At 35.2% G+C, this 57,671-nt stretch carries 53 protein-coding genes and 1 pseudogene (2 of these 54 cut by a window edge); 48 read left to right on the plus strand and 6 right to left on the minus strand.

The genetic code is table 11. The features are described 5' to 3' along the window. From T335_RS0109335 to T335_RS20315, 14 genes and pseudogenes are all read left to right on the plus strand, one after another. On the plus strand, positions 1-999 hold the 3' portion of the coding sequence (locus tag T335_RS0109335) for a CTP synthase (protein ID WP_026477312.1). It extends 609 nt beyond the left edge of the window; the window shows 999 of its 1,608 coding nt (coding positions 610-1,608); its start codon lies beyond the left edge, outside the window; the stop codon is at positions 997-999. A 257-nt stretch (positions 1,000-1,256) separates the two neighbouring features. Continuing rightward, complete coding sequence (locus tag T335_RS0109340) at positions 1,257-2,585, plus strand: helix-turn-helix domain-containing protein (RefSeq protein WP_026477313.1); 1,329 nt, start codon at positions 1,257-1,259, stop codon at positions 2,583-2,585. Between the two features lie 41 nt (positions 2,586-2,626). Further along, positions 2,627-2,788: a hypothetical protein gene (locus T335_RS22260; RefSeq protein ID WP_156943664.1), complete on the plus strand. Its 162-nt coding sequence runs from the start codon at positions 2,627-2,629 to the stop codon at positions 2,786-2,788. A 599-nt stretch (positions 2,789-3,387) separates the two neighbouring features. After that, a complete protein-coding gene (locus tag T335_RS0109350) occupies positions 3,388-6,363 on the plus strand; it encodes an S-layer homology domain-containing protein (RefSeq protein ID WP_026477314.1) in 2,976 nt (991 codons plus the stop codon). A gap of 835 nt (positions 6,364-7,198) precedes the next feature. Further along, entirely contained in the window at positions 7,199-7,429 is a 231-nt protein-coding gene (locus tag T335_RS22995) for an Ig-like domain-containing protein (protein ID WP_242837277.1), read from the plus strand. A gap of 845 nt (positions 7,430-8,274) precedes the next feature. Further along, positions 8,275-8,484 (plus strand): annotated as a pseudogene (locus T335_RS22825) (Ig-like domain-containing protein); the annotation flags it as partial. Between the two features lie 30 nt (positions 8,485-8,514). Next, on the plus strand, positions 8,515-9,399 hold the full coding sequence (locus tag T335_RS21620) for an Ig-like domain-containing protein (protein WP_408605162.1): 885 nt from the start codon (positions 8,515-8,517) through the stop codon (positions 9,397-9,399). A gap of 156 nt (positions 9,400-9,555) precedes the next feature. Further along, on the plus strand, positions 9,556-9,915 hold the full coding sequence (locus T335_RS0109365; RefSeq protein ID WP_026477315.1) for a hypothetical protein: 360 nt from the start codon (positions 9,556-9,558) through the stop codon (positions 9,913-9,915). A 180-nt stretch (positions 9,916-10,095) separates the two neighbouring features. Next, positions 10,096-11,487 (plus strand): S-layer homology domain-containing protein, encoded by a 1,392-nt coding sequence (locus T335_RS0109370; RefSeq protein ID WP_026477316.1) that lies wholly within the window; start codon positions 10,096-10,098, stop codon positions 11,485-11,487. A gap of 176 nt (positions 11,488-11,663) precedes the next feature. Continuing rightward, on the plus strand, positions 11,664-12,332 hold the full coding sequence (locus T335_RS20310; RefSeq protein ID WP_051569233.1) for a response regulator transcription factor: 669 nt from the start codon (positions 11,664-11,666) through the stop codon (positions 12,330-12,332). Continuing rightward, entirely contained in the window at positions 12,313-13,305 is a 993-nt protein-coding gene (locus T335_RS0109380; RefSeq protein ID WP_034328134.1) for an alpha/beta hydrolase, read from the plus strand. Before T335_RS20310 ends, T335_RS0109380 begins: the two co-directional genes overlap by 20 nt. A 7-nt stretch (positions 13,306-13,312) precedes the next feature. Then, positions 13,313-14,719, plus strand: coding sequence for a sensor histidine kinase (locus T335_RS0109385; RefSeq protein WP_026477318.1), 1,407 nt, complete (start codon positions 13,313-13,315; stop codon positions 14,717-14,719). Positions 14,720-14,857: 138 nt separating this feature from the next. Next, complete coding sequence (locus T335_RS0109390) at positions 14,858-15,730, plus strand: CPBP family intramembrane glutamic endopeptidase (RefSeq protein WP_026477319.1); 873 nt, start codon at positions 14,858-14,860, stop codon at positions 15,728-15,730. A gap of 152 nt (positions 15,731-15,882) precedes the next feature. Beyond that, on the plus strand, positions 15,883-16,236 hold the full coding sequence (locus tag T335_RS20315) for a hypothetical protein (RefSeq protein WP_051569234.1): 354 nt from the start codon (positions 15,883-15,885) through the stop codon (positions 16,234-16,236). A gap of 49 nt (positions 16,237-16,285) precedes the next feature. Here the strand turns inward: T335_RS20315 and T335_RS0109400 are convergent, their stop codons facing one another. After that, positions 16,286-17,218, minus strand: coding sequence for a polysaccharide deacetylase family protein (locus tag T335_RS0109400; protein WP_026477320.1), 933 nt, complete (start codon positions 17,216-17,218; stop codon positions 16,286-16,288). Between the two features lie 191 nt (positions 17,219-17,409). Here T335_RS0109400 and T335_RS0109405 point away from each other — a divergent pair, with 191 nt between their 5' ends. Beyond that, positions 17,410-17,841, plus strand: a complete 432-nt coding sequence (locus T335_RS0109405) for a bacteriohemerythrin (protein WP_026477321.1) — start codon at positions 17,410-17,412, stop codon at positions 17,839-17,841. Between the two features lie 103 nt (positions 17,842-17,944). On the opposite strand, the gene T335_RS0109410 is transcribed toward T335_RS0109405, so the two are convergent. Further along, a complete protein-coding gene (locus T335_RS0109410; RefSeq protein ID WP_026477322.1) occupies positions 17,945-18,781 on the minus strand; it encodes a YihY/virulence factor BrkB family protein in 837 nt (278 codons plus the stop codon). Positions 18,782-19,130: 349 nt separating this feature from the next. Here T335_RS0109410 and T335_RS0109415 point away from each other — a divergent pair, with 349 nt between their 5' ends. Beyond that, positions 19,131-19,901 (plus strand): DUF368 domain-containing protein, encoded by a 771-nt coding sequence (locus tag T335_RS0109415; RefSeq protein ID WP_026477323.1) that lies wholly within the window; start codon positions 19,131-19,133, stop codon positions 19,899-19,901. A gap of 35 nt (positions 19,902-19,936) precedes the next feature. Further along, positions 19,937-20,236 (plus strand): MTH1187 family thiamine-binding protein, encoded by a 300-nt coding sequence (locus T335_RS0109420; protein ID WP_026477324.1) that lies wholly within the window; start codon positions 19,937-19,939, stop codon positions 20,234-20,236. A 102-nt stretch (positions 20,237-20,338) separates the two neighbouring features. Here T335_RS0109420 and T335_RS0109425 read toward each other — a convergent pair whose 3' ends face one another. Both T335_RS0109425 and T335_RS0109430 read right to left on the minus strand, forming a co-directional pair. Further along, on the minus strand, positions 20,339-21,025 hold the full coding sequence (locus tag T335_RS0109425) for a nuclease-related domain-containing protein (RefSeq protein WP_026477325.1): 687 nt from the start codon (positions 21,023-21,025) through the stop codon (positions 20,339-20,341). Between the two features lie 198 nt (positions 21,026-21,223). Beyond that, positions 21,224-21,958: a nuclease-related domain-containing protein gene (locus T335_RS0109430; RefSeq protein ID WP_026477326.1), complete on the minus strand. Its 735-nt coding sequence runs from the start codon at positions 21,956-21,958 to the stop codon at positions 21,224-21,226. A 268-nt stretch (positions 21,959-22,226) separates the two neighbouring features. Here T335_RS0109430 and hisZ point away from each other — a divergent pair, with 268 nt between their 5' ends. From hisZ to T335_RS0109485, 11 genes are all read left to right on the plus strand, one after another. Further along, positions 22,227-23,462: an ATP phosphoribosyltransferase regulatory subunit gene (gene hisZ, locus T335_RS20320; protein WP_084281143.1), complete on the plus strand. Its 1,236-nt coding sequence runs from the start codon at positions 22,227-22,229 to the stop codon at positions 23,460-23,462. After that, positions 23,449-24,075: an ATP phosphoribosyltransferase gene (gene hisG / locus T335_RS0109440; protein WP_026477327.1), complete on the plus strand. Its 627-nt coding sequence runs from the start codon at positions 23,449-23,451 to the stop codon at positions 24,073-24,075. The genes hisZ and hisG overlap by 14 nt, the downstream gene beginning before the upstream one ends. 15 nt (positions 24,076-24,090) lie before the next feature. Then, a complete protein-coding gene (hisD, locus tag T335_RS0109445; protein WP_026477328.1) occupies positions 24,091-25,410 on the plus strand; it encodes a histidinol dehydrogenase in 1,320 nt (439 codons plus the stop codon). After that, complete coding sequence (gene hisC, locus T335_RS20325; protein ID WP_051569236.1) at positions 25,382-26,491, plus strand: histidinol-phosphate transaminase; 1,110 nt, start codon at positions 25,382-25,384, stop codon at positions 26,489-26,491. The genes hisD and hisC overlap by 29 nt, the downstream gene beginning before the upstream one ends. Position 26,492: 1 nt before the next feature. After that, on the plus strand, positions 26,493-27,080 hold the full coding sequence (gene hisB, locus T335_RS0109455; protein ID WP_026477329.1) for an imidazoleglycerol-phosphate dehydratase HisB: 588 nt from the start codon (positions 26,493-26,495) through the stop codon (positions 27,078-27,080). A 129-nt stretch (positions 27,081-27,209) separates the two neighbouring features. Beyond that, positions 27,210-27,815 carry an imidazole glycerol phosphate synthase subunit HisH gene (gene hisH, locus T335_RS0109460; RefSeq protein WP_026477330.1) on the plus strand — a complete coding sequence of 202 codons (606 nt, stop codon included), beginning with the start codon at positions 27,210-27,212 and terminating at the stop codon, positions 27,813-27,815. Beyond that, the gene (gene hisA, locus T335_RS0109465) at positions 27,812-28,525 is read left to right on the plus strand and encodes a 1-(5-phosphoribosyl)-5-[(5-phosphoribosylamino)methylideneamino]imidazole-4-carboxamide isomerase (protein ID WP_026477331.1); all 714 of its coding nucleotides are present in this window, start codon (positions 27,812-27,814) and stop codon (positions 28,523-28,525) included. The genes hisH and hisA overlap by 4 nt, the downstream gene beginning before the upstream one ends. Next, on the plus strand, positions 28,522-29,280 hold the full coding sequence (gene hisF, locus T335_RS0109470; RefSeq protein ID WP_026477332.1) for an imidazole glycerol phosphate synthase subunit HisF: 759 nt from the start codon (positions 28,522-28,524) through the stop codon (positions 29,278-29,280). The genes hisA and hisF overlap by 4 nt, the downstream gene beginning before the upstream one ends. 9 nt (positions 29,281-29,289) lie before the next feature. Beyond that, positions 29,290-30,054, plus strand: coding sequence for a bifunctional phosphoribosyl-AMP cyclohydrolase/phosphoribosyl-ATP diphosphatase HisIE (gene hisIE / locus T335_RS0109475; protein WP_242837274.1), 765 nt, complete (start codon positions 29,290-29,292; stop codon positions 30,052-30,054). Positions 30,055-30,286: 232 nt separating this feature from the next. After that, positions 30,287-32,080, plus strand: a complete 1,794-nt coding sequence (locus T335_RS20330) for a sensor histidine kinase (protein ID WP_051569237.1) — start codon at positions 30,287-30,289, stop codon at positions 32,078-32,080. Between the two features lie 91 nt (positions 32,081-32,171). Then, positions 32,172-34,049, plus strand: coding sequence for an LTA synthase family protein (locus tag T335_RS0109485; RefSeq protein ID WP_026477334.1), 1,878 nt, complete (start codon positions 32,172-32,174; stop codon positions 34,047-34,049). Positions 34,050-34,219: 170 nt separating this feature from the next. On the opposite strand, the gene T335_RS0109490 is transcribed toward T335_RS0109485, so the two are convergent. Further along, complete coding sequence (locus tag T335_RS0109490) at positions 34,220-35,584, minus strand: sodium-dependent transporter (protein WP_026477335.1); 1,365 nt, start codon at positions 35,582-35,584, stop codon at positions 34,220-34,222. A 712-nt stretch (positions 35,585-36,296) separates the two neighbouring features. On the opposite strand from T335_RS0109490, the gene fsa reads away from it, so the two are divergent. The 16 genes from fsa to T335_RS0109570 all read left to right on the plus strand — a co-directional run bounded on the left by fsa (position 36,297) and on the right by T335_RS0109570 (position 52,718). Then, positions 36,297-36,941, plus strand: coding sequence for a fructose-6-phosphate aldolase (gene fsa, locus T335_RS0109495; protein WP_026477336.1), 645 nt, complete (start codon positions 36,297-36,299; stop codon positions 36,939-36,941). 142 nt (positions 36,942-37,083) lie between these two features. Continuing rightward, the gene (gene glpX, locus T335_RS0109500) at positions 37,084-38,088 is read left to right on the plus strand and encodes a class II fructose-bisphosphatase (protein ID WP_034328138.1); all 1,005 of its coding nucleotides are present in this window, start codon (positions 37,084-37,086) and stop codon (positions 38,086-38,088) included. Between the two features lie 22 nt (positions 38,089-38,110). Continuing rightward, entirely contained in the window at positions 38,111-39,070 is a 960-nt protein-coding gene (glpX, locus tag T335_RS0109505) for a class II fructose-bisphosphatase (RefSeq protein WP_026477338.1), read from the plus strand. A 132-nt stretch (positions 39,071-39,202) separates the two neighbouring features. Then, positions 39,203-40,555, plus strand: coding sequence for a transcription termination factor Rho (rho, locus tag T335_RS0109510; RefSeq protein ID WP_408605163.1), 1,353 nt, complete (start codon positions 39,203-39,205; stop codon positions 40,553-40,555). A 142-nt stretch (positions 40,556-40,697) separates the two neighbouring features. After that, positions 40,698-40,895 carry a 50S ribosomal protein L31 gene (gene rpmE / locus T335_RS0109515; RefSeq protein WP_026477340.1) on the plus strand — a complete coding sequence of 66 codons (198 nt, stop codon included), beginning with the start codon at positions 40,698-40,700 and terminating at the stop codon, positions 40,893-40,895. Between the two features lie 244 nt (positions 40,896-41,139). Continuing rightward, complete coding sequence (locus T335_RS0109520; protein WP_207640661.1) at positions 41,140-41,727, plus strand: thymidine kinase; 588 nt, start codon at positions 41,140-41,142, stop codon at positions 41,725-41,727. Between the two features lie 366 nt (positions 41,728-42,093). Beyond that, positions 42,094-42,783 carry a GntR family transcriptional regulator gene (locus T335_RS0109525; RefSeq protein ID WP_026477342.1) on the plus strand — a complete coding sequence of 230 codons (690 nt, stop codon included), beginning with the start codon at positions 42,094-42,096 and terminating at the stop codon, positions 42,781-42,783. 706 nt (positions 42,784-43,489) lie between these two features. Continuing rightward, positions 43,490-44,545: a TRAP transporter substrate-binding protein gene (locus tag T335_RS0109530; protein ID WP_026477343.1), complete on the plus strand. Its 1,056-nt coding sequence runs from the start codon at positions 43,490-43,492 to the stop codon at positions 44,543-44,545. A gap of 84 nt (positions 44,546-44,629) precedes the next feature. Beyond that, positions 44,630-45,154 carry a TRAP transporter small permease gene (locus T335_RS0109535; protein ID WP_026477344.1) on the plus strand — a complete coding sequence of 175 codons (525 nt, stop codon included), beginning with the start codon at positions 44,630-44,632 and terminating at the stop codon, positions 45,152-45,154. Then, a complete protein-coding gene (locus tag T335_RS0109540; protein ID WP_026477345.1) occupies positions 45,154-46,446 on the plus strand; it encodes a TRAP transporter large permease in 1,293 nt (430 codons plus the stop codon). Before T335_RS0109535 ends, T335_RS0109540 begins: the two co-directional genes overlap by 1 nt. A gap of 5 nt (positions 46,447-46,451) precedes the next feature. Then, positions 46,452-46,922 (plus strand): YcxB family protein, encoded by a 471-nt coding sequence (locus tag T335_RS0109545; protein ID WP_026477346.1) that lies wholly within the window; start codon positions 46,452-46,454, stop codon positions 46,920-46,922. Positions 46,923-47,110: 188 nt separating this feature from the next. Next, the gene (uxuA, locus tag T335_RS0109550; protein ID WP_026477347.1) at positions 47,111-48,181 is read left to right on the plus strand and encodes a mannonate dehydratase; all 1,071 of its coding nucleotides are present in this window, start codon (positions 47,111-47,113) and stop codon (positions 48,179-48,181) included. A gap of 89 nt (positions 48,182-48,270) precedes the next feature. Continuing rightward, on the plus strand, positions 48,271-49,884 hold the full coding sequence (locus T335_RS0109555; protein WP_334291166.1) for a mannitol dehydrogenase family protein: 1,614 nt from the start codon (positions 48,271-48,273) through the stop codon (positions 49,882-49,884). A gap of 38 nt (positions 49,885-49,922) precedes the next feature. Beyond that, positions 49,923-50,303, plus strand: a complete 381-nt coding sequence (locus tag T335_RS20335; protein WP_051569238.1) for a cupin domain-containing protein — start codon at positions 49,923-49,925, stop codon at positions 50,301-50,303. A gap of 277 nt (positions 50,304-50,580) precedes the next feature. Continuing rightward, positions 50,581-51,438: a bifunctional 5,10-methylenetetrahydrofolate dehydrogenase/5,10-methenyltetrahydrofolate cyclohydrolase gene (locus T335_RS0109565; protein WP_026477349.1), complete on the plus strand. Its 858-nt coding sequence runs from the start codon at positions 50,581-50,583 to the stop codon at positions 51,436-51,438. 566 nt (positions 51,439-52,004) lie between these two features. Then, positions 52,005-52,718, plus strand: coding sequence for a metallophosphoesterase family protein (locus T335_RS0109570; RefSeq protein WP_026477350.1), 714 nt, complete (start codon positions 52,005-52,007; stop codon positions 52,716-52,718). Positions 52,719-52,809: 91 nt separating this feature from the next. Here T335_RS0109570 and T335_RS21625 read toward each other — a convergent pair whose 3' ends face one another. Then, a complete protein-coding gene (locus T335_RS21625) occupies positions 52,810-53,250 on the minus strand; it encodes a helix-turn-helix domain-containing protein (RefSeq protein WP_026477351.1) in 441 nt (146 codons plus the stop codon). A 714-nt stretch (positions 53,251-53,964) separates the two neighbouring features. Here T335_RS21625 and T335_RS0109590 point away from each other — a divergent pair. The 4 genes from T335_RS0109590 to prfA form a co-directional block, all read left to right on the plus strand. After that, positions 53,965-54,708: a YetF domain-containing protein gene (locus T335_RS0109590; RefSeq protein ID WP_026477352.1), complete on the plus strand. Its 744-nt coding sequence runs from the start codon at positions 53,965-53,967 to the stop codon at positions 54,706-54,708. Positions 54,709-54,814: 106 nt separating this feature from the next. Continuing rightward, positions 54,815-55,762 carry a DUF1385 domain-containing protein gene (locus T335_RS0109595; protein ID WP_026477353.1) on the plus strand — a complete coding sequence of 316 codons (948 nt, stop codon included), beginning with the start codon at positions 54,815-54,817 and terminating at the stop codon, positions 55,760-55,762. Beyond that, positions 55,756-56,622: a peptide chain release factor N(5)-glutamine methyltransferase gene (gene prmC / locus T335_RS0109600; protein ID WP_026477354.1), complete on the plus strand. Its 867-nt coding sequence runs from the start codon at positions 55,756-55,758 to the stop codon at positions 56,620-56,622. Before T335_RS0109595 ends, prmC begins: the two co-directional genes overlap by 7 nt. A gap of 97 nt (positions 56,623-56,719) precedes the next feature. Next, positions 56,720-57,671, plus strand: partial view of a peptide chain release factor 1 gene (prfA, locus tag T335_RS0109605; RefSeq protein WP_026477355.1) — the 5' portion only. The gene runs 125 nt beyond the window's last position; 952 of the gene's 1,077 nt are visible here — the first part of the coding sequence; the start codon lies at positions 56,720-56,722; its stop codon lies off the right edge, out of view.

Genomic DNA, 57,671 nt, shown 5'->3' on the forward strand with positions numbered 1-57,671 from the left:
GGGATTCAGCCAGATATTATCGTTTGTCGTGCAGAACGGCCCCTATCTCAAGATATGAAGGAAAAAATCGGACTCTTCTGTAATCTTGATGCCAACAGTGTAGTCCAAAACCTAGATGCAGAAAGTCTTTATGAAGTACCCCTTCTGCTTTTAGAAGAAGGTTTAGACAAGCTTGTAATAGACAAGCTTAAGCTTAAGGCAGGGGAAGCAAAACTTGACCAATGGCGAGAAATCGTTAGTAAACATAAAAACCCTTCAAGGTCTATAAAGATCGCTTTAGTTGGTAAATATGTAGAATTAAGAGATGCCTACCTATCGGTTTCTGAAGCCCTAACCCACGGAGGAATCTACAACGATGCAGAGGTAAAAATAGATTGGGTACAAGCCAGCGATGTAACAGAAGAAGCAGTAGAAGCCCTATTAAAGGATGCCGACGGTATTTTAATACCAGGTGGTTTTGGCGACAGAGGGGTAGAAGGAAAGATACAGGCCCTTAAATATGCCAGAGAAAACAAAGTTCCTCTATTTGGAATTTGTCTAGGGATGCAGTTGGCTGTTGTGGAATTTGCTCGAAACGTTCTAGGGTTAAAGGATGCCCACAGCGCTGAGCTGAATCCATCAACAACAAACCCAGTAATAGCCCTAATGCCAGAACAAGAAGATGTAGAAGAAATGGGTGGAACAATGAGACTAGGCGTTTATCCATGTAAAATCTACGGTAATACAAGGGCGAGGGAAGTCTACGGAGAAGACCTTGTTTATGAAAGACATAGACATAGATACGAATTTAATAATCAGTATCGTGATGCAATAACCGAAGCAGGTATGATCATTAGTGGAATCTCTCCTGATGAAAGACTTGTAGAAATTGTGGAAATAAAAGACCACCCGTGGTTCGTTTGTGGACAATTCCACCCAGAATTCAAATCTAGACCAACAAGACCCCATCCACTGTTTAGAGACTTTATTAAAGCAGCGGTAAATAAAAGCTTGAAATAACCCTACTTAGCTCAAAAGCCTACTATTACCCCATAGTAGGCTTTTGGTATGAATAAAAAAATATCATAAACCCGAAATATATTATACGGTAAATAACATAAAATTCTAATTAGTTAAAAAATATATTGAAAAAGCCATATAAATTAGTTATTATAGTAATGGAATAGGCAAACAAGCTATATAAATAGTAATAGGACATACTAAAAGTTAACTGTTATTTAAGATTACGGTTGTAGAAAAGGGGAGGGGTATTGAAAATGGTAAAACGTTTGGGGCCAGGGGAGAAGATTAGAAGGCTTCGCTTGGCTATGGGACTAACGCAGGATGATCTGACAAACGATGAACTATCAAAAAGTATTGTAAGTATGATCGAAAGCAACAAGCGTAATTTAACTTGGAATACTGCCCGCATTATTGCCGACTGTTTAAATGTATATTATGAAGGAATCGGCAAAAAAATTACCGCCGAATACCTAATGGAAACAGAGGAAGAAGAGGCAAAGCGAATTATTAAAGAAGACCTAGACCATCTACAAAAGGCAATTAATAACGGAAATGTAGATGAGCAACTGGTGGAAAACACCTTTGAAAAGATTATCGGCTTAATTAATGAATGGGGCTTACAAAAGGAAAAGGCAGAACTACAGATTATTAGGGGAGATTTTTATTATAGGGGCTATAGGTACAACGAAGCCCTAAAAGAGTATTTAGATGTATTAGACTATTCTCTACAGACACAGGACCATAGCACAGTGGGAAGGATGTATAGCTCTATAGGTAACGTATATCAAATGCAGATGGCTATAGATTCGGCTCTAGTACATTATTTAAAGGCTTATGATACTGCTAGGGTGCATCAACCAGAAGATAAGGAGAAAAGAAAAGCTTTTTCCGTTTATAATCAGATTTTATGTTATCGTAAACTTAAAAGATATGATTTAGCTTTAAGTCATATTAGTATGTTTAACGACTTAGAATGGAATGATCCTCAGTATAAAACTTTAGCTGATAAAATTTTATTGCTTGAAGGTAATACTTACAGGGACATAAATAATTTTGATAAGGCGTTGAAGATATACGGAAAAATACTAAATGATGAGAAAAAATTAGATAAAGAGACTTTGTTTCTTTTATTCGATAACTTTGGAGAGTTATACCTACAAAAAAGAGAACCAAAAGAAGCATTGTTATACATAAAGAAAGCTGTTAGTCTAAAACACGACGTAAATGTAAATTATGTACCTGGACTATATTTAAAGGAAGCGAAATGTTATAATTTACTAGAGGAATATGACGTTGTATCTAGTTTGTTGGAAAATGGACTGCGTTTAGCTGAAAAAGTTGCAAAACAAGAGTTTATAATAGAGATGCACTTTTCTTTTGTAGACCTTTACGTTAGAACTCACGATTTTGATACTGCATTAGTTCATTTAGAAACGATAGAGAAACTTATGGCAGATAAGGATATTAATATTTATAAGTATGATCTTTACAGTTTTTACTGTGATGTATATCTAGGTCTAGGTGAAAAAGAAAAAGTATCAAAATATTTGAGTAAGATTCGCAAAAATTATCTAACAAATTAATAGTCTATATTTCTCAATATTAAATAGGGGGTTAATATATAATGAAAAAAATTAAGGGTTTAGTAGCATCTATGATTATTGCATCAGTAATAATTGGCGGATTAGGTTTCCGTTGGGGTTATGAATATGACCTTAAGTTAGAAGACACCAATGTGGGCGGAATTATTACAATTCAGCAAGATCCAAATCCAGTAGAAGATTAGTCGTTACACGGTTTATTTATAGTATAGATAAGAGTAAGTGTTTAAGTGTAGATTACGTATGAAATAACCTCATATATAATGTATAGAGCGGGGTCTTTGTACGTTTAGGTGATAAAATATTGAGAAATGTTGTATTAAATGATTAAAACTACTGGAATGTGTTAATACAGAAGGTAGGATAGTTAAAAAAATTCCAAAAATGTTAAAGAAAAAAAAGGAATTTTTACTTAAATGACGAATACTTATTAAGTGGACACCTAAAGTTGGGAAAGTATGCCTATCCTGTAATGTAGGTGCAAAAAACTTGTAATACTACTGTAATGGTTTTTTGATTGCCAACCGTGTATAATGAATCATGTAGAGATTGCATATGACATGGAGGGGAAACATTATTACAGTTATATTACAATCTCGCTCCACGCATTGACCTAATAAAAAGGTCGGTGTATAATTTCATCTATAGAAGGCGGACATAATTAATAAACTCCGCGTCTATAAATTTAAAGGTCTGGTTGGTTTGAAGAAGGGGGTTACAACCAATACCTAAACTTAACTCACTTCAAAGAAAAAAATAAACAGGAAAAAAGGAGGAAGACATAATGAAGAAGGTTCTATCATTAGTACTTGCTTTAGCAATGGTACTAGGAAGCTTTGGATTTACTTTCGCTGCAGCTCCAACTGCTACAGTTAATGAAGCTGGCGAAATTTTACGTGACCTTGGTGTTTTAGAAGGTTACCAAGGAGACCTTAATTTAGAAGGTCCTTTAAAAAGACAAGACATGATTGTTTTATTATCAAGATTATTAGGGGTAGAAGACGAAGCTAAAAGCTTCCCACTACCAACTACTTTCACTGATGTAAAGGGAGATTTCTATCCTCCATACATCGCATGGGCACAATCTCAAGGTTTAGTTGAAGGTATGGGCAACGGTCTTTTCGGATACGATGACCAACTTACAGTTAAACACTTAGTTACTTTCTTATTAAGAGCATTAGGCCATGAAGGTCAAGAAGCTTGGAATATGGCAGATGCAGCAGCAGCTGATTTCACAAGCGCAGCTTTAAACTCTCAAGCTACAAGAGGAGTTATGGCTCAAGCTACTGTAGCAGCTCTTTCTATGGAAGTTGCTGAAGGTGGAATGACTTTAGGAACTAAATTAGGTTTCGAAGGTTATGAAATTGAAGAACCAACTCCTGAAAAGTTAGAAGTTGTTTCTGTAAGTGCTACTAATCTTAAAGAAGTAGAAGTTAAGTTCAATCAACCAGTTGATAGAGTTACAGCTGAAAGAACTGCTAACTACACTTTAAAAAGAGGAAATGAAACTGTACAAATTAATCATGTTGTACTTTCAGAAAATGGAGAAGTAGCAACATTAACAGTTCAAGGAAACATGACTAATCAAGCTAATCATACTTTAACAGTAAGAAGAGCAGTAGCAGGAGACTTGGTGATTAATAATGTTGAAAAAACTTTTGCACCATTAGATATTACTGTACCAACAGTTGTATCTGTGGATTCTCTAGGACTTAGAGCGGTTAGAGTAACATTCTCTGAGCCAATGAGCGATGTGAAAATTAGCAACTTTAAAATCAACGGAAATGCTGTTTCTGGAAGTCTTGAAGCACATGGAGATAGAACTGTAATCGTTAGACCATTTGTAGACCTTGCTGAAGGAACACACACTTTAGAAGTTTCAGGTGCTAAAGATTACGCTACTCTTCAAGTTATTAAAACAGAAATTAACTTCGATGCAGTTAAAGATACTGTAGCTCCTGCTGTAGCATCTGTAGTAGCTACACCTGAAACGGTTACAGTTAAGTTTACTGAACCAGTTCAAAGAGCATCTGTTAGAGGTGGATCTAGTGTTTACTGGAAAGCTACTACAACAACTACACAAAAGAATAATGCTGACTTTACTTTTGATATAATAGCAGATGATACTGTAAGGTTTGACTTTAAAGAGGCTAACTTACCGTTGCATCAAGTGTATCTTTATATCGAAGGAGTTAGAGACTACTCTGACAACGTAATTGATAAAGATGCTTATACAACAGTAACTGCTAATTTAGATGAAACTAGACCAATAGTTATTGAAGTTGAACTTAACAAAACAAATGATGCTATTGATGTAGAATTCTCTAAGGAAATTGGTAATATTGATAGCAAAGCAAGATATACTTTATTAGACAAAGATGGTAAAGAAGTTGCCATTAAAGATATCGTTAGTTCCAAAGGTGGAACAGTTGCTACAATTGAGTTCTTCTCGACATTAAGTCAAGGAACTTACACTTTCAGAATGAATGGGTTAGCTGATACAACAGTATTAAAAAATACAATTTTACCTTATGAAACTACTTTAGAAGTTGGAAAAACAACTGCACCATATATTGTGGGAGTTTCTATGGCACAAGCTGAAAGACAAATTTTCATTCAATTCAGCGAAGCTATGACTTTAACTGGTGAAGCATCTGTTTTAAGAGCAGAAAACTACTTCATTATGTATAAAGGTGTTATCAGAGCTCTTCCAAATGGTACTAATATTACACTTGCAGATAATGCAGCGAAATCTGTAATTATTACATTACCAGCTAGAATTGATAATGCTGATTTTGTGGCAAGTGACTTAACTGAAATTACTGTACAAAGAGTTGAAGATATACATGGAAACATTATCAAAGGCTTCTCTGAAAACAAAAATTTTGCTACACCAATGACTTTTGGTTTAATTGAGGGTGATAAGAATGCAGAATTAACTGGTAAAAGAACAGTTACTGTTGAGTTTAACAGATCTATTACTCCATCAACTGTTAGAAGAAATGACTTTGTAGTAACATCTACTAATGTTGATGGAATTGAAGTTGTAAACTATGAAGTAAATGGTTCAAAAGTAACATTGACGCTTAACAAAGATGTATATGGCCAAGTTGCTGTGAATGTTTTAGGTGGAAACATCAAATCTGTTATAGGCGAAACTTTTGCAGGTGCTACAGTAGCAACAGCTTATGATAAAGTTGCACCAGAAATGAAGTCTGTAACAAGATTAGATGAAAAAACAATTGATATTGAATTCCATGAAACAGTTTCTGTTCTAAACGAAGATTCTGTAAAATTTGACCTACACGTAAGAGTAAATAACGAAAAATTAAATAGAAATGAATTTAGTGTTACAGCTGTGGGTGGTAATAAAATCCGAGTTGCTATAACAAAACCAAATTTCGTATCTAATAATGTAAGTGTTGAATTAGAAAGTGGTAGAATGATTTCTGATTCAAACAATAACGCAGCAGTAGCTTTCAGACAAACAGCAGCATTAGGAGTATTCTTTAACGGTATTACTGCTAATGCAACTGTAGATAGTGTTACAGTTGACTTTGGGGATATTTCAATGGCTAGTGCACCAGTAGCAAGTGATTTCTCAGCTACAGTTAATGGAACACAATTAACCTTAAAAGATTTCGCATGGGAAAATAACGTAGCAACGTTCGCAATCACAGAACTTACTGAAACAACAACTGTATCAGTGCGCTACAGAGGTGCTGTAATCGATAATGTAGAGGTAAATGTTACTCCATAATAAAAGTGCGAAACGTTGTTCTATAAATTAAGCATAGCTTAATGAAATGAACGGGGAGTAAACACAAAATGGCAAAGGGAGATAAGGCTAACTAAGCCTCTCCCAATGCCATATACATAATGATAACTACATAATATACTCTCTAACTACTTTACTGAATAGATGGGTGAAAATCCTGTCCATAACAAATAGCCTTTAAGTTATGAGTCTGATCCTCCTGCACAATTATAAAGTCTGCTAAACTTTATGTTGTGAAGCCAGGTGAAGTCGTAACTACTTGAAATAGTAGTGCGGGACTCCTTAAAAGGTTGCTATGGCTAACATATGCTAATCCATGACAATGGGATTTAAGATAGTTAATGTTGTAATAAGTCGTCTGGAGTTCAACATTAACCGGTATACATAAGGTGCAAACCGATGGTATAGACGGAGTGGGAATAATTTAGGCTGTTAAACTCATTATTCTTAGGTCGCTAGTGGAAGCCTAAGGCAATCAAAATAAGGGATAAGTGAAGTGGAACGTTTGATGCTGTATATTCGTAGGATTAGCAGATCTTATGAGGGATATACGGGCTCAGCAGGTCCATAGTAGTGTTGATCATATGCCGTTTGTACCTTGCTGGTAACAGTAGGGGAGGATAAAACATATGGGAGCGAAGGGGCCTAGTCGGTAATAAAGAGTTTAAAAGGCGTATAAATGACAATTATTAATCTTTAAAACTCTTTAATGTCGATGGAACGCCGTATGCGGTGAAAGCCGCACGTATGGTGTAGACCGGTCGAAATCCTAATTGGATAGGCACGGAATGACGTAGTAAATGTAATAGGAGTTACTATTACTGAAGATGATCAAACATTAGTAGTAACTGATACTCTACAACTTAATGCTGTAGTTGCACCTGCTGATGCAACAAATAAAGATGTAACTTGGTCATCAGATAATGACACTGTAGCTACTGTAGATGCTAATGGTTTAGTAACAGCAGAAGCAGAAGGAGTAGCAGTGATCACAGTAACAACAAATGATGGAAGTTTCACAGCTACAGTGGAAATCACAGTAGAATAATAAAAACCCTTGACAAGCTGACATAATAAATCAGTATATTAAGGTGATAAATGAAAAGACCCCATAGGTGGTTTATTAGATACATAATCTAGTTGCCCTACGGGGTCTTTTTCGCTTTTTGGGTTCTTTGTGACTGGTGTTGGTGGAGAAAATTTTAAAATATAACAACTGAATAACAATAAAAAATATAATCTAAGGGCTTAGGTGAATATCAGGTAGTATATCTCCTAGGCTCTTAATGTTACTAAGTTTTATGTAATAAGTAAGCATTAAACCCAGAAACATTAGGTATTTTAATTGTTGAAGCTTTAAAGCCATGTTTTATTATGTTTTCATCAAATACATGAGAACAATTGTAGCAATTATTAGGTGTATAAGTTAAAATAGCATGAAAAATCTTAGATTTTACATTATTAATAGATCCTTCGGAATAAAAATCATCCTGAAATTTAAAAAAGGTGCTGGCTTTTAATCACCAACACCAAATATTATAGAGCCTAATAAACTAGCTAAAATATAGGCTTTCATCGATATTTTAATTAGTACAGTGTATAATTCTATTACATTTATGGAAGTTCCTTAAACTATAAGAAACTCTTTTTTAAATTTTAATCAGAAGTTAAATCCTTTGGTTAGACCTCTCAATTTTAAGATATTAAATGATTGAACTAGCATTTAATTATGCTGTTAGGCATATACTATTGTATAATTGTCATTTATACAAATATGTCTTTTAATTTATTATCGATGGAACGCCGTATGCGGTGAAAGTCGCACGTGCGGTGTGGACCGGTCGAAATCCTAAGGGATAGACACGGAATGACGTAGTACGAGTAACAGGAGTAAGTTTAAATCAGCAAGCAATGACTTTAGTTGTTGGAGGTCAAAAAGGTAATTTAGTAGCAACAGTATCTCCTTCAAATGCAGCTAATAAGGCTGTAAATTGGACTTCAAGTAATAACACTGTTGCAACAGTTTCTGGAGGAGTAGTTACACCTTTAAAAGCTGGGTCTACAACCATTACAGCAACTACTTTAGATGGGAATAAAAAAGCTACTTGTGTAGTTACAGTAGAAACTGCACCTATATCGGTGACAGGCGTTACTTTAAATCAACCATCAATGACCTTAGTAGCAGGAGGGGCAACAGGAACCCTCAGTGCCACAGTTGCGCCAGCCAATGCAACAAATAAAGCTGTAGTATGGTATTCTAGTGATGTAGCAGTAGCTACTGTTAATGAAGGTGTAGTAACACCATTAAAGGCAGGAACAACAACAATAACAGTAAAAACATTAGATGGAAATAAAAGTGCTACTAGTACAGTAACAGTTGAAGCAGCCCCTATAGCAGTAGAAGGAATCACTTTAAACAAAGAAACAATGACATTAGTAGTAGATGGAGCGAATAGTGAATTAGTAGCAACTATAGTACCAATGGAGGCAACTAACAAGACTATAGAATGGAGCTCTAGCAATAATGACGTAGCAACAGTTACAGATGGGTTAGTTACACCATTAAAGGCAGGAACAACCACCATTACAGCAACAACAAAAGATAGGGGTTACAAAGCAACATGTGAGGTTATAGTAATAGATAAGGCGATTTTAACCTTAATAGCAGGTGATAAGTCCGTATTAGTAGTTCACAATAATGGTGATCCTTTAACCAGTAATACAGCAGCAAGCCTAGACAACATAAATCAATGGAAACAATTGGGCGCTAATGGAGACTTAGAAGCTAGGTTTGTTAATGCCCCCAATAACTTTGGAAGTTTGATTCTTACACCTAATCATACCAACAATACGGTTACGATAACAGCTACAAGAAGGTTATTAAGATCAGTTTCAGGGTTAGTTACAGTTGAAATAAGAGACAAGGAAAATCCTGACTTAGTAGCTACTTTCACTGTACAAGTAAATAGTAGAGCAGGTAGTACTTCGTTAAATATCGGTGAAGTAAAAGTTAAATAATTTTATTAAAGGAGATCCACAAAGGTTAAATTTTGTGGGTCTCTTTATCTGTTTTTAATATTAAATAGGTAGTTATAGCAATAAGTAAAGTTTTTTAGTATTCAAATTAACTTCCCAGCAAATACTAACCATAATAATTGTTATGGGAGGTAAATCATGAAGAAAAAATTAATAATATTATTTGCCATAGTTTTAATATTTGCTACTGGATGCCGACAGGCCCCTCAAGATGAAGTGCCACCACCAGCACCAGAAACACCACAAGCAGAAGAAAATGTAGACAGGGAATTAACTGAAGAATTAGTTGCAGAAGATGAGGTTATAAATGGTCAAGTATATGAACAAGATGATGTTGTAATTGGAACAATGATTATCGAAGAGGGAGTAAGTCAAGAGGATATAGATCGTATAGCCAATAAGTATGCCGATCAGCTAAAAGAAAAGTATCCTAATAAAAGGGTAAATGTTCAAGCAGTACAGGGGGGGCAAAATGTAGCTAACATTATGTTAGAGTAAAATTATATAACTTATAAGTAAACGTAAGCCAATCCTATGATTGGCTTTTTCTATGAAGAAATTAAAGTCTAGGTCAAAAGAATTAAACTAAAATTTATCCTAATATTTTGCCATATATTGCAGGAATTTCAATAATTTAATCGAATTAAATTTATATAGAATGAATAGGGAGGTATAACATTGAAGAGCTTAAGAAAAAGAATTTTGAAGATTATCGTAATGTCATTGGTAGTTTTAATGTTGGGTAATAGCATAGCCTTTGCTAATAAGATTTTTACAGATGTACCAGAAAACCATTGGGCAATAGATGAGATTAATAAGATGAACGATCTTGGTATTATTACAGGGATGACAGCCGATACCTTTAATCCCAATTTAGAAGTACCTGTTTCTCAAGCAATTGTTATGATGGTAAGAATGATCAACCCTGCCAGAACAGAAATTAATGCAGGTATGAACATCTATAACGATTTAATTAATGCAGTAGGGGTTGAAACCTGGGCTAAAGACCAAATGGCCTATGCGCTACTAAAGGGAATTATAACTGAAGGAGAATTAAGAAGCTCCTATGTTAATGGAAAAGTTAAAACAGCAGAAAAGTTGGAAATTGTAAGATACTTAACAAGAGCCTTAGGCCTTGAAGATGAAGCAAAAAATAAAGAATTTATTATTTTAGGCTTTAATGATTCTGATGAGATACCAGAAATTGATATTCCCCATGTAAATATGATGATTGAAGTAGGCGTTATTAATGAATATGGGGATGTATTAGGAAACTTTAATCCTAAGGATACAGTAACTAGAGCCATGATGGCAAAGATGCTTTCAGAAGCCTACGACTATAAAGAAGGCGAATTAGCTAAAAGAAATAAAGATTTCATCGGGATCATTGAAGAGATTCAATATGGCGAGCCCCATGTAATCATTGTAAAGGATGGCAACAATATTACCCACCAACACGACTTAAGCCAAGATGCTAAAATTACTAAAGGAACAACAGCCCTAACAATATTAGATATAAAGTTCGGTAATGAAGTTGATGTTAAGATTGTTGATGATGTAGTAACATCCATTAACTTAAGGGAAACAACTGTAATTCCAACGGAAGAAAACGTAGAAGGGGTAATAACCTCCATCACGGTTACCGATAAGGTAGAAATTCATTTAAGGGATAATAACGGGATAGATAGAAGTTATACTATATCTCAAAATCTAGTAACCCTATTAGATCAAAAATCCAGCAATCTACTAGATTTAAGAAGCGGATATAATGCAAAGTTAACCCTAACCAATAATCAAGTAACTGTAATCTATGCAGAAGCCCAAGGTGAATCCTTAACTGATCGATATACAGGTAAAATTGAATTTGTAGATAAAGACCTAAAGGCTTTCATCATTAGACCAGAAGGACAAACCCCAATGAGAATTGATACAACTAATTCTACAAACATCGTTAACCTTATTGGGAATGATACCAGTTTTAATGCCGTTACAATTAATAAAAGAGTAACAGTAATCGGCGAAGAGATCAATGGTAGATTTGTTGCCAATACAGTAGTGATAACAGAATAATAAAAGAAATGAAGTTAATAGAACCCTGCAGGTTAAGCCTGCGGGGTTTAGTAATATTAAAATATTTTAGCTAATCAAAATAAGTTGAAATTGGCAAAGTTTACAGGGATTTCTAAAATTATATAGAATAATATAAATACGTAAAACGTAAATTGACACATAAGGGAGGCACAATGATGGCATTAATCAAAGTACTTATTGTAGAAGATGACCCTACGTGGGTTAAGCTTCTTGAAATGCAGTTTGCTATTGAAAAGGACATAGAAATTGTTGCAACCGTAAATGATAAAATCCATCTTTATGAGATATTAAATACAAAAGATATAGACGTAATCTTAATGGATATTAATTTATCTAGTAATCATTTAGATGGTGTTTATATTGCAGCCGAAGTTAGTGAGGAATCAGAGGTAAAAATTATTATGCTTACATCATTAGATCCTAAAGAAGTTGCCCTAGATTCCTTTAATGCAGGTGCTATTGCCTTTGTTTCGAAGGAAGATTATCGCCAATTGCCTCAAATTATTAGAAATGCTATCAAGCCTAATCTCCCTATGGAAGAATTATTAGAAGACTATAGAAGGCTAAAGGAGCAAGAGGTATTAAAGGAACTTTCTAGTGCCGAAAGAGAAGTAGTCTATTTATTAGCAAAAGGCCATACGAGGGCATCCATAGGGAAAAAGCTAGTAAAGTCTGATAGTACAGTAAAAAATCAAATTAACAAGATATTGAAAAAGCTAAAGGTAGAAAGCACCAAAGAAGCCATTAAGAAAGTTGAACTAAGAGGGCTATATCGACCAGACTACAAAGGGTTAGGAGCAAATAATGAACAAGTACATAAGTAAGTTAATCGATCACTATGCTCTATATAAGCTACATAAAAAAAGAAGTAGATCACCCCAGTTTAACAAGCCCAAAATGCAGGCAATTAATATAAAAGATGCTAATAATTTTTTTGTCGAACCAGAACTACCCCCTATAGCATTTTCGCCTGTAAAAGAGGGTGCTACATATCAAGAAGGGAAATTTAGCTTTAAGTCTCAAGTAAATACCCAATGGCAGAACAATGACCATGCTACAGGGTACTATTTTAAAAGTAATAATAACCCTCAAAATATTAGTGTTATTATGGTTCATGGGTGGCGGTCTGAAGGCTTTGGTCATTTCGACAAGTTGTTTTTAGATGATTTTAAAGAGAAGGGTTTTAATTTGTTTTACTACACCCTACCCCTTCATTTAGACAGGCAACCTAATACCTCTTTATATAGTGGAGAATACATGATTAGTGCCAACGTTGAAGGTACAGTAGAAGCTATAAAGCAAGCTGTAACAGATTTAAGGGCATTAATTAAGTGGATTAAAGAAAAGAAAGGGGAAAAGGTAATCTTAATCGGCATCAGTCTTGGGGGCTACGTAACAAACTTAACAGCAACCCTCGAAGCCCAAATAGACGGCTTAATATCGATTATGTATGCCAATAGTCTATCTTTCTCCATATGGAAGACCGTGCCAGGCAAGTACATTAAAGAAGATTTAGTAAACAATGGCTTTACCTATGAAGAATTAAAAGATTATTGGAATATTATAGACCCCAGCCAGTATAACCCTCTAATAACTAATGATAATATACTACTAATTAGTGGTTTGTACGACCAATATGTCTTATTAGAAGATACCAATCGATTATGGAAGCAATGGCAACAGCCCAAAAGGCTCCTTTATCCCTGTGGTCATGCTGGGATTGTTTTATGCCGCAAAAAAATCCGTAGAGATGTTATGAAATATATTAATAAATTTACTGTTAGTATGAAGGGATGAAACAGAAATGATTTTGCTTTTTTCTTTATTATGGCTATTAGCTATAATCCTTTTAATTGCCGACTGGCGAAGGGAAACTAATCGATGGCTAAGTGCTGTTGCATTTTTTTCTGGGTGTGGGTCCCTATCGGTTATTTTAGAAGCATATTCACTACCTGTAGTTAATTACTTTGATGGGGTGAATAATGTCCTAACAAGTGCTAGTACAATAGGGTTTTTATCTTCCTTATCCCATCACATGGCCCCCTACGCCCTTCTAATTTACGGAATGAGTAATACCCTTCTATTTCAAGAGCTACTACACCATTGGAAAAATAGATTGAAATTAATATTATTAATACCCCCTTTAGTTATGCATTTTATGTTTCCCTTTAAAGGGGGATATGACCCTTCTTTTCTAGTTTTATCCCTTTGGGCAACTCCTTACATTATGGGGGCTAATCTGTTACTAATACTGTCATTTTTTAGAGCAAGAAATGAAGAGATAAGGCAACAGAAATTGCTAAATTGCATTATTGTTTCTCCCATCACACTATACGCCCTCTTATCAAACTATATATTAAGAATATTCAACAACCATGAAGCTTGGTTATTCCATCGATGGTTTATTGTTATTCAGTTTAGTTTGTTTGTTTTTTTTAGTGTTAGATATGGTGCATTGGGGGTTAAAATAAGGTTTGAAAAACTCCATTTAGAAAGAACCAGAAAGTCTATTTCTTCGGGAACAGCCATCATTAGTCATACAATAAAAAATGAGATTACTAAAATATCAATGTGCTCCGACTATATTAAAGACAATTGTAAAGATCCAAATGAGTATGTCACCAATTCTCTAGATATTATTAGGGAGTCAATTAATCACCTACAGGCAATGGTAAGTAGGATTAATGATCAAATGTCAGATATAGAGCTAAAAAAATCTAAAAATAGTATAAATGAAATTTGTGATGCTGCCCTTATGATGGTAACTGCTTCGTTAGAAAGCAAAAATATAATTGTTGCTAAAAAATATTCTGGGGCTTCTGTAATAGACTGTGATGAAGTACATATAAAAGAAGTACTAATTAATATTTTTAAAAATGCCATAGAAGCGATGGAAATCGGCGGTAAAATAGAAATAAGCCTAGAGGAAGGCAGTAAGGCAACGGTTCTGTCTATAAAAGATAGCGGGAAAGGGATTCCTAAAGAGAACTTAGAAAAGGTTTTAGAACCTTTTTTTACAACTAAAAAGCATACACTAAACTTTGGTTTGGGCTTATCCTATTGTGATAATGTCATGAGAAAACACGGTGGGAAGCTAGAACTTCATAGCAAAGAAGGGGAAGGAACAACAATTGTACTTAGTTTTCCGACTAAGGAAAGGCCTATAAAATTTAGACCTATACGTAGGATGCTTACTTCTAATAGAATATAGAGTAGAAGAAACTGTAATGGTTTTGTATAGACAGAAGTGGGTGATCATTTTTGTTGGCTTTGTTGGTCTTTTAATTAGTGTACTAGTAAAATTTTTTTAAGGGATTAATAAATTATAATAATAGCAGGAGGAACCAACATGAAAAAATTCTTTAAAACAGCTGGATGGATCGCCCTTTATTTGGGGGTATATTTTATTTTTCAAATTGTTTATGTTTTTGTAGCTGCAATTGTTATGTCAATTAAGATCGTTGTTCAAGAACCAGACCTAACACCAGACTTAATTGCAGAAAAAACAGAGCCTATGATCATGGGACAGCTACCAATGTCCATTATTGTAAGTTCAATTGTTGCCTTTGGAGTTTACTATTTAATCAGCAAAGGAAGAAAACAAGATTTTTTCCAGACCTGTCAGTTTAGAAAAATTTCTTTAAAAAGCGCTTTATCATTTGTTCCAGCGGGAGTTGGGCTAGTTTTCATTAATGGTTTCTTATTGGGAATTCTTAATAAAACGGAGTTGCTTGATAATGCCTTTTCAAAGCATGTAGAGCTAATGGGTCAATTATTGGGGGGGAATACAGTTGTTGTATTTTTAAGTGTGGCTATTGCTGCTCCCTTTATTGAAGAAATCATCTTTAGAGGTTTAATATTAAAGGAGTTAAGGAAAAGCATGTCCCTTAAGTGGGCAATTTTTATACAAGCTTTATTATTTGGGTTATATCATATGCAATTGGTGCAAGGTATTTACACCTTCTTTATGGGAATCTTGTTAGGTTTAGTGTGTGTATGGTTAAAGTCCATTTGGCCAGCCATCATTTTACACCTATTTAATAATCTGACAAGTATGCTCTTATCCAGAACAGATGCTCTAGATGGGGTTTTAGATACACTGTCGATTCCTTTGGTTATGATTAGTGGGTTGGTTGTAGCAGGAGTTACCTACCATACCTATAAAAACCGTCTTGAGGAAGAGGAAATTGAAGAAGCGGTTGCTGACATAACGTCACTATAGACAGCGGTAAATAAATTTCTAGAAACCTTTAAATATAAAGAGGGATAAGTTATGACAGTAAAAATAACCTCACTATTTGCAGAAGACTTTTAATTGCCCTTTAAAAAAAAGAATGCTATACTTAATATAGATAATTTTAAGGAGCGGAATTTATGGAAGATAAAGTTTTTGATTTATTAGAAAAATTGTATAGTGAGTTTGTCGACTTTAAGCATGAAGTAAATCGCAGGTTTGATGAAGTAGAATCTCGATTAGACAAATTGGAGACAAGGCTAGACAAAGTAGAAACACGACTAGATAAATTAGAAACAAGACTTGATCAAGTGGACTCTAGACTAGGCAAAATGGAAGTAAACCAAGAAAGATTAGAAGACAAGGTAACGGAAGTCTTCGAAGCAATAGAGACTTTAGCAGAAACTAATGAAAGACAGCACCAAGAAATTTTGAAAGAGCTAAAGGGCGATATAGGTATACTCCAATTGGCAGTTAAGAAAAAAAGTAAATAATCAAGTTAACCTTAAAGAATATTAAACTCCTAGAATCATAAAACTGACTCTAGGAGTTATTTTTTAGCAATTCTTCAAGTTTTTCAATTCTTAACTCTGCTTCATCAACATCCCTAAAGGGGATATCCACTCTACGACCCTGCATTTCTGTTATTTTAGCCATTAGGTCTGGGCTAGAAATATAGTGGGGCATATTAATTCGATTAAGTAAGAATAGCCCTTTTGATAGATCAGAAATACCATTAAGGGTGGTTATGGTTACTTTAAAACCTAAATCCTTTAGAACCTCTTCAGAAATTCTATTAAATACACCAAAAGGATAAACAAAAACATTAACTTCATTGCCTACATGCTCTTCTATAAGGTCTTTTAGCAAAATTGTATCGGCTAATAGTTTCTCTCGATAGGCCTTTTGTTCCTCTTGGGGCATTCGATTAAAAATCCGACCAAATCTAACCGTATCACCAGGAGAATGGAGGTCGTAGGTATGATGTTGAATATCAATAATGCCACTATCATACATTTCCTTAGCCTGTTCCCATGAAAAGTGGTCAATTATTTTAGTATAATTATCTAAATGATGGCTTCTTCCACGGCTCCAGCCAATAACCGATATTGTAGCTTTAAGATTCAGCTCCTTAAGTATTGGATAGGCATACTCATAATTGCTTAAATAACCATCATCAAAGGTAATGAAGATGGGGTTTTCAGGAAGCGGGCTTCCTTTTTCTTGATAATCTAAAAAGTCTTTAAAGTGAATGGCTTCATAGCCTAATGCCTTAAGATATAGCATATCTTCCCTAAATTTTTCGGGAGAAACTGTTGAATCGCTCCACACATTAGGGTTTTCAGAAATATGATGATACATTAATATGGGAATTCTAAGGGAGCTGTTAAAGTTTTTACTATAGATATAAGAACCAGATAATAATATTAATAGGGCTAGCGTTGCAATCGCCATATAAAATTTAGATTTTAACAAGATAACAACTCCCTTCTAATAGATGCGTATATAGGTATTTTAACACAAACAAAGTCACAGGAAAATGCTAATATTTTTAAGAAGATAAATGTAAATTTCCTTAATTTAAAAGAAAACTGCAGATTAAGGGTTTCTTCTTTTGGGTATAAAGTGGTAAAATAAGGTGATGATATAAAGTAGGAGGTACATTAATGTTAACATGGAGTAAGTTGTTTGAAACTAATATCGAGTCTGTAGATCGCCAGCACCGATACTTGGTAGACTTAATTAATGATCTAAGTACTGAAGTAATCGCCCAATTACAGTACGATAATTATGATAAGATTATGTCTATTCTTACAGAACTAAAAAAATATACGATAGAGCATTTTAGGCAAGAAGAACAACTAATGAAGGACAATATGGCAAAAATGGATGATGAAACTTTAGCAGAATTCTGGCCATTTTTTAAAGACCATAAGGCTCAACATGCTGACTTTATTAAGAAGATCGAAGAAATTTTTGATAAGGACGTAGACGAGAGCCAAGATGATGTTTCAGCAGAGTTGATAGGCTTTCTAGCAGAATGGCTAAAAAATCATATCTTTAAAGTAGACATGCAGTTGAGAAAATATATAAAATAACTTCTTAGTAGAACAGAAAATAATCTCCACAACTGGGAGATTATTTTCATGTATATATGGTAAATTAAAACTTACTAGACTTCAGAGTCTAGAAAGGAGTCATCTATTGGGTTGGAGGATTTTCTTGATTATATAATAATGTAGCATTAATTTCTGCTCCTAACAATATGATAATGCTACTGATATATAGCCAGATTAAAAGTAAAAAAATCCCTCCAATGCTACCATACATATAAGAAAAATTACCAAACTGGTCAATCCAATAGGCAAAAATAAAGGAAGTACCTAACCATCCGATGGTTGCAAAGGTTGACCCTGGTAATACACCCCTAAAGGCAATTTTACGGTTTGGGGCAAATCGATAAAGGGCAGTAAAGATAAACCACATTATGATAATAGAAATACCATAACGAATCCATTGCCAAATACCAATATAATAGGTAGAGACCTCTAAAAATTCCAATAGTCTAACGATCCAAATTTGACCTAACACCAGTAGTAAGAAGGTAGAAAGAATAACGAGAATAAGGGCAAAGGTAAAAAGTAATGCTAAACCTCTAATCACAAAGAAAGAGCGGGTGTCTTTTTGATCATAGGCCTTATTGACTCCCCGTATAATGGCAGCCACCCCGTTGGAGGAAGCCCAAAGGGCACCAATCATCCCAAAGGATAATACCGTTAAACTTCTTTCGTAAACGACTTCTAAAACAACATCCATTACTAAATAGTAGGTTTCAAGAGGTAATATGTCGGCTAACGCATATAAAGACTCCTCCGTCACTAGGGGAGTATAGGTTATTAAGGTGATTAAGAAAATTAAAAAGGGAAAAAAGGCCAAAATCAAATAATAGGTTAGTTGAGCACTAAGGGCTGTAATCTCATCGTCGACAAAACGTTTATACAGTTCTTTAATAAAGTTTATAAAAGGCTTACCTTTCATCAAAAGACCTCCCAAAAGCAGTAGCTGAAGTAAGTAGGGCTACCCTTATTTTACGTAAGATAGAATAAAATAATTATGAAGGAATTGCATAATACATAATTATAATTTGTATAAGATTTATGTAAATCTGAAATGATAAGATATTACTCATTGAACACGCAACAGCGAAGTTTTGATTTTCCATTAATATAGACTTAATAGACTTAATATTACTATGCAACTTACTAATCTATTTGGAAATTATAAGTAAGTTATTAAAAAATTATTAAGAATAACAAAAAAACGAGACCTATTTAGATTATTGAATTATAATAAAGCAATAAGACATAGAATGATTAGGAGGTACTAAATGAACTCCATTTTACAAGGTTTTATATTAGGTTTTATACTAGTGCTACCAGGTATGAGCGGCGGTACACTATTGGTCATCTTCGGAATACATGAAGCCTTAATACGTGATATAGTTAAATTCAACATTAAACCCTATTTTCCTCTAATTGGAGGGTTATTAATGGGTATTCTTGCTAGTGGTGTACTTTTTGCTATGTTTTTTGAATCGTATCGAGACCCCACTGTAGCTTTATTATTAGGTTGTCTTCTAGCATCTATTCGGGCAGTATTAAATGATTGTCCTAAAATGAATAAAAGATATGGAATCTTGATGTTATTGGGACTTGTTATGGGATATTTTATGGTGGGAGACCCAGTAAGTCTTGTAGATTCAGGAATAGCTGTACCTTGGTGGATTTTGTTTGTTGGCGGGGCTTTTTCTAGTGCTGCCATGATCATTCCAGGGGTTCCCGGTAGCTCTGTTTTAATTCTATTAGGGATTTATGACACCATTATACTATATATCAGAGATTTAAACCTAGTTGGTTTAGGAATCTTTGCCCTTGGTAGTGCAATTGGAATCTTTTTATTGGTCAAACTATTAGAAAAGGTTTATGAGAAATATAAAGGGGCAATCTCCTACTACTTTGCAGGCTTAATCATTGGGTCTTCTAGAGCATTACTGCCCCATACCTTAGGCGCTATCGAAGTATTGCTATTTGTTGCCGGATTCGCTTTGGTATGGTGGTGGAGTGGCGTAGAAAATAAAGCTCAAGGTAGTAGAGGTTAATGTATATTCTGTAGAGGATAAAAGGAGGAAGAACAATGGCTATTGTAGAGGTTTCAGTAGTACCTATTGGCACAGGCAGCACTAGTGTAAGTGAATATGTTGCAGCTTGCCATCGTGTATTAAAGGAAGAGACAAGGATCAAGTATCAGCTTACTCCTATGGCTACCATATTAGAAGGAGACTTAGATATACTGTTAGAGGTAGTTAGAAAGCTCCATGAAGTGCCCTATGAAAAGGGAGCCCAAAGGGTTTATACAGCTATTAGAATTGATGACAGAAGAGATAGAGAAGCTAGTATGGAGGGTAAAGTACAGGCAGTTAAAGAAAAACTATAACTATTTTATTAATTTGATTCCATTAAAAATGCTAGTAGAATTAGGAATACTCCTGTTCTCTAGCATTTTATTTTGATTTAAGTTTCTATTCTTTATTTAACTTTAATCCTGTTGGACAAAGCCACCGAAGTTGCTACTACCAATAACCTGTGAAATCTCCTGCAAAATTGGTGGGATATTAGAGCGATCTTGATATTGGCTGATATAATTATAAAGGTCCTTAACCTTTACCACTGATATATTGCTATTGCATTCTAGCGTTGCTTCCGAGTTATTAATAACAAAAATTGATTGAATAGGGATATACTTAATATAATTTTTTTCTAAAAGATTTTCTAAAACTCTTTGGGTACGCCTATGGAGATGGATTGGGTTTTTGATAGAGGTTTTAATTACATCGTAGGGATTAATGACTTTTAAATATTCCCAGTACTCATCATTTTCGAAACCAGAAATAGTCCCTTCAAAATCTAATACCCTTATATTAAAAATCCCCTTAGGAGAGATAATTAGAAAGTCAGAAGATCCACTTGTTTCTCCATCGGAAATTTCAATCCCAGAATAAATCGTAAATTCATTACTAAACTTTTCTAATTGGCGGGATATTTTCTGGCTAAGGCTTAAGTTTTCACCTAAATATAAAACATGAATACAACCCAAAGAAAAAACCAATAGCATTGAAGCTAACACATATCCACCGTAAGAATCTACTAAGAAAAAGGTAAAGGCAGTGATCCCCAGTAAGTAGACCCATAAAGGATCTTTTAAAAACAATGATTGTCGTTTCATAATATCAACTCCTCCCCTTTATAAAAAGCAAATACCCCTTACTCTATTATAATATCTGAGGGCAAAAACATGACCAGCAAAATCTAAAATTTACTAAATTTTCTTGTAATTAATAATACCCATATATGATAACATTACCCAAAAAAAAATAAAAAAAAACCCATTCCATCATTAAGATAGAATGAGCTGTATGAAAATTTATTCGGGACAAAACATCTTAAGACAACAAGACCCAAGGTGTCCCTTTAAAATAGAAGAAGCAACATCATCCTTTAGGGTTATCATATTTGGTCGATCTGCATATCCCATAATATATTCATTTAAATCCTTCAAGCGTACTACTGGAACATCAGTATCACAGCTAAAGGTAGCATTAGAATTTTTAACAACAAAAATAGAACGTAAAAATAAATAGTTAATATGATTCTTATCTAGTAATTTCTCAATAACCTCTTGGCTTTGCCTCAGCTTTTTGAGAGGATTTTTTACTTTTTTACGGTGGATATTATAGGCATTATAAGCATCGTCAAAATCCCAAACTTCCGCATCTTCAGTACCTGTAAGAATACCAGAGAAGTCTAAAAGCTTGATGTTAAAAATACCCTTTGGAGAGATTAAGATAAAACTTGTGCAGGTCTGAACAAACCCATCGGAGATTTTAAGATAAGGAAGTAAAATGAAATTGTGATCTAATTTAGATAGCTTCCTAAAGACACGATTATGAAGCTGTAGTTCTTCGCCAAAATAGGCATAAGCAATAATACACAAGCAGATTAATAGCACCCCGCCAGCTGCTAAGTAAGTATGCAGACTATTAGCTGCCAAAAAACCGATTAAACATATGGAAATTAAAAATATCCAAAAAGGATTCTTAAATAATTCCTTATAATAGGTATACTTGCAAATACTCTGATATCCCTTAACTACCGCCATAACATCACTCCTTGAAATAAAACTTAGTTTGGTTTATATTAATACCCAAAATGAAGGTAAATATCAGTTAATCATATAATTAGTATATTCAATGTTAAAAAATAATTACTATTTGTTAAAAAAATATCCTCGATGCAAATAAGAATAATTATCTTTATATTTTATCACAAAATTCTATAAATTAAAAGTCTATTGACAAAGAATACAATATAGTTTAAGATACTATTTATACTTTAATACTTTAATCAATTAAAGCGACGGGGTGAACATGATGGTTTCAAAAAAGGTTTTATTACCAGAAGGGGTACAGGATCTGTTAGTTGATGACTGCATTTATAAAAGAAAAATAGAAAATAAATTAATGGAAGTATTTCATCAGTCGGGATATATGGAAGTAAGTAGCCCGACATTAGAATATTACGATCTTTTTCCACAAGATTATCTTTGGAAAAATGGAGATAAACTCTTTAAATTAATAGACACAAAGGGGAGCCTGCTGGTGCTTCGGCCCGATTGTACAGTACCGATTGGTCGGATGGTGGCAACAAAGCTGAGGGATTTTGTCTATCCTTTAAAACTTTGCTACATACAAAATGTTTTTCGAATAGATCAAGAACAAGCGGGAAGAAAGCGAGAATATCAACAAGCGGGCATAGAACTTTTTGGGGTCGATTCTTTTCAGGCCGATGGAGAAGTTATTATTACAGCCATTGAAAGCTTAATAAGTCTAGGATTAGAAAACTTTCAAATCGAAATTGGTCATATCAAGCTTATTAAAGTACTGGTGGAGGCTCTGCAACTTTCAGAAGAAGAAGAGGCTACCCTTATTAATTTGATAGAGCATAAGCGATTTATAGAAATTGAGCTGATATTGGCTCAGATTAATGGCAAAGAAAAAGAAAGGGCCAGCTTAAATAAAATAATTAAGCTCTTTGGAAGCCCTACAGTGGTCTTTGATGCTCTAGAAGAAATTCCCCTTGAAGCTGACTTAAAGAAGGCTGTGGAAGATTTAAAAATGGTATGCCACATGATTCAAGACTATGGGTATGGTCAATACATCTCAATAGACCTTGGTTTGATTTCTCCAATGGGCTACTACACAGGAATTCTTTTCAAAGGCTATACCAAAGACCTAGGGGTGGTTCTCTGTAGTGGTGGTAGATATGACAGACTTCTAAGCAATTTTGGGATGGAATGCCCAGCAACGGGCTTTGCTTTTGTCGTTAATAAGCTTACAAAAGCTTTAAAGATTCAAGGAAAGTTGAAAAAAGACAAAGATAAACACATTTTAATTGTAAAAAATGAAAGTAGTATTGTAGCTGCAGTAGCCCTTCAAAAAAGCCTGTGGCAAAGGGGTTATAAGGTAGAACTATCTTTACTAGAAGATGAGGCTTCCATTATGAGCTATTGTAAAAAAAGAAAAATAGATGAAATCTATCATTTAGACGAAACAGGAGGCTATTCTGTCACAAGGGTAAGGGGGGAATTGTTTGGAGGGAATTAAAATTGGTCTAACGAAGGGTCGTTTGGCGGAAGGGGCAATAGAGCTACTTACGAAAGCAGGAATTGATTGTAGCCCTTTAGAGGAAAAGGGCAGAAGACTAGTCTTTGACCTTGATAATGGAAGATTTCAAGTAATTTTACTAAAGGCTGCCGATGTACCCACCTATGTAGAACACGGGGTTGTAGATATAGGCATTGTAGGGAAAGACGTATTATTAGAGGAAGAAAAACAATTGTATGAAGTATTAGATTTAAAGTTTGGTAAATGTAAGCTGGCAGTGGCAGGAAAGACCCACCTTCAAGAGAATTTTAATAAGCACTTAAGGGTTGCCACCAAATATCCTAACATTGCGAAGGGGTATTTTGCCAGCAAAGGGCAGTCGGTGGAAATTATTAAACAAGAAGGCTCTGTAGAGTTAGCTCCCCTTATGGGTTTAACAGATGTAATTGTTGATATTGTTGAAACGGGTAAAACCCTAAGGGCAAATGGTTTGGTGGTATTGGAGGAAATTACCGATATTACAGCCCGTCTGGTGGTCAATCGAGTAAGCTATAAAACCAAAAATGAAGGGTTACTAAAACTAATTAGCGCCATTGAAAAGGTGGCTATATAAAGGGGGAAGTTAATAATGATCGATATTTTCCAACTTAACGACGGTAATAAAGAAGAATTAATAAATAATCTAAATGCTAGAAACGATACTGATTTTAAAATATATAATGTTAAGGTTCAACAGATTATAGATGATGTAAGAGGGTTGGGGGACAAAGGTCTTCTTCAATATACAAAGCAGTATGACCATGTTGAACTTAAGCCAGAAGAGTTAAGGGTAACTAAGGAAGAAATTGAAGCTGCCTACCAGTTAGTAGACGAAGCATATACAAAAGCCATTAGATTAGCCATTGAAAAGATTAAGGCTTTTCACCTTAAGCAAAAGGAAAAGTCTTGGGTAAGTTATGAAGAAAAAGGGATTGTGTTAGGTCAGAAGATTACTCCCATTGAAAAGGTAGGAATTTATGTGCCTGGGGGGACGGCTGCCTATCCATCATCAGTGCTAATGAATGGTATCCCAGCTATTGTAGCGGGGGTAGAAAGAATTGTTATGGTAACTCCTCCTAATAAAAAGGGGGAGGTAAACCCTGGGGTGCTGGTGGCGGCTAACGAGTTGGGGTTAAAGGAAATCTATAAGGTGGGGGGCGGCCAAGCTATAGCGGCCTTGGCCTATGGTACAGAAACCATTCCAAAGGTTGATAAAATAGTTGGTCCAGGTAATATTTATGTGGCAACTGCAAAAAGATTGGTCTATGGACAGGTGGATATTGATATGATTGCTGGGCCTAGTGAAATTTTAGTAATCGCCGATGAAGAAGCGAATCCAAGGTTTGTAGCCGCCGACCTCCTTTCTCAAGCAGAGCATGATGAACTAGCCTCTGCCATATGTATTACCACCAGTAAAGAAGTGGCAGAAGGGGTTAAGGAAGAAATCCTCCGACAAACTGAAGGGTTAGAGCGAAGAGAAATCATCGAAAAATCCTTAATCGACTTTGGTGGAATTTTTATTGTAGCCAACTTAGAAGAAGCTGTGGAACTTTCAAATATTATTGCTCCAGAACATCTAGAATTGGCGGTTAAAAATCCCTTTGAATTATTAAGTGAAATAAAAAATGCTGGTGCAATATTTTTAGGCAATTACTCTCCAGAACCATTGGGAGACTATATGGCAGGTCCTAACCACGTATTGCCCACCAACGGTACTGCGAGATTCTTCTCACCATTAGAGGTGAAGGATTTTATAAAAAAATCTAGCATTGTTTATTATAATCAAGCTGCTTTGGCAAAGGTGAAGGATGAAATTATGGTTTTAGCTGAACAAGAGGGGCTAACAGCCCACAAAAATAGTATGAAGGTGAGGTTTGAAGATGATGATCAATACTTTAGTAAGAAATAAAGTTAAAGATTTAAGCCCCTACAACCCCATCCAAATAGAGTCATTAATTAAACTAGATGCCAATGAAAATAACTATACTTCAACATTGTTGACGCAAAAGATTGTAAAAGCCTTAACAGATGTGAAAATTAATCAGTATCCAGATTCTAATGCTGATGGAGTTAAAAGTTTGTTAGCCCAACGGTTAAAAGTATCAAAAGATCAGATTGTAGTGGGATGTGGCTCAGATCAATTAATTTTTATGATTTTAAGTGCCTTTATCAATGAAGGTGACAAAATGCTGACGACTACCCCTACCTTTTCAATGTATAAAATATCTAATAAGATTGTTGGTGGAGAAACCATAGAGGTCCCCTTAAAAGAAGATTTTAAACTAGACTATTTTCAATTTATGAGGGCGATTAAAAAGGTGTCTCCTAAGGTGATTTTTTTATCAAACCCAAATAATCCCACCGGTGGAGTAATCCCGAGAGAGCAGATTATTAAAATTGTTGAACTATCCAATGCCATTGTGGTGGTGGATGAAGCCTATTACGAATTCTATCAAGAATCCATGATGGATTTGGTAAATTATTATCCTAACTTAATTGTATTACGAACCCTTTCAAAGGCCTATGGCCTTGCAGGGGCAAGGATTGGTTACGCCGTAGCTTCAAAGGAGATGAGCAATATTTTAAACAAGGTTAAACCACCCTATAATATCAGTAGCTTAGATCAAGTGGCAGCAAGGGTCTGCCTAGAGAATTGTCAAATGGTGGAAGGGGTTATTGCAGAAATCATTGAAGAAAAAAATCGTCTAAGTCAAGAACTTACTAAGCTTACATCAATTAGGGTATACGAAAGCTATGGTAACTTTATTTTAATTAAAACCATCAATGCCAAAGAACTGTACCAGTTTCTTTTAAATGAAGGCGTTGCAGTAAGGTATTTTGGTAACGGTAACGAAGGACTATTAACCGATTGTCTTCGCATCTCCATAGGTAATAAGATAGAGAATAGAACTTTAATGAAACTGATAAATACCTTTTACTCAAAGGAGCAGCAAAACCCCTTCTTTAGTCTTAAAGTAGGAGGGAGTTAAGATGAAAAGAGGTTTTGAAGGAAGTCGAAAAACAAATGAAACTGAAATTAAGATGAAACTACAGGTGGATGGAGAAGGAGAGGCATTAATTGATACGGGCATCGCTTTTTTTGATCATATGCTTCATCAATTCTCAAAGCACGGCTTAATGGATTTAAGCCTACAGGCAAAGGGTGACCTAGAAGTAGACTTCCATCATACAGTAGAGGACGTGGGGATCCTTTTAGGAGAAGGCTTAAAACAGGCTTTAGGAGATAAGTCGGCTATTAAACGATATGCCACAGTGTATACCCCAATGGATGAAGCTTTAGGGATGGTTGCAATAGATATTAGTGGAAGATCCTATCTTCATTTTGATGTAATCTTTAGAGGTGAGCGAACAGGTAATTTTGAAGTTCAATTGGTGGAGGAATTTTTTAGAGCCTTTGCCTTTAATAGTGGAATCACCCTTCATGTGAAATCCCTTTATGGGAATAACGATCATCATATTATTGAAGCGCTATTTAAGTCATTGGGTAGGGCAATAGATGAAGCTACACAGCTTGACCCTCGCATAAAAGGGGTTAGATCAACAAAGGGAAGTCTTTAGACTAATGGTGATAAAGTAGATAGACTAATTATCAAGATAGGATATAGATTAATTAGTAAGATAGTATAGATTAATTATTAAGACAATATATAGACTAGTTTTAACAATGGCCTTAAAGGAGGATGTTTTGTGATTGCGATTATAGACTACGGAAGGGGTAACTTAAGGAGTGTACAAAAAGCCTTCGAAGCAGTTGGTGTTAGTGCAATAGTTACTCGAGACTTTAATAAAATAGCCGATGCAAAGGCATTGGTAATTCCGGGGGTAGGGGCTTTTTATGATGCTATGGCGGAGTTAAAGAAAGAAGCCTTAGATGAAAAGATTAAAGATGAAGTGAAGAAGGGTAAACCAATAGTTGGAATATGCTTAGGGATGCAGGTGCTTTTTGAGAATGGGTATGAGGTGAAGCAGTGTAAAGGTTTAGAATTGTTAAAGGGAGATGTTTTGAAGCTACCTCAAAATTATAAAATACCCCATATGGGTTGGAATCAACTAAAACTAAAGGGGGAAAGCCAACTTCTTAAGGGGATTTCTGAAGGTGAATTTGTATACTTTATCCATTCTTTTTATGCAGTGGCGGGAGAGTCGGAGGTTATAAAAGCTACCACCGACTATGGTGTAGAAGTGCCAGCCATCGTGGAGAAAGAGCATATCTTTGGTTTGCAGTTTCATCCTGAAAAAAGCGGAGAAACAGGATTAAAAATAATAAAAAACTTGGGGAGGTTGATAGGATGATTGTCTATCCAGCCATTGATATAAAGGGTGGGAAATGTGTTCGACTGACCCAGGGGCTAAAGGACCAAGAAAAGGTATATTACAATAATCCCATAGATGTGTCCCTCATGTGGGAAAAACAAGGGGCTAAGTTCCTCCATATTGTCGATTTAGATGGGGCCTTTAATGGAACTAGTGAAAATAAAGCTGTAATTAAAGGGATTATTGATGAAATTAATCTTCCGATACAGGTAGGTGGGGGAATAAGGAGCCTAGAGACTATTGAAGAATGGTTAGACTTAGGGATAGAAAGGGTTATTTTAGGAACAAAGGCCCTTTTAGATAGAGACATGCTACTAAAGGCAGTAAAGACTTATCCCAGTAAAATCGTTGTATCCATTGATGCAAAAAATGGGTATGTAACTACAGAAGGGTGGGTAAAAACCAGCAGGGTTAAGGTGTTAGACTTTGTGACAGAATTACAGGAAATGGGAACATCAGCAATAATCTATACGGATATTAGTCGTGATGGGATGTTGATAGGGCCAAATTTAGAAGGAATTAAAAGGGTAAAGGAGACAACTTCTATGGAGGTAATTGCATCTGGTGGGATCGCCTCTATTGAGGACTTATTAAAGTTAAAAGCGATTGGCGTAGAAGGGGCAATTGTGGGAAAAGCCCTTTATGAAAATAGATTTGCATTACGAGAGACGGAGGTGGTTCTACCATGATTACCAAAAGAATCATACCTTGTCTCGATGTAAATAGGGGAAGGGTAGTTAAAGGAGTTAACTTCATTAATTTAGTTGATGCAGGTGATCCTGTGGAAATTGCTAAAAAATATAATCAACTGGGGGCAGATGAACTGGTCTTTTTAGATATTACAGCCACCCATGAGGAAAGAAACATCTTGTTAGAGGTGGTTAGAAGGACTGCAGAGGAAGTCTTTATTCCTTTAACGGTGGGGGGAGGAATACGAACCCTAGCAGATTTTCGTGAAGTGTTAAAAAGTGGTGCCGACAAAGTTTCTATTAATTCTGCTGCTGTAGAGAATCCTCAATTAATAACTGAATGTGCAGAAGCCTTTGGCTCTCAAGCAGTTGTGGTGGCCATAGATGTAAAAAAAGAAGCCGATGGCAATTATTTTGTCTATACGAAAGGGGGGCGACACAATACAGGGTTAGAGGTTTTAGCATGGGCTGAAGAGGTGGCATCTCTAGGGGCAGGAGAATTACTACTAACCAGTATGGATCGAGATGGGACTAAAACAGGCTATGACCTTGAGATTACAAGACGGATTAGCCAAAGGGTAAAGATTCCAGTTATTGCATCGGGAGGGGCAGGGAACATGTCCCATTTTTATGAGGTATTTACTAAGGGATGGGCTGATGCAGCGCTGGCGGCCTCTTTATTCCATTTTAAAGAGGTGGAGATCGGCAAGTTAAAAGAGTACTTAGCAAAACAACAGGTTAGAGTTAGAAAGTAGGTGTTAAGGATGAAGATGAATAAACAGTTAAAAACGGGGATCAATTTTAAAAAGTTGAAATTTAATGAACTGGGATTAATTACTGCTGTAATTCAAGCGAGGGCAACTAAAGAAGTGTTAATGGTTGCTTATATGAATGAAGAATCTCTCAAAAAGACTATCGATACTAATGAGACTTGGTTTTGGAGTCGCAGTAGACAAGAACTGTGGCATAAAGGGGCCACATCTGGAAACCGTCAAAAAGTTAAAAATATAAAGTATGATTGCGATGGAGATGCATTGCTGATTGAAGTTGACCAAACTGGTGGAGCTTGTCATACCGGTGAAGAAAGTTGTTTTTTTAATGAATTATATAATAGAGAAGGTAATCTAGGTGACAATCAACAATCCCTTAACCAGGACTATATAATAGAAGTCAACAAAACTGAAGAGAAAAAAGCTGAAGGAAGTAAAGTAGAAAGAATAGATGATAGCATGCTAGAAGATGTATTGCAAAGTTTATACAACACTATCGCTATCAGGAAGAAAGAGCCTAAAGAAGGTTCCTATACCAATTATCTTTTTGAAAGGGGCCTTGATAAAATTCTAAAAAAGGTTGGAGAAGAAGCCACAGAAGTAGTAATTGCTGCTAAGAACTCCAAACCGCAAGAGTTAGTTAATGAAGTTTGTGATCTATTATATCATATTTTAGTGTTACTAAATGAGAAGGAAGTTAAATTAAATAAAATTTTAAGTGAATTAATAAATAGAAGAAATAGTGAGTCCGTTAGGTAAATATATAAGAAAAGGGAAATATAAAGGTTTAAATAGGATAAAGAAAAAGCATAACATCTAGATTGTAAACAATGCTAAAAACAGCATGTTATTACGAAAATTTAAAAATTGCAACAAATGACTAAATCTTTTGAAAAAGAAGGATTTTCCATAATTTTTTCGAATCTAACATAGTGAACTATTGTAAACACTCAATTTTGCAAAATCTAACTATGCTGGAGGACGAAAACCTATGTTAATTTCTTTTTTACGCAATGTAACCTTGGTCATTTCATTTTGTTTTATCTTTAGCACTTTAAGTCAGCATTTTTCGTGGAGAGAGAAAAGTAAGTATAATAGAAAGTATAAACTGGCTACTTCCCTTTTATTTAGTATACTCTCTTTATCTATGATGTTAGACCCCTTTGTTTACAATGAACTCATCTTTGATTTAAGATCAATTCCCATATATTTTATTGCCTTTACAATGGGTTGGAAATGGGGTATTTTAACAGCTTTAGGCCCCTTGATCTATAGGCTTTATTTAGGTGGCTTAGGTTTAACGGTTGGGATTATTTCTGAGATTATTCTGCCCTTTTTAATAGGTGCAATTGCCCACAAGGTGATCAAATCTAGAGGAATTTTTGAACTTATAAAAGTGAAAAAGTTGTTAATGGTTTATCAACTAAATACAATTGCCAGAGGGTTTCTTTTTACATTTTTGGTAGATATACCCCTAAGATTATCGTTTATTATTAATATTAACTTTATACTATTTTCAGCCCTAACGCTAGTGAGTATAGCTTATGTATTTAACAATGCAACTAAGAAGTATATTGCAGAAGAAAAGCTAAAGGCTAGTGAAGAGCGATATCGCAAGTTAGTAGAAATTGTTCCAGATGGATTAAGTATAGAACATAATGGTAAGTTTATCTATGCTAATGAAAATCTAGCTAAAATTTTAGGACAAGATGGTGCTATCAATTTAATAGGAAAGGAAATAAATTTATTCTATCAAAACAGCTCAGATATAAACGAAATTGTAAATGATAGAATTAATAAAGTTTTAAAAGGGGAGTCTGTAGCCTTTATCGAGGGGGAAATTATCCGCCATGATGGTAAACGCCTAGATATTGAAGTTGCAGCAGCGCCATTTATTGAAAAGAATCAACAATATATCTTTAAAATTACTAGGGACATAACAATGCAAAAAAAGGCAGCTAAGACAAATAAGCTACTAAAAGAGACCATCGAAATGGATCGTTTAAAAACTGAGTTTTTCTCTAATATATCCCATGAACTAAAAACGCCCCTTAATATCATTTTAGGGACAATACAGCTTGCAAATATCTCCAATGAGCAGGATTTAATTTATGGTAATTTTGAAAAACATATTAAAATAATGAAGCAAAACTGCTATAGACTTTTAAGGCTTATTAACAATTTAATTGATATAACACGATTAGAATCAGGGTTTCTACAAATGCAAATTCGTAATTATGACATTATACAAGTGGTGGAGGATATTACCTTGTCTGTTGCTAAGTATGTTGAAGATAATCAAATTCGACTGACCTTTGATACAGAATTAGAGGAAAAATATATAGCCTGCGATGCCGATAAAATTGAACGAATCTTACTTAACCTATTATCAAATGCCATTAAATTTACAAATCCAGGTGGAGAAATTTTTGTAAATATCTTAAATCGGGAGGAATACATTGAAATTTCAGTGAGGGATACTGGGATCGGGATTCCTAAAGATAATTTAAACACGATCTTTCAGCGGTTTAGACAAGTTGATAGTAGCTTAAGCAGAAATTTGGAAGGCAGTGGAATTGGGCTATCCCTTGTTAAATCCCTTGTTGAAGCCCAAGGGGGAGAAATTTCAGTAACAAGCCAACTGGAGAAGGGAAGCGAATTTATTATTAAATTACCAGTAGTTCTTGTAGACGAAGAAAATACCGCCTATAGTGAGGTGGCTGCCACAAACGGTACAACTAAAGTTGAAAGAGTAACCATTGAGTTTTCAGATATATATCCATAGACCCTTGCCTTTTACTTTTATTTACATCTATGTTAGAATGAGATGAAAGATAGATTAGAGGAAGTTAAGTGATTGGAACAGGGGGGGCATTATGGAGAGTCAAAGTTTGAATGGCATTAAACCCTATAAAGAAGTTTTAATTTTAACGCTATTAACTTTTATTAAATTATTATTTTTTCACCACTTCATAGGAATTACTCAAAGATATTGGATAATTAATGTTTTAAATGGAGTAACTATTTTTGGTATTTACCTATGGATCAATTTAATTAAGAGTGAAAAAAGAGTGAAGTTCCTATTAGTTAGTTATTTTTTAGTTTCATTGCTTTTATTTGCAAACACCATGTACTATAGTCATTTTGTAACCTTAATGCCTATTCATATAATTTATCAGATTAGGCATTTAAAAGGAGTATCCAATAGTGTTAATAACTTAATGCAATTTAGATACCTTTTGTTTTTAATTGACGTAATATTATTGGCAATCCTCCAAAGAAAAGTAAGTTGGAAAGCTACCCCTATAATGGGTGTGGCACGTAGAAAAAATTATAAAGTAATTGCATTAATCGCTATTTTCGTTTTTGGAAGCATTCAAGGGGTCTATTATAATGCAGTTGGTTATTATACACCATTAAATTTAGGGGTTTTTAATTATCACATTTACGATTTAGCTACTTTTTTGGTAAGAAGGCCACCAGATTTAGAATATGAAGAAGCTTGGACAGAAATCCTTGAAGAAGAAGAACTTCCTGCTATTGTAGAGTATCATGGGTTGGCAGAGGGAAGAAATGTTTTTGTTATTCAGGCCGAGTCCCTTCAAAGCTTTGTTTTAGGGCGACAGGTTAATGGTCAATGGATAACGCCAAACTTAAATCAGTTGATGGCGGAAGATACCTTCTACTTTTCTAGATACTATGAGCAAGTAGGATGGGGAAATACTTCAGATGCCGAGTTTGTAACCCAATCGGGCTACCATGCTTCTACCAAGACCTATAGTTATAAACAATATGAGGGTAAAAACTTAGTTTCCTTACCCAAAATTTTAAGAGATGAAGGCTATGATACGGCTGTTTTTCATGGTAATGAGAAAAGTTTTTGGAATAGAGAAAACTTTTATCCATACTTTGGAATTAACCATTTTATTGGACAAGAAGACTTAGAAGAGGAAGAGATGATTGGAATGGGCATCGGTGACCGTTCCTTATTCCGTCAATCGATTCCTTTCATTAAAGAATTGAAACAACCCTTTTATTCGGTATTAATAACCCTTACTTCCCATTATCCTTATCCTTTAGATGAAGCCTATAAGATGATAGAAGTGGGAGAACCCTATGAAGAAACAATTTTAGGAGGGTATTTTGAAACTGTCAATTATCTAGATGCAGCGATTGGAGATTTTATTGACCAATTAAAGGAAGCAGGAATATATGAAAACTCCATGTTCATTATTTATGGTGATCATCATGGTTTGAAGGTCCATGACGAAGAAACATCTGATATCATGGGTCATTTCTTAGGAAAAGAATATCGTGAAGATGAAATGTTAAGGGTACCATTAATCATTCATATCCCTAATGGAGGCGTACAGAAGGAGATTACAACTGTTGGTGGAATGGTAGACTTTTTTCCTACGGTTTCTAACCTGCTAGGGATAGATACAGGAAGTTTAAAATTAATAGGTAAAGATTTATTAAACAGCAATGACAACTTTGCCCTAAGTCTAATTCATACAGCCAAAGGGTCCTTCATTAAAGACGACTATATTTTTGTAATGTCAAGGGACGGTATCTTTGAAAATAGTGAAGCTTGGAACATAAAAACTGGTGAGGCAGCAGATATTGAAGCTTTTAGGGAAGGTTTTGAAAGGGCCTTAACAGAGATTCAACTTTCTGAGTATGTCTTAGACAATGAATTATTACTGATTAAAAGTGAAGATGAAGATGATTACGAAGACCATATAAATAATTAGCTATTAATATGATTGGCAAAAATTCCTTAACCCATTGAACATTAATAGAGAAGTTTAAATAGCTGTACCAGTTCTTTGTTCATTATGTTTGAACAAAAAATAGATTTAAAGCATAATTTCCTTAACATCGAAAAAAAAGGAGCATCCTAGGATGCTCCTTTTAAAGTGTATTAACCTCTTATTAAAGCCAAAATACCTTGAACAAATACAATGAAGATTGCTGCTGGAGCAATATACTTAACTAGGAAGCCCCATACATGCATAAGACCGAATTTGATTTTTCCATCGTTTGTAACTTCTTTGAAGGCTTTGTCAAGTCCCCATACCCAACCGATGAAGATACATAAGAACATACCACCTAATGGTAATAATACATTTTCTGCAATAAAGCTTACAGAGTCAAGAATATCTAAGTCTTTTATTAAAGTGAAGTCACTCCATACTCCTAAACCTAAAGATGAAGGAATACCAACTAAGAAAATAATTGCTCCGAAGACGAAAGAAGCTTTCTTACGATCCCAACCCTTTTCATCTACTACATAAGCAACAACTACCTCTAACATCGAAATTGAAGAAGTTAAAGCTGCAAATAGTACTAGTAAGAAGAATACAATACCAAAGATACTACCTAATGGCATTGAAGCGAAAACTGCTGGTAAAGTAACAAATAGAAGTCCTGGTCCACCAGCTGGGTCAAAACCAAAGGCAAATACTGCTGGAAGAACAGCTAAACCTGCAACTAAAGCAATTGCTGTATCTAATAATGGAATTTGGAACGAACTGTTTACTAAGTTTTCGTCTTTGCTTAAATAACTTCCGTATGTGATCATTGTACCCATACCTAAACTTAGAGAGAAGAATACTTGTCCTAAAGCAGCAAGGAAAACTGTTCCATTAATTTTACTGAAGTCTGGTACTAACATGAACTTAACACCTTCCATAGCCCCTGGAAGTGTTAAAGAACGGATCATAATAACGATCATCATGATGAAAAGTCCAGGCATAAGAATTTTAGAATATTTCTCAATACCACCCTTAACTCCACCAAGAACGATTCCTAAAGTAAGAGCCATAAAGATTGCATGGTATAATAATGGTTGAACTGGGCTCATAATAAAGCCTTCGAAGATTCCACCTAAAGAAGCTGCATCAGTTGTGTTGAAGCTTCCTGAAAGGGCAGAGATAAGGTAACGGATTACCCAACCACCAATGATACTGTAGAAAGAAAGGATTAAGAAACCTGCTAATACTCCTATTGCTCCAACCCAAGCCCATTTAGACTTGATTTTCTTGAAGGCACTTACTGCTGACAATTGCGTATGTCTACCGATAGTTAACTCCGCCATCATTAGGGTAAAACCAACAATAATTAATAGTCCGAAATAAAGTAATACGAAGGCCCCTCCACCATTTGTTCCAGCCATATACGGGAACTTCCAGATGTTACCAAGACCTACCGCAGAACCTGCAGCAGCAAGGATAAAACCGATTTTCGATCCCCATTGGTCTCTTGCTTTTGTTTCATTCAAATTCATTTAAAATCTCCCCTTCCTAAATTAGTTAATTAAGGATTTTAAAAGCAAAATATATTCCCTTTTAGAATATTCACTTTCTAATATTACAAATCGACTAGGTGTGAAGTAAAAAAGATAAACACTAAATCAGTGCAAATTAAAATCAGTAAACAAACATTAGCCAAATTTGAAATAGTAAGTGAATATAAGAAAATTGAAAATATTTATATTTCATAATTATACATGGTGGTCTAGCCAGATGCAAGTGTTATTTTTTTGACAATTCAAAGATTTTAAACAATGGGCACCTATGAAAATATCAGTATTTGAAGGGATTATGAAGAAAGTAGGGGTAAAGGGAGTGCTAAAAATTTTTGAACATTACAACAAAATTTTAAGTGATCAGTCATCAAAATTCCAAAAAATGTATAAAATTTCTTTTACATAAAAAACTATTTTTTTGTGTATACAGAGTACAAGGACAAGATATGCAGAAATAATTTCCTCAGATGAACATCATTAAAGAATAAAGTCTACAAATAAAAAAGTTATTTGTTTGCAACACTATAAAATAATGGCTTCATATAATATAATAGGGTTAGGGTCTATGTATAGAAATTAAGGGTAGCTAGACTAATACTGATTGATTCCTATACTAATTTGAATATTAATATGAAGGAACTAGAGATTAATATATGTAAGAATGTAAGAATATAACAGGGAGGAATTTAATATGAAGTTTTTTATTGATACTGCTAATGTTGAAGAAATTAGGGAAATAGCCAGCTGGGGTATTATTGATGGAGTAACGACTAACCCTTCTTTGATTGCTAAAGAAGGTAGAGATTTTAAACAAGTAATTAAAGAAATTACAGGGATTGTAGATGGCCCCATCAGCGCAGAAGTAGTAAGCCCAAAAGCTACTGAAATGGTAGAAGAAGCTCAAGATCTAATAGCGATTCACCCCAATATTGTTATTAAAGTTCCCATGACAGAAGAGGGCTTAAAGGCTGTTAAAATCTTTTCTGAAAAGGGAGTTAAAACTAATGTAACTTTAGTGTTTTCTGCTAGTCAAGCCTTGATGGCAGCTAAAGCAGGAGCTACCTTTGTTAGCCCCTTCTTAGGAAGATTAGACGATATTGGCCAAGAGGGAATGGCTCTAATTAAAGAAATTGTTACCATATTTGCCCTGCATAATTTTCAAACAGAGGTATTGGCTGCCAGTATAAGACATAACCTTCATGTTACTGAAGCGGCTAAGGCTGGGGCTGATGTTGCAACAATACCATATAAAGTGTTTAAGCAAATGATTCTACATCCGCTAACTGATATTGGAATTGAAAAGTTTTTAAAGGATTGGGAGAGTGCTAAAAAGTAAACTAATTTTGAGATAAAGGTTGTTAAAATATTTGAATTTAGTATAATATACATGAGTATAAAACAAAATGAATATAAGTAAATAAGTAATAGGTTTTCTTAGAAATAAGTGATAGGACAACCTTAAGGGAGGATACATTACTATGGATCGAGACTTGGCAATGGAACTAGTAAGGGTAACGGAAACCGCTGCTCTAGCTGCGGTTGGTTATATGGGTAGAGGGGACAAGAATGCTGCCGATCAAGCAGCCGTAGATGGAATGAGAAATGCCTTTTCTAGTCTTTCTATTTGCGGTACAGTTGTAATTGGTGAAGGTGAGTTAGATGAAGCCCCAATGCTATATATTGGTGAAAAGGTAGGTTGCGGAGAAGAGGGAGATAGCGAAGTAGATATCGCAGTAGACCCCCTAGAAGGAACAACCTTAATTGCAAAAGGTCTACCAAATGCTATTGCTGTTGTGGCTATGGCCCCAAAGGGTTGTCTTTTACATGCCCCAGATACATATATGTACAAAATAGCTGTAGGGCCAAAGGCAAAGGGTAAAATTGATATTAAGGCATCCGTAACAGATAATCTTAAAGCTGTGGCCGAGGCATTAAATAAAGATATAGAGGACTTAACTGTAATTGTTCAGGATCGCCCCCGTCATAGTGAATTTATCAAAGAGATTAGAACAGCAGGGGCAAGAATCAAACTTTTTAGTGATGGTGACGTGGCAGCAGCTATAGCCACCGGCTTTGAGGATACAGGCGTGGATATTTTAATTAGCATCGGTGGAGCACCCGAAGGTGTTATTGCGGCGGCTGCCCTAAAGGCTATGGGGGGAGATATGCAAGGAATCCTTCATCCTATGAGTCCAGAAGAAGTAGAGCGTTGTAGAGAAATGGGCTTTAAAACCGATGAAGAAATCTATAAAGTCTTAACCCTAGATGACCTAGTTAAGAGTGAAGATTGCTTATTTGCAGCCACAGGAATCACTCAAGGTGATCTGCTAAAGGGGGTTGTTCATAAAGGTAGTAATATGGCTGAAACCCACTCGGTAGTCATGAGGGGAGAGACTGGGACTGTTCGTTTTATAACGGCCCTTCATAGATTAAATAAAACCAATGAACTACAAGAAGTACTTAAAAAACATGGCAACTTCTAGAATAAAGAATGGGGTGAAATAGATGGATCGTAACTTAGCAATAAACCTTGTAAGGGTGACGGAAGCAGCAGCATTAGGAGCTGCAAAACACATGGGTAGAGGCGACAAAATCGCTGCAGACCAAGCTGGTGTTGACGGTATGAGGAAGATGTTTGACACCATAAATATAGAAGGAACAGTTGTAATTGGGGAAGGCGAAATGGACGAAGCCCCCATGCTCTATATCGGTGAAGTGGTTGGTAATGGTGGGTTTAAAGTAGACATTGCCGTAGACCCTGTAGAGGGTACAAACTCTGTGGCAAAGGGGCTACCAAATTCTATTGCTGTTGTAGCAATGGCTCCAAGGGGATGTCTATTAAATGCCCCAGACATGTATATGGATAAAATTGCAGTTGGACCAAAGGCTGCAGGAAGAGTTCATTTAGATGCTCCTATTCATAAAAATTTAAAGGCAGTAGCAGAGGCTTTAGATAAAAGTATTGCCGATTTAACTGTAACGATGTTAGACCGTCCAAGACATGAAGAACTCATTCGTCAATGTCGTGACGCTGGTGCAAGAATTAAATTATTTAAGGACGGCGATGTGGCTGCTGCTCTAGCTACCTGCTTCCCTGATACTGGGGTAGATATTTTGGTGGGAATCGGTGGTGCACCAGAAGGCGTAATTGCTGCTGCAGCTTTAAAATGTTTGGGGGGAGAATTTCAAGGTAGGCTAATTCCCTATACAGAAGAAGAGAAGGAACGGTGTATAAAAATGGGCATAGATGTCCATAAAGTATTATATATGGAAGATTTGATTAAAGGTAACGAAGCTTATTTTGCAGCAACAGGTATATCCGACGGGGAATTATTAAAGGGTGTTGTTTTTGCTGGTAAGGGAGAAGCTAAAACCCATTCAGTAGTGATGCGGTCTGAGACAGGCACCATCAGATTTGTTGAAACCATACATCAATTAAATAAAAAACCTAAATATGCCTACTAAATTAATTTCTATTGACTAGCGATAGATGTAGATGGTAAAATTTCAATATTCAGGGGACAAAGGTATTTTGTCCCTTTTATAAACAATATGGTTTTAGGAGGTGGTTAGTTGAATATTGAAGAATTAGAAGGAATGAAGCTTCAAGAAATTAGAGACATAGCTAAAGGTATGGGGATGAAGTATACGACTAAATCCAGAAAGGATGAAATCATCCAATGGATCAAAGAAAACCAACAGCCCCTAGCTGTGGAAGAGTCTAAGCCGAGGGAAGCCCATCAAAATAAAGAAGAGACGCAAATAAAACAACAACCAAGTAGGGAAGCAAAGAATCAAGGTTTGCCTGAACGGCTATCCGATGAAATACCAGCTGGGGAAGAAGTTAATATTGCAGAAGGTATTCTAGAAATTCATACCGATGGTTATGGATTTCTAAGAAGAGAAAATTATTTATCCAGTGATGAAGATATATATATTTCTCCTTCCCAAATTAGACGATTTAATATGAGGACTGGAGATAAGATTACTGGAATTACAAGACCTCCAAAAAGTGGTGAAAAGTTTAAAGCCCTTCTCTACGTAAAAAAGATTAATGGACTAGAACCAGAATCAGCTACTAAAAGACCAAATTTCGAAGTTCTTACCCCAATATATCCCAATGAAAGAATAAATTTAGAACTAAATAATACTGAATTATCTACCCGATTAATTGATTTAATTGCGCCAATTGGAAAAGGGCAAAGGGGTATGATTGTTGCGCCTCCAAAGGCAGGTAAAACAGTTTTGCTACAAAAAATAGCCAACAGCATTGCAATAAATTATCCCGAAATGGAAATTATAGTATTATTAATCGATGAAAGACCAGAAGAAGTTACCGATATGCAACGATCTATAAAGGGAGAAGTAGTCTATTCCACCTTTGATGAATTACCAAGCCATCATATCAAGGTTGCAGAAATGGTATTAAATAGAGCCCAGCGTCTAGTAGAGCATGGTAAGGATGTAGTGATTCTTTTAGATAGTATTACAAGACTAGCAAGGGCATATAACCTAACTATTCCGCCAACAGGTAGAACCTTATCGGGGGGATTAGACCCTGGGGCCCTTCATAAGCCAAAGCGATTCTTTGGGGCAGCTAGAAATCTCGAAGATGCTGGAAGCTTAACAATTATTGCCACAGCCTTAATTGAAACGGGTAGTAGAATGGATGATGTAATCTTCGAAGAATTTAAGGGAACGGGTAATATGGAGCTCCATTTAGATCGTAAATTGTCGGAGAAGAGGATTTTTCCAGCTATTGATGTTAATAAATCTGGTACAAGAAGAGAAGAATTATTATTAAGCCAGTTAGAACTAGAAACCATCTGGAGCATTCGTAGAGCCATGAGCAACAGTTCTGTACAAGACGTTACAGAGAAAATTGTAAGCTCCCTTACAGAAACGAAAAACAATAAAGACTTTGTAGACATGTTTAAGAAACGGATTTAGCGGAATTATTTCTTGCACAGCATAAGGATCTATGCTATAATGTAATAGTTAATTTGCCCTATAGGGCATAGTATGCAGTGCTATAATACAATTTACTTAATTGTAAGATATATAAGCGCAACAGAAAGAAGAGGTGAAAATAATGAAAAAGGATATTCAACCAGAAATTAACAAAATAGAAGTTCACTGTGCTTGTGGTAATAGTTTCCAAAGTATTTCTACTAAAAAAGAAATCAGAGTTGAGATTTGCTCAGAATGTCATCCATTTTTCACTGGAAAGCAAAAAACAGTAGAAAAAGGTGGACGTGTAGAGAAATTCAATAAAAAATTCGGTATGTAATTTTAACTTAAAAATGCATCAAGGTTGGAGGGTAACTTCCGACCTTGATTTTTTGCGTTAAGATACAAATGATAGTTAATTTATTGATTCCGTAGAACCAATGTTAATTTGTAGGCTATTTTATACATAGATGTTAAGTCTAAGGTCTTATATTTTATAAAATATTTAATATAGCCTTCAATAGCAGATTAGAATCATTTATACTAAAGATAATAAGATTGAGAGATTGAGGGAGGATTAACGAATGGTTGACATTATGGAGTATTCCAAGATTGGGAGCATTGAAATTATTGTGGGACCTATGTATGCTGGGAAAAGTGAAGAACTGATTAGGCGTATTAATCGAGCTAATATTGCAGAGCTGAAGGTATTAGCCTTTAAGCCCAAAATTGATAAGCGTTATTCCGACGATAGTATAGCATCCCACAATGGAAAACAGGTACCCTGCATACCAGTAGAAAATACTGAAGAAATGATGGCCATTATACAACAGGAAACCTTTGATGTTTTAGCTATTGACGAGATTCAGTTCTTTGATGAAGCTGTCATTGAAATGTGTCAAGACATGGCAGATGCAGGTAAACGGGTAATTTGTTCTGGTCTTGATCTTGACTTTAGGGGAGAGCCCTTTAAAGTTGTACCTCCATTAATGGCAATGGCTGAACACGTTGTGAAGCTTACAGCTATTTGTATGGTTTGTAAAAACCCGGCAACTAGAACCCAGCGTTTAGTAAATGGACAGCCTGCTAAATATTCTGACCCAATTATCTTAGTAGGGGCAAAGGAAGCCTATGAAGCTAGGTGTAGAAACTGCCATCAGGTTATCAAATAAATAAATACTTACTCATGAAGATAAGTTTACAAAATAAGGCGGGGAGACCCTCCTTATCTTTTTATAACGAATAGGAAAGCTTGGCTTTAATTATTATTAAAATAAGAGAACTTTACGTAATGAGTTTTAACATAAAGAGATTATCATTTTAATTGTATTAAATCGTGTAAGTCGCTTAGTTTCTTTACCTAAAGTCATAATATAAATTTTTCGAAGAAAGATATTCTTCAAGTTCTACCAATTATATGTTTTAAGAAATAAATCAAGTTGACACTAAAAGTCTACTATGGTAGCATGGTAATAAATCCGTTATAATTGTTAAATCCAATGTAATTAATGAAATTATTCTTTTGAGGAAGTGAATAGATGAAGTTAGAAATAGTTAAGCAAAAATATGGGACATCCGTTGGGGATTACGTATATGAAGTCATTAAAAAGAATATCATTAATTTGAACATGGCTCCAGGAAACCGTGTGAGTGAAAAAGAGGTTTCTGATCTATTAAATGTGAGTAGAACACCAGTTAGAGAAGCCTTTATTAAATTAGCCAAAGAAGGTTTACTCTATGTACTTCCCCAAAGGGGAACCTATATTTCCTATATTGACTTAAGTCTTGTGGAGGATGCAAGGTTTGTTCGGGAAAGTCTAGAAAAATCTGTACTCACCATTGCGATAGAAAAGTTTCCAGATGAGTTAATAGATGTGCTGGAAGAAAATATTGAAATTCAAAAAAAATTAATCGAAAGAAGATTATTCTTTGAATTTCTCGAAATGGATGAAGAGTTTCACAAAACCATATTTACAGGCTGTAATAAAGAAAGAACATGGTCTTTCATAGAACAAATTAATTCGGAATACAAGCGGGTTCGTATGCTTACCTTCATTGCAGATATTAATTGGAAAAATGTCATTGAGCAGCATATACAGATTTTAGAGAGTATTAGAAATCATGACCATCAAAAGGGGCAGGAAGTTATTAGTAATCATATTAAAAAGCTGATTTTTGAGCAAGTAGAATTAAAAGAAAAGTATCCTCAATATTTTAAAGAGGATTAAATATAGAAATATAAAGGATTTAAAATTTAAACTTAAAATTAAAAAGCCAACTCTAAAATTCAATAATATGAATTTTGAGTTGGCTTTTCTTATAACGAATAGGAAAGTTCGACTTTAATTATTATTAAAATAAGAGAACTTTACGTAATGAGTTTCAAGATAAGCAGATAACCAATTTAATTGTGTAAGTCGCTTAGTTTTTTCACCTAAAGTCATCCTATAAATCTTCCGAAGGAAGACTTTGTTCTGTTTAATACGCTGTAGAAAAGTTCTACTTTAAATAATTTAAATTGGTTTAAATATTTTTAAATATATTGAAGCATTTAAAATATAAAAACTTTATGCAGTGAGCTTTAACATAAGCAGATAACTAAATTAGTTGGATTAAATGTGTATACAATCAGTTTCTTCATTTTAAATCATACCTCGAGTGATCCTATAAAAATTTCAAAGGAAGGCTTTGTTTACGAGTATTATTAAAATATTTTAAATATTACAATTGACTAGAGTAATACTAGTATGGTAGTATATAAACATAAAGGTTGGAAAAATAAAAGGAAAGAGGAAACGTTATCATGGCTAAATTTTTTTGGCATTTATGTAGGAATTTCCTTAAGGAAAAGTACTTATTTAATGAAAAGGTTTTCTGGAAACGTTCTACATTGCACATAAATTATTATGTATAGAGAATAAGGAGGGGGACAAAATGAAAAAAAGTTTTAAGGTATTATCATTAAGTCTTGCACTAGTTTTAGTTTTGGCATTATTAGCAGGTTGTGGATTACAATCGCCAACTGAAGAAGGTCCACAACAGGGGGATTCTAATCAAGGTGGGTCATCAAATCCAGAGATTACTCTTGTATATGCAGAAGTTAATCCTATAGAAACGATTGTTGGTCAAACAGGTACTGCCTTTAAAGAAAAGGTAGAAGAACTTTCAGGTGGAAAGATTAGAATCGATATTCAAGCAAGTGCTGTTTTAGGGTCAGAAAACGATGTTCTTGATACAATGCTTGGTGGGGGTGGAACAATTGATATATCCCGTATCTCAGCCTTTGCCCTTACAAGTTACGGCGGAGAAAAATCAAAACTACTTTCTATTCCCTATACATTTGTAAGTCGTGAGCATTTTTGGAACTTTGCCACTTCTGACTTAGCTCCAGAATTCCTTTTAGAACCCCACGAAAATGGCAGTGGTGTTAGAGGTTTATTTTACGGTGAAGAAGGTTTCCGTCATTTCTTTACGGTTAAACCGATTAGCGGGATAGAAGATTTAAGAGGTATGAAGCTAAGGGTTTCAAATGACCCTATTATGAATGGGATGGTACAAGGGCTAGGGGCATCACCAACAGTTGTTGCCTTTGGAGAACTTTACTCTGCTCTGCAAACGGGGGTAGTAGATGGTGCTGAACAGCCAATCGCCAACTATAAATCAAATGCCTTCCCAGAAGTTGCACCAAATTTAATTTTAGATGGTCATACATTAGGGGCTATCCAAGTGGTGATCACCGATGATGCTTGGGATAAACTAACGGCAGAGCAGCAGGATATCCTTGTTGAAGCTGGTAAGTATGCGTCAGAATTTAATAGAAGGATTTCTGAAGAAGCAGAAAATAAAGTACTAGAAGAGTTGAAGGCAGAGGGTGTTAATGTTGTAGAAGTTGACGATATTACTCCTTGGCAAGAAGCTGTAAAGGCGGTTATCGAGTCTTCTACAGAAAACAACCGAGAACTTTATGAAAAGATCCTTAACATGCAATAGGCTTTATCTTATATTAATGGGATGTTGATAGAGACACAGGGGAGGTTAAAACCTCTGTGTCTAAGTTTTTAAGGAGGAAAAATTATGGCCCAAATTTTTAATACAATTGATAAGATGAAACCAGCATATGATGCAGTATATAAAGTAGTTCTTTTCTTATGTAAAATGCTTTTAATTGTGGATATTCTAATTACCACTATGGCAGTGGCGGGGCGATACGTTTCCTTTATTCCAGATCCAGCGTGGAGTGAAGAAGTTGTTTTAACTTGTATGGCCTATATGGCGGTTCTTTCGGCAGCTTTGGCCATCAGAAGAAATGCCCATATCCGTATGACAGCATTTGATCGGTTTTTGCCTAGAAAATTAATTATTGTTTTAGACATTTTAGCAGACGTGGCTGTTTTAGGGCTTGGGTTGGTTATGATCGTGGTTGGTTGGAGGTATGTGGTGCTATTGGGCTCAAGGGGATCTTATGTCAGTATGCCGGGCCTTTCTAGATTCTGGATGTACTTTCCTGTTCCTTTGGCAGGTATAGCAATGGTCATTTTCGAAATAGAGGCTATTTATAATCATATTAAAAAGATTTTTCTTAAAGAGGAGGTATTATAATGAGCCCTGAAGGTATTGCAATACTAATTTTGTTGGGTAGTTTTTTTCTTATGGTATTTTTAAGGTTTCCCATTGCTTATGCAGTAGCTCTTGCATCAATATTTTCTCTTTTATATCAAGGGCTCCCACTTTCAACCATTGCTCAGCAGATGGTAAAGGGAATTAGTACCTTCAGTTTGATGGCGGTACCTTTCTTTATCACAATGGGGGTCCTTATGGGATCGGGAGGGATTTCAGAAAAACTGATTGCCCTGGCTAATTCATGTGTTGGTTGGATGAGGGGTGGAATGGCAATGGTTAACATTGTTGCATCATACTTCTTTGGGGGTATTTCAGGTTCTGCAGCTGCAGATACAGCATCTCTTGGTAGTATTTTGATCCCTATGATGGTGGAGCAGGGTTATGATGATGATTTTTCTACAGCGGTTACAATTACCTCTTCCTGCGAAGGGCTGTTGGTCCCACCAAGTCATAATATGGTTATTTATGCCACTACTGCAGGGGGAATTTCTGTAGGAAGCCTTTTTCTTGCTGGTTATCTACCGGCGGCAATATTAGCAGTATCTTTAATGATCGGTTCCTATATTATTTCTGTTAAAAGAAACTATCCAAAGGGCGATAAATTTAGTCTAGGGCGATTAATAAGACAATTTGCTATTTCCTTTTGGGCCTTGGCAGCCGTTCTAATTGTTGTAGTTGGTGTAGTCGGTGGTGTTTTTACAGCTACAGAATCCGCCGCTGTTGCAGTAATTTATAGTTTGATCGTAAGTGTTTTTATCTATAAAGGCCTCGACTGGAAGGGAGTTTGGAGGGTGCTTGAAACTTGTGTGGATACCCTTTCAATTGTACTCATTCTGATTGCAACCTCCAGTATTTTTGGATTCACCCTTACCCGATTAGGGGTTCCTAGATTAGCAGCAAGTGCAATTATTAATATTACAGATAATCCGATTCTTCTAGCACTACTTTTAAATTTTATTCTTTTAATTCTTGGATGTATTATGGATATGGCTCCAATTATATTGATTGCCACTCCAATCCTGTTGCCAATTGCAACTTCCATCGGTATTTCGCCGATTCAATTTGGTATTATGGTGATATTAAATTGTGGGATTGGTCTTTTAACACCCCCTGTAGGCTCCGTACTATTTATTGGTTCTGCAGTTGGTAAAGTTCCGATGGAGCGGGTTGTTAAAGCCACATTACCATTTTATATATGTATGGTAGTTACCCTTTTACTGATTACCTTCGTGCCCCCAGTTAGTTTATGGCTTCCAAGCCTATTTAGGTAAAGCATATGAAATATATATTTAATTATCGAACAACAGCTTTTGATTTATGGCAGTTATCTATGTACGGTATTTATGGTTCTATGGTGGGGGTATGTAATTTAGTTTTTACCGTAGCAATGGTACTGCTAAGTGGAAGGTTTTGGGGGGAGGCAAACAGCTTTATAAAGGTACTTTTGATAATGGGAATTTCTTTATTTACCGTTATTCAGCCTGTGGCTATTTATAGGAGAGGAAAAAAACAAGTATCTACAATTCACCATGATACAGAGATCGTATTTAATGATTATGGAGTCCAAGTAAAGTCTGGAGGCCAAAATTCCCATTTAGAGTGGAGTGCAATAAAAGGAGTATCTAAAAAACCCACCATGATTATTGTGTTTTCCAGCAATAAACATGGGTTTATACTAACAAACAAAGTATTAGGGAAAGAAAAAGAAGCCCTCTATAATTATATTCTTTCAAAGACTCAAAAATAATTTGCAAAATAGATTTTAAAAAATTTTAGAAATAAATTCAAATAGAGTTATAAAAATAAATTCAAATTAAGTCTTAAAAATAAATTCAAATTAAATTTCTAAAAATAATAATGGATGATAGAGGACTAAACATAAATCTATACTGGCATACTAGTATGGTTTTGTGGGATGGAGAGGAGATTTCAACAATGAAAATGACATTAAGATGGTTTGGAAGCAAATATGATACTGTATCACTAGATCAAATAAGACAGATTCCTGGTTGTGTGGGGGTTATTACAACCCTTTACGGTACTAAACCTGGAGAGGTATGGCCTATAGATGAGATTAGAGCCCTTAAGGGGGAAGTAGAAGGGGCCGGCCTTCAATTGAGCGGTATTGAGAGTGTTAATATCCATGATGATATTAAAATAGGCCTTCCTACAAGGGATCAATACATTACAAACTATATTGAAACCCTCGAAAATCTTGGAAAAGAAGGAATAGACTTAGTCTGCTATAATTTCATGCCTGTATTTGACTGGACAAGATCGGAACTTGCCAAGAAAAGGCCAGATGGATCTACGGTTCTTTCCTATGATCAAGAACTAATTGATAAGATTGACCCTGCAAAAATGTTTGAAGAAATGGACGCCAATTCTGGTGGATTTGTTTTACCAGGGTGGGAACCCGATAGACTTGCAAGGGTAAAGGAATTATTCGAGATGTATAAAGGAGTAGATGAAGAAAAGCTATTCCAAAATCTTGTCTATTTCTTAAGGGCCATTATGCCAACCTGCGAGAAATACGGAATCAAAATGGCCATTCATATGGATGATCCAGCGTGGTCAGTATTTGGTTTGCCGAGAATTGTAAATAATAAGGAAAACATTCAACGATTATTAGATGCAGTTCCATTAATCAATAATGGGCTTACCCTATGTACAGGTTCTTTAGGTTCAAACCCCAACAATGATATCCCAGACATGATCAGAAGTTTTAAGGGAAGAATTCATTTTGGCCATGTGAGAAATGTTATCCATCTTGCACCAGGGAAGTTTGACGAGGCTGCCCATTTGTCCTCCGATGGCTCTTTAGACATGTACGAAATCATGAAGGCCTTTTATGATATCGGTATGACAGGTCCCATCAGACCAGATCATGGTAGAATGATTTGGGGAGAGAAGGCCATCGCTGGCTATGGTCTATATGATAGAGCTTTGGGGGCCACCTACCTAAATGGAATATGGGAAGCAATTGACAAATCCACAAAAAAATAATTTGATAGTTTAATAATCTGATAGGTAATAACCTAATAGATAATAATCTAATGGATATGAATCCATAGATATTTGAAATAGAGAAAGAGGTGGAAGCATTGAAGTTAAACTTAAGTGATTTAAAAAATAGGAAGGCTTGGGAAAATGCAAATTTTAAGCTTCCTAAATTTGATATTGAAGAGATTAAAGCAAATACAATGAAAAATCCTAACTGGATTCATTTTGGTGCAGGGAACATTTTTAGAGCACTTATGGCCAATGCACAACAAACCATTCTAAACGAAGGTAAAAGCGATAGGGGAATTGTTGTGGTGGGAGGAGAAACGATAGAAACCATCTACCAACCCCATGATAACCTAACAGTCCTTGTTACCATCAAGGTAGATGGTAGTATGGAAAAGACTGTGATAGCCAGTATTGCAGAATCCTTGGTTTTAGATGAAGGAAATGACGTAAGTTGGAATAGATTGAAAGAAATATTTGTAAACCCAAGTTTACAAATGGTAAGCTTCACCATCACTGAAAAGGGATATAGCTTGATGAATCCTAAGGGAGAATATCACCCTGCAGTGGTTGAAGACTTTGAAAATGGTCCTCCGAGGCCAGCGAGCTATATTGGTAAGTTGGCCTCCTTTTTATATGAAAGATATCTTAATGGAAAAACTCCCCTTGCCCTAGTAAGCATGGACAATATGTCTCAAAATGGAAAAATACTCCATGAGTCGGTGGCTACATTTGCTAAAAAGTGGGTAGAAAAGGGATTAGTGGAGGAAGGCTTTGAAGCCTATATTAATGATCCTAAATTTATATCCTTCCCTTGGTCTATGATAGATAAAATAACACCACGACCTGATCCAAGTGTAAGGAAAATGCTGAAGGACGTTGGTTTTGAAGATGTTGAAGATGTTGTTACATCAAGAAATACCTATGCCGCCACCTTTGTAAATGCAGAGGAGCCGGAGTACTTGATTATAGAGGATATTTTTCCTAATGGCAGACCAAATTTAGAGGCAGGTGGTATCATCTTTACAGATCGAGAGACCGTTGGGAAAGTTGAAAAAATGAAGGTTTGTACTTGCCTTAACCCTCTTCATACAGCCCTTGCTATATATGGTTGTCTATTGGGATATAGACTGATATCTAAGGAGATGGAAGATCCTGAAATTAAGACTTTAGTAGAGAAGATTGGCTACGGAGAAGGGTTGCCTGTGGTGGTGAATCCAGGTATTATTGATCCAAAGAAATTCCTTGATGAAGTACTCCAAGTAAGAATTCCTAATCCTTTTATGCCGGATACACCTCAGCGAATTGCTACAGATACCTCCCAAAAGTTAGGAATTCGGTTTGGTGAAACCATAAAAGCTTATAATGAAAGAGAAGATTTAAAGGTTACAGACCTTAAGTTCATTCCCCTTGTGTTAGCAGGGTGGTGCAGATATTTGATGGCTATTGATGATAATGGTGATCATATGGAATTAAGTCCAGACCCTCTTCTTGAAGAGGTAACCCCCTATGTTGCATCCATTGGCCTTGGTGACAAAGGTCCTTTCCATAAGGAACTAAAACCAATTTTATCCAACAAAACCATCTTTGGGGTAAATCTATATGAGGTGGGTTTGGGAGATGGAGTCGAAGAATATTTTGCAGAACTGGTATCTAAAAAGGGGGCAGTGAGGGAAACCTTAAAAAAATATGTTTATTAAATATTTGCGATTTTCATCTTTTTTAGAGAGGGGTAATGATGGTGAAGGGACCTTATGTATTTCAAGAAGATTGCGACTTTGAAAGGGTGTCAGAGGGGATAAAAAGAAGGATACTAGCCTATGGAGAGGAACTAATGGCTGTTGAAGTACATTTTGAGAAGGAGGCTGTAGGACCTCTACATAGCCATCCCCATACGCAGCTTACTTATGTTTTGGAGGGTGAGTTTCAGTTCGAGGTCGATGGAATTAAAAATATTGTAAAAAAGGGAGATACCATCTATAAACTGCCTAATTTGCTACATGGTTGTAGATGCATTAGAGAGGGAATCCTTTTGGACCTATTTACACCCTATAGGGAAGATTTTGTAAATGAGTATATTAATATAAGTATAAAGTTAATGATACAACTATTAATATAAATATAAAATTAATGATACAACATTTTCAAGTAATAAAATTAGTGTAGTTATAGATTTGTTATTTAAATATTTTTAAATAAAAAAGGGTATCCACTTCATACTTTGAAGGATACCCTTCTTTTACTTTGTCCCCTCTTTGTAATTTTTGACAGAATATTTAGAAATGGATATAATAAAAGGAGATGCATTGTGCAATAAAAATTACTATTTAATACTTATTATTATATTCATTATTACGTTCATTATTACATTCATTATTACATAAGGAGGAAGCGGCATGACTATGAAACTTGATGGAAGACCAGTAGTTCAGTATTTAAGGGAAGATATGAAAAAAAGAATAGCAAAGTTAGCAGAAAGGGGACAAGTTCCTACAATTTTAATCATTCGTGTAGGTGATCGTGAGGACGATTTGTCTTATGAAAGAAGTATACTTAAAAACTGTGAAATACTAGGAATTAATAGTGTTTTAGCACCTCTTCCTGCCACTGTTTCTCAGGAAGACCTTATCGAACTAATTGAAAAATTTAATGAAGATGATATGGTTCACGGAATAATGCTTTTTAATCCATTGCCTCCCCACTTAGACCTTAATGTCATTAGAAAAACCATTAATCCAATTAAAGATATAGACTCTATTAACCCTGCTAATTTAGAAAGGGTATTTGAAGGTAACGTAAAAGGAATTGCTCCCTGCACCCCTAAAGCAGTAATAGAAATGCTAAAATACTATAACATTCCTCTTGTAGGGGCAAACGTTGCCATGGTTGGCAGCAGCCTTGTTGTGGGTAAGCCCTTGTCAATGTTATTACTAGATGAGAAGGCTACTGTCACCCTATGTCATTCAAAAACAAAAAATCTTGCTAAAATTACTAACCAAGCGGATATCGTGGTGGTGGCCATTGGTAGGGGTAAATTTTTAAAAGAAGAATATTTTAACGATAATACTGTTATTGTTGATGTAGGGATCAATGATGATGGAAATGGTAAAATATGTGGTGACGTTGACTATGATCAAGTATTTGGAAAAGTTAAAGCTATTTCTCCACCATTAGGTGGAGTAGGGGTCATTACGACTACTATTTTACTAAGCCATGTGATTCAAGCTTGTGAAGGTTTAAATCCAATAGAATAAACAGGTAATCTAGTTTAAGTATATTAAATGCCCAAGAACGAAATAAAAAAATGAAATAAAAAAAAGAAATAAAAAAGAAATAAAAAACGTAGTAAAAAAATACAATAAAAAAATACAATAAAAAAACCTAGTAAAAAATGCATAATAAAACGGGTATCCTTCATATAAGATGAAAATACCCGTTTTTTAATCAAAATAGAATCGGAAGTAGCTATACCAACCATAATTTTCTGACTTTGGTGGATCGTTATTTATCATATCGTGGAGCTCATCATCCTTTCTGTAGCAAATTAGAAAAATTGAAGGAAGTACATTTTAAATCTTTTAAATAGACTGAGATATTACATTTTAAAAATTAAATAAGGATGATTGGAGGGAACTACCGGATTCTATTTAATAATATTATACAACATAAAAAGAAAAAAGGGAATATATTTTTTAGAAAATATCAAAAATTCTAATAATTATCTTTTCTATTAATAAACCAACACAGGAATACAAAACACATTGACTATCATCTATATATAGTATAAAATAAATAAAAAATTAGCTAAAGGAGATGAAATATGAAAATAGCTTTCATTACAGATATACATTCCAATATCTATGCTCTAGAAACAGTTTGGAAGGATCTTCAAGAGAGGGGATTGAAGGAAGTATATTGTTTAGGTGATTTAGTAGGCTATGGACCATTTCCAAATGAAGTGATTGACTTCCTTAAAGAAAAAAAAGTTCCAACTATACAGGGCAATTATGATGAAAAGGTTGGAGAAGGTTTATTTCTTGAAGATAGCCATTATACAGGTACAAAGGTAAATAAGCCTAGCCCCCAGTCTCTAATTTGGACTCAAGAAAATACCACCAATAATAATAAAAAGTGGTTGAATGATTTACCTAAAGAAATGATCATAGAGATTGAAGGTAAAAAGCTACTGTTGGTTCATGGTAGTCCAAGAAGAAACAATGAATATCTTTATGAAGAGTCCCACGTACTCGAAGAGATAGCAGACTTAGTAGATGTTGACATTCTCTTATGCGGCCACACCCATAAACCCTTTCACAAAGTAATTAAGGGACTGAATATTATTAATGTGGGAAGTGTTGGAAAACCTAAAACAGGAAATCCAAAGGCAACCTATGCAATTTTAGAGATTGAAGCTAATGTAATCGATCTAGAGATTATTGAGGTAAATTATGATTATGAAAAAATGGCAAAGGCCATAGAAAATAGTGGGTTACCAAATGAATTTACAGAAAAGATCCGTAAAGGAATCGATTAAGTACTAAAAAGCCAGCGCCAATTATGAATCTATTTTGGCAGCTAGCTTTTATTTTAGAAAACAAGATTTATTAAAGCAATTTTAAAGGATATTAGTCTTCATACATGATCTTATAGATTTTAATGATTTTCTCAATACGTTCTAAAATAAGGGCTTCAGTTTTCTCGTCAAACTTGAATCCTTCCTTCAAAGTTCCATCATCGATCATCCCTTCAAGAATTCGGTTGAATAACTCAACTTTCTTGATTACATTTGCCCTTTGTTGTGGAGACTTATATTCAGAAGATTCTTCATTAAATACACACATAGGATCTTCATTGCCATAGGAATACTTAACATCGGTTCTCCCTAGCAGATAATCTACTGAAACATTAAAGAAATCAGCTAGTTTTTGAAGTGTGGTGGTGTCGGGGTCCCTCTGACTGGTTTCGTACATGGCTATTGTACTAGTAGATAGCTCCATTGATGCCGCTAGTACCTTTTGGCTGATCCCTTTTCCCTTTCTAAGAAGCTTTAATCGTGATGCTAGCATCTTAACTCCCCCCTATACATTATTTTTCTAATATAAAAATATCACTTCGGGTAGATTTAATCAATAGATTTCAAGAAAAGATTGAAAAGTTTTGGAAAATATAAAAAATTATCAGATAGTTTATCAGATGTTGCTGCCTTAAATTTTTCTAATTTACAGGTTTCTACAATTTTCAAGGGTAACCATAGGTATAATATACATGGAAAGAGATTACAATCTAAGAAAAGGGGTATAAGAAACATATGACGGGGGGGATAAAAATGGGCTTTCTTATTTTAACAGTGGTTGTTGGTTTATCGGTATTTGCTTGGTACCTAGGGGAAGGCTATTCAGCAGTAGAGGAAGATTAGGTATATTTAATGGATGGCAAAGGATTTAATAGGTGGAAAAAGGTATATGCAATGATGAACCATATAAATAGAATATATTAATAGAAAAGGGCTGTCTCATTGAAATAGATATTAAATCTATGAATGAGGTGCCCTTTTTATGATGCAATTTTTTTATAAAAAAACTTAAATAATCTTCTTTTTATATAATATATAGAGAATTACGAAACCCAACACAATAAATAATAAAGTTAATAACGCCTGAAGCCATATAGTCATTGTAATTCCTCCTGAATAATTCCTATAAAAATCCTTATAATACTTAAAAATAAATGTTGATATTAGTATGATTGGAAAAGGTAGACTTTATGCTAGGAGAGATAAGATGAAGGTTTATTTAGAAATACTACTACAAACCCTATTGGCATTTTTTACAATTCTCTTTATTACCCGTATATTAGGAAGACAACAGGTGTCGCAACTAACCCTTCAGGAATACATAAACGGAATTACCTTTGGTTCAATAGCTGCGACCCTTGCTACAGACTTAAATCAACGAACGTGGCATCATTTACTAGGATTATTTTTATTTGGGGCCCTTACTTTTGTGGTCTCCCTCTTCGCTAGAAAAAATAGACTTTTTTCAAAGGTGATTCAAGGGGAGCCAGTGATGGTGATTCAGGATGGGAAAATATTAGAGAAAAATCTTAAACGCTTTCAATACACCGTAGAAGATCTTAATGTATTACTTAGAAAGAAAGATGTTTTTAACATCCAAGATATAAAGTATGGCATTTTAGAGCCAACTGGGGACCTAAGTGTCGTTAAAATAGCACCTAAAGAATACATTAAAGCTGAAGACCTAAAAATAGCTACAAAGCAAGAAGAACTACCAACAGAAGTAGTGGTTACAGGAAGTATAATCTATGAAAATTTGAAAGAAAAGGGCTTAACTGCCCAATGGCTAATTCAACAACTAAAGGTAATGGGCATCAAAGATATAAATGAAGTTTTTTATGCTACCTTAAATCAGGACAATAAGCTATATGTCGATATAGAACAGGATGGATTAAAGCATAAAAAGAACATATCAGAAAGCGATAAAACAAAGGATCAAAAAGGAAAATAAAGGAACAATAAAAAATTGTTTAGTGTAGCAACATAAGGTATAATAGAAGAAAGACAAAAAGAGTATGTTTATGTGATATTAACATACATTTGAAAGGAAGATAGACATGGGCAAGTATAGCCAATCGGCAAGACCTACCTCGATAGGGGGACAGGCTCTGATAGAAGGTGTCATGATGAGAGGGCCTAGAGAAGTGGCCATCGCTGTGAGAAAGCCTGATAATGAGATTACGATAAAGAAAGAACCCGTATCTGGGATAACAACTAAGTTTAAATTAGCTAGAATTCCTTTTTTAAGGGGAGGCATTGCTTTAATCGATTCGATGATCTTAGGAGTAAAATCTTTAACCTATTCTGCCGAGATTGTAGAGGAAGGTTTTAAAGATGAAGAACCAGATAAATTTGAAAAGTTTCTTCAGAAGGTTTTTAAAGATAAAGCGAATGATGTAATGCTTTATACTTCTGTTTTTCTTGCGTTAATGATGTCTGTGGGTATCTTTATTTTAGGACCAACTTTTCTAGTGAGTGCCTTAAGAAGGGTTACTGAAAGTAGGATTATATTAAACCTAATAGAAGGTGTCGTAAGACTATCAATTTTTGTTGGTTATATATTATTGGTTTCTAGATTAGAAGATATGAGACGGGTATTTCAATATCATGGAGCGGAGCATAAGGCGATTTATTGTTATGAAAACGGCGAAGAATTAACGGTTGAAAATACAAGAAAGTACACCACCCTCCACCCTAGATGCGGAACAAGCTTTCTATTTATTGTTATGATGGTAAGTATGATCGTTTTCTCAATGGTCAGTTGGTCAAATCTTTTAATTAGAGTTGTCTCAAGGTTAGCCTTATTACCATTAGTGGCTGGAATCTCCTATGAAATAACAAGATTTGCAGGTAGAAGTAAGTCCCCTATTGTGGCAATTGTAAGCTATCCAGGTTTAATGATGCAAAAGTTGACAACAATTGAGCCAGATGATAGTCAAATCGAAGTGGCCATTGAAGCTTTAAAGAATGTGTTGGTGGAAAATAAGGAGGAAGCAGATTGGTAAAGGCGGTTGATCTGTTAAAGGAAGCTATCCAAAAATTAAAGACTATTGAAATTGAGACACCTCAGTTAGATGCTGAGGTGATTCTATGCCACCTATTAAAGGTGGAGAGAATTCATCTTCATATGTACCCAGAAAAGGAGATTCCCCGGGAAATATGTCAATTATTTTGGGAAGCTGTAGAAAAAAGGTGTAATTTTATGCCAGTTCAATATATTGTGAATCAACAAGAGTTTATGGGGATGGACTTTTATGTTGAAGAAGGGGTATTAATTCCTAGGGGTGATACTGAGATTTTAGTTGAGGAAGTGATTAATCTCTATCAAGAATATTATTCTCCTAAACCCGTTAAAATTGTCGATATAGGAACAGGTAGTGGAGCCATCACCATCAGTCTTGCAAAATTAATTAAACAGAGTGAAGTGATTTCTATTGATATTTCTCCAAAGGCCCTACAAATTGCTGAGAAGAATGCCTTGAATTTAGGAGTGCAAGAAAAGATTCAATTTTTAGAAGGAAGTTTATTTCAACCATTAGAAGGAAAAAGTTATTGTAATACCCTTCAATTCATTGTTTCTAACCCGCCATATATTCCCCGGAAGGTTGTAGAGGGGTTAGCCCCCCAGGTGAAGGATTTTGAACCTTGGTTAGCACTAGTTGGTGGCGAAGATGGATTAGATTTCTATAGACAAATCATTAATGAAGCACCAATGTATTTAGAGGATGAAGGTTGGCTGGCCTTTGAAATCGGCTACGATCAAGGGGAGGCAGTTTCTATGCTAATGGGTAAACGAGGTTTTAAAGAAGTAAAAATCATTAAAGACTTGGCAGGTTTAGATCGAGTTGTTTTAGGGAAGAAATAGAAATGAACTAAAATGTAAATTCTTTAGATAGTCATAAAATACAAAGTATGGTATAATATTTAAATGTTTAAAATAATTGCGGTTGAGGTGAATTATAATGCTAGATAAACTAGCTTTTCTTGAAGAAAAATATATGGATTTAAGTAAAAAAATTAGTGATCCCGATGTAATAAGCAATCAATCATTATGGACAAAATTAGTGAAAGAACACGCTGATTTAGAGCCAATTGTAGAAAAATATAAAGCCTTTAGGCAAGCGGAAGAATCTTTGTTAGGAGCAAAAGAAATTTTGCATGACAAGTCGGCGGATGAAGAGTTAAGAGAAATGGCTAAAATGGAAATTGATGAAATGGAAGAACAGATTGAACAGTATAAAGAAGAACTTACAATTCTGTTATTACCTAAAGACCCTAACGATGATAAAAACGTAATTGTAGAGATTCGTGCTGGTGCAGGTGGAGACGAAGCCGGTCTATTTGCTGCTGTTTTATTTAGAATGTATACCCGTTATGCCGAAAGTCGTGGCTGGAAAATAGGTATGATGAGCCACAATGAAACAGGTGTAGGTGGATACAAAGAGGTAATCTTTATGATTAAGGGTAAAGGAGCCTACTCTAAGCTTAAGTTTGAAAGTGGGGTTCACCGTGTACAGCGAATCCCTACCACTGAATCTGGCGGAAGAATCCATACTTCAACGGCAACGGTTGCAGTACTACCAGAGGTTGATGATGTAGAGTTTGAAATTAAGCAAAGTGATCTTAGAATTGATGTTTTCCGTTCTTCTGGAGCAGGGGGACAAAGTGTTAATACTACCGACTCTGCTGTTCGGGTTACCCATGTACCAACCGGTATGGTGGTTTCCTGTCAGGATGAAAAGTCTCAGTTATCTAATAAAGAAAAAGCCATTACAATCCTTAAGGCTCGTTTGTTAGATAAGCTTATTCAAGATCAAAATGCAGAAATAGCAGAAGATAGAAAGAGTCAGGTAGGTACAGGTGATAGAAGTGAACGTATTAGAACCTACAACTATCCACAAGGCAGAATTACTG

It is taken from the genome of Alkaliphilus transvaalensis ATCC 700919 (assembly GCF_000621485.1).
Taxonomy (GTDB): Bacteria; Bacillota; Clostridia; order Peptostreptococcales; family Natronincolaceae; genus Alkaliphilus; species Alkaliphilus transvaalensis.

What these genes read in the sequence shown, in the direction of transcription:
- T335_RS0109340 (WP_026477313.1), top strand. Translation starts at nt 1,257, where the DNA reads ATGGTAAAACGTTTGGGGCCAGGGGAGAAGATTAGAAGGCTTCGCTTG.
- T335_RS22260 (WP_156943664.1), top strand. Translation starts at nt 2,627, where the DNA reads ATGAAAAAAATTAAGGGTTTAGTAGCATCTATGATTATTGCATCAGTA.
- T335_RS0109350 (WP_026477314.1), top strand. Translation starts at nt 3,388, where the DNA reads ATGAAGAAGGTTCTATCATTAGTACTTGCTTTAGCAATGGTACTAGGA.
- T335_RS0109365 (WP_026477315.1), top strand. Translation starts at nt 9,556, where the DNA reads ATGAAGAAAAAATTAATAATATTATTTGCCATAGTTTTAATATTTGCT.
- T335_RS20310 (WP_051569233.1), top strand. Translation starts at nt 11,664, where the DNA reads ATGGCATTAATCAAAGTACTTATTGTAGAAGATGACCCTACGTGGGTT.
- T335_RS0109380 (WP_034328134.1), top strand. Translation starts at nt 12,313, where the DNA reads ATGAACAAGTACATAAGTAAGTTAATCGATCACTATGCTCTATATAAG.
- T335_RS0109385 (WP_026477318.1), top strand. Translation starts at nt 13,313, where the DNA reads ATGATTTTGCTTTTTTCTTTATTATGGCTATTAGCTATAATCCTTTTA.
- T335_RS0109390 (WP_026477319.1), top strand. Translation starts at nt 14,858, where the DNA reads ATGAAAAAATTCTTTAAAACAGCTGGATGGATCGCCCTTTATTTGGGG.
- T335_RS20315 (WP_051569234.1), top strand. Translation starts at nt 15,883, where the DNA reads ATGGAAGATAAAGTTTTTGATTTATTAGAAAAATTGTATAGTGAGTTT.
- T335_RS0109405 (WP_026477321.1), top strand. Translation starts at nt 17,410, where the DNA reads ATGTTAACATGGAGTAAGTTGTTTGAAACTAATATCGAGTCTGTAGAT.
- T335_RS0109410 (WP_026477322.1), bottom strand. Translation starts at nt 18,781, where the DNA reads ATGAAAGGTAAGCCTTTTATAAACTTTATTAAAGAACTGTATAAACGT.
- T335_RS0109415 (WP_026477323.1), top strand. Translation starts at nt 19,131, where the DNA reads ATGAACTCCATTTTACAAGGTTTTATATTAGGTTTTATACTAGTGCTA.
- T335_RS0109420 (WP_026477324.1), top strand. Translation starts at nt 19,937, where the DNA reads ATGGCTATTGTAGAGGTTTCAGTAGTACCTATTGGCACAGGCAGCACT.
- T335_RS0109425 (WP_026477325.1), bottom strand. Translation starts at nt 21,025, where the DNA reads ATGAAACGACAATCATTGTTTTTAAAAGATCCTTTATGGGTCTACTTA.
- T335_RS0109430 (WP_026477326.1), bottom strand. Translation starts at nt 21,958, where the DNA reads ATGGCGGTAGTTAAGGGATATCAGAGTATTTGCAAGTATACCTATTAT.
- hisZ (WP_084281143.1), top strand. Translation starts at nt 22,227, where the DNA reads ATGATGGTTTCAAAAAAGGTTTTATTACCAGAAGGGGTACAGGATCTG.
- hisD (WP_026477328.1), top strand. Translation starts at nt 24,091, where the DNA reads ATGATCGATATTTTCCAACTTAACGACGGTAATAAAGAAGAATTAATA.
- hisC (WP_051569236.1), top strand. Translation starts at nt 25,382, where the DNA reads ATGATGATCAATACTTTAGTAAGAAATAAAGTTAAAGATTTAAGCCCC.
- hisB (WP_026477329.1), top strand. Translation starts at nt 26,493, where the DNA reads ATGAAAAGAGGTTTTGAAGGAAGTCGAAAAACAAATGAAACTGAAATT.
- hisA (WP_026477331.1), top strand. Translation starts at nt 27,812, where the DNA reads ATGATTGTCTATCCAGCCATTGATATAAAGGGTGGGAAATGTGTTCGA.
- hisF (WP_026477332.1), top strand. Translation starts at nt 28,522, where the DNA reads ATGATTACCAAAAGAATCATACCTTGTCTCGATGTAAATAGGGGAAGG.
- hisIE (WP_242837274.1), top strand. Translation starts at nt 29,290, where the DNA reads ATGAAGATGAATAAACAGTTAAAAACGGGGATCAATTTTAAAAAGTTG.
- T335_RS20330 (WP_051569237.1), top strand. Translation starts at nt 30,287, where the DNA reads ATGTTAATTTCTTTTTTACGCAATGTAACCTTGGTCATTTCATTTTGT.
- T335_RS0109485 (WP_026477334.1), top strand. Translation starts at nt 32,172, where the DNA reads ATGGAGAGTCAAAGTTTGAATGGCATTAAACCCTATAAAGAAGTTTTA.
- T335_RS0109490 (WP_026477335.1), bottom strand. Translation starts at nt 35,584, where the DNA reads ATGAATTTGAATGAAACAAAAGCAAGAGACCAATGGGGATCGAAAATC.
- fsa (WP_026477336.1), top strand. Translation starts at nt 36,297, where the DNA reads ATGAAGTTTTTTATTGATACTGCTAATGTTGAAGAAATTAGGGAAATA.
- glpX (WP_034328138.1), top strand. Translation starts at nt 37,084, where the DNA reads ATGGATCGAGACTTGGCAATGGAACTAGTAAGGGTAACGGAAACCGCT.
- glpX (WP_026477338.1), top strand. Translation starts at nt 38,111, where the DNA reads ATGGATCGTAACTTAGCAATAAACCTTGTAAGGGTGACGGAAGCAGCA.
- rho (WP_408605163.1), top strand. Translation starts at nt 39,203, where the DNA reads ATGAAGCTTCAAGAAATTAGAGACATAGCTAAAGGTATGGGGATGAAG.
- rpmE (WP_026477340.1), top strand. Translation starts at nt 40,698, where the DNA reads ATGAAAAAGGATATTCAACCAGAAATTAACAAAATAGAAGTTCACTGT.
- T335_RS0109520 (WP_207640661.1), top strand. Translation starts at nt 41,140, where the DNA reads ATGGTTGACATTATGGAGTATTCCAAGATTGGGAGCATTGAAATTATT.
- T335_RS0109525 (WP_026477342.1), top strand. Translation starts at nt 42,094, where the DNA reads ATGAAGTTAGAAATAGTTAAGCAAAAATATGGGACATCCGTTGGGGAT.
- T335_RS0109530 (WP_026477343.1), top strand. Translation starts at nt 43,490, where the DNA reads ATGAAAAAAAGTTTTAAGGTATTATCATTAAGTCTTGCACTAGTTTTA.
- T335_RS0109535 (WP_026477344.1), top strand. Translation starts at nt 44,630, where the DNA reads ATGGCCCAAATTTTTAATACAATTGATAAGATGAAACCAGCATATGAT.
- T335_RS0109540 (WP_026477345.1), top strand. Translation starts at nt 45,154, where the DNA reads ATGAGCCCTGAAGGTATTGCAATACTAATTTTGTTGGGTAGTTTTTTT.
- T335_RS0109545 (WP_026477346.1), top strand. Translation starts at nt 46,452, where the DNA reads ATGAAATATATATTTAATTATCGAACAACAGCTTTTGATTTATGGCAG.
- uxuA (WP_026477347.1), top strand. Translation starts at nt 47,111, where the DNA reads ATGAAAATGACATTAAGATGGTTTGGAAGCAAATATGATACTGTATCA.
- T335_RS20335 (WP_051569238.1), top strand. Translation starts at nt 49,923, where the DNA reads ATGGTGAAGGGACCTTATGTATTTCAAGAAGATTGCGACTTTGAAAGG.
- T335_RS0109565 (WP_026477349.1), top strand. Translation starts at nt 50,581, where the DNA reads ATGACTATGAAACTTGATGGAAGACCAGTAGTTCAGTATTTAAGGGAA.
- T335_RS0109570 (WP_026477350.1), top strand. Translation starts at nt 52,005, where the DNA reads ATGAAAATAGCTTTCATTACAGATATACATTCCAATATCTATGCTCTA.
- T335_RS21625 (WP_026477351.1), bottom strand. Translation starts at nt 53,250, where the DNA reads ATGCTAGCATCACGATTAAAGCTTCTTAGAAAGGGAAAAGGGATCAGC.
- T335_RS0109590 (WP_026477352.1), top strand. Translation starts at nt 53,965, where the DNA reads ATGAAGGTTTATTTAGAAATACTACTACAAACCCTATTGGCATTTTTT.
- T335_RS0109595 (WP_026477353.1), top strand. Translation starts at nt 54,815, where the DNA reads ATGGGCAAGTATAGCCAATCGGCAAGACCTACCTCGATAGGGGGACAG.